Source organism: Jilunia laotingensis (genome assembly GCF_014385165.1).
In the GTDB taxonomy this organism is placed as follows: Bacteria; Bacteroidota; Bacteroidia; order Bacteroidales; family Bacteroidaceae; genus Bacteroides; species Bacteroides laotingensis.
In genome coordinates this window covers 2,595,215-2,652,885 of sequence record NZ_JACRTF010000001.1, presented here as the reverse complement: position 1 = coordinate 2,652,885, position 57,671 = coordinate 2,595,215, and the positions used below count along the sequence as shown (strand labels likewise).

Annotated in this window: 45 protein-coding genes and 1 pseudogene (2 of these 46 running past the window's edge); 22 read left to right on the top strand and 24 right to left on the bottom strand. The window is 42.4% G+C overall.

The annotated features are described in order from the left end of the window. Positions 1-305: the beginning of a MerR family transcriptional regulator gene (locus tag H8744_RS10070; RefSeq protein WP_262434711.1), read on the bottom strand. Its footprint begins 523 nt before the window's first position; the window shows 305 of its 828 coding nt (coding positions 1-305); its start codon is at positions 303-305; its stop codon lies beyond the left edge, outside the window. 204 nt (positions 306-509) lie between these two features. On the opposite strand from H8744_RS10070, the gene H8744_RS10065 reads away from it, so the two are divergent. Both H8744_RS10065 and H8744_RS10060 read left to right on the top strand, forming a co-directional pair. Next, the gene (locus H8744_RS10065) at positions 510-1,628 is read left to right on the top strand and encodes a type II restriction enzyme NmeDI-related protein (RefSeq protein WP_262434710.1); all 1,119 of its coding nucleotides are present in this window, start codon (positions 510-512) and stop codon (positions 1,626-1,628) included. Positions 1,629-1,684: 56 nt separating this feature from the next. Then, positions 1,685-1,966: a hypothetical protein gene (locus H8744_RS10060; protein WP_262434709.1), complete on the top strand. Its 282-nt coding sequence runs from the start codon at positions 1,685-1,687 to the stop codon at positions 1,964-1,966. 195 nt (positions 1,967-2,161) lie between these two features. On the opposite strand, the gene H8744_RS10055 is transcribed toward H8744_RS10060, so the two are convergent. Continuing rightward, on the bottom strand, positions 2,162-2,437 hold the full coding sequence (locus tag H8744_RS10055) for a putative quinol monooxygenase (protein ID WP_262434708.1): 276 nt from the start codon (positions 2,435-2,437) through the stop codon (positions 2,162-2,164). Between the two features lie 154 nt (positions 2,438-2,591). On the opposite strand from H8744_RS10055, the gene H8744_RS10050 reads away from it, so the two are divergent. Next, entirely contained in the window at positions 2,592-3,449 is an 858-nt protein-coding gene (locus H8744_RS10050; protein WP_262434707.1) for an AraC family transcriptional regulator, read from the top strand. Between the two features lie 12 nt (positions 3,450-3,461). On the opposite strand, the gene H8744_RS10045 is transcribed toward H8744_RS10050, so the two are convergent. Together H8744_RS10045 and H8744_RS10040 are read right to left on the bottom strand one after the other, a co-directional pair. After that, entirely contained in the window at positions 3,462-3,851 is a 390-nt protein-coding gene (locus H8744_RS10045) for a thiol-disulfide oxidoreductase DCC family protein (RefSeq protein WP_262434706.1), read from the bottom strand. Between the two features lie 11 nt (positions 3,852-3,862). Continuing rightward, positions 3,863-4,726, bottom strand: coding sequence for a DUF6845 domain-containing protein (locus H8744_RS10040; RefSeq protein WP_262434705.1), 864 nt, complete (start codon positions 4,724-4,726; stop codon positions 3,863-3,865). Positions 4,727-4,900: 174 nt separating this feature from the next. Between H8744_RS10040 and H8744_RS10035 the strand changes: the two genes are divergently transcribed. The 4 genes from H8744_RS10035 (at position 4,901) to H8744_RS10020 (ending at position 9,470) form a co-directional block, all read left to right on the top strand. Beyond that, positions 4,901-5,533, top strand: coding sequence for a hypothetical protein (locus tag H8744_RS10035; protein WP_262434704.1), 633 nt, complete (start codon positions 4,901-4,903; stop codon positions 5,531-5,533). A gap of 580 nt (positions 5,534-6,113) precedes the next feature. Next, positions 6,114-6,893 (top strand): 7alpha-hydroxysteroid dehydrogenase, encoded by a 780-nt coding sequence (hdhA, locus tag H8744_RS10030; RefSeq protein WP_262434703.1) that lies wholly within the window; start codon positions 6,114-6,116, stop codon positions 6,891-6,893. Positions 6,894-7,046: 153 nt separating this feature from the next. Next, complete coding sequence (gene pncB / locus H8744_RS10025) at positions 7,047-8,225, top strand: nicotinate phosphoribosyltransferase (RefSeq protein WP_262434702.1); 1,179 nt, start codon at positions 7,047-7,049, stop codon at positions 8,223-8,225. A gap of 84 nt (positions 8,226-8,309) precedes the next feature. Then, entirely contained in the window at positions 8,310-9,470 is a 1,161-nt protein-coding gene (locus tag H8744_RS10020) for a multidrug effflux MFS transporter (RefSeq protein WP_262434701.1), read from the top strand. 28 nt (positions 9,471-9,498) lie between these two features. Here the strand turns inward: H8744_RS10020 and H8744_RS10015 are convergent, their stop codons facing one another. From H8744_RS10015 to H8744_RS10005, 3 genes are all read right to left on the bottom strand, one after another. Beyond that, on the bottom strand, positions 9,499-10,572 hold the full coding sequence (locus H8744_RS10015; RefSeq protein WP_262434700.1) for a linear amide C-N hydrolase: 1,074 nt from the start codon (positions 10,570-10,572) through the stop codon (positions 9,499-9,501). Positions 10,573-10,585: 13 nt separating this feature from the next. After that, positions 10,586-10,843 (bottom strand): hypothetical protein, encoded by a 258-nt coding sequence (locus H8744_RS10010; protein WP_262434699.1) that lies wholly within the window; start codon positions 10,841-10,843, stop codon positions 10,586-10,588. 845 nt (positions 10,844-11,688) lie between these two features. Then, on the bottom strand, positions 11,689-12,723 hold the full coding sequence (locus H8744_RS10005) for an N-acetylmuramoyl-L-alanine amidase family protein (protein WP_262434698.1): 1,035 nt from the start codon (positions 12,721-12,723) through the stop codon (positions 11,689-11,691). Positions 12,724-12,894: 171 nt separating this feature from the next. Here H8744_RS10005 and H8744_RS10000 point away from each other — a divergent pair, with 171 nt between their 5' ends. Continuing rightward, positions 12,895-14,175 (top strand): O-acetylhomoserine aminocarboxypropyltransferase/cysteine synthase family protein, encoded by a 1,281-nt coding sequence (locus H8744_RS10000; RefSeq protein ID WP_262434697.1) that lies wholly within the window; start codon positions 12,895-12,897, stop codon positions 14,173-14,175. A gap of 135 nt (positions 14,176-14,310) precedes the next feature. On the opposite strand, the gene H8744_RS09995 is transcribed toward H8744_RS10000, so the two are convergent. The 4 genes from H8744_RS09995 to H8744_RS09980 all read right to left on the bottom strand — a co-directional run bounded on the left by H8744_RS09995 (position 14,311) and on the right by H8744_RS09980 (position 20,889). Continuing rightward, positions 14,311-14,919, bottom strand: coding sequence for a TetR/AcrR family transcriptional regulator (locus H8744_RS09995; protein ID WP_262434696.1), 609 nt, complete (start codon positions 14,917-14,919; stop codon positions 14,311-14,313). A 24-nt stretch (positions 14,920-14,943) separates the two neighbouring features. Then, complete coding sequence (locus H8744_RS09990; RefSeq protein ID WP_262434695.1) at positions 14,944-16,311, bottom strand: TolC family protein; 1,368 nt, start codon at positions 16,309-16,311, stop codon at positions 14,944-14,946. A gap of 225 nt (positions 16,312-16,536) precedes the next feature. Next, the gene (locus H8744_RS09985; protein ID WP_262434694.1) at positions 16,537-19,734 is read right to left on the bottom strand and encodes an efflux RND transporter permease subunit; all 3,198 of its coding nucleotides are present in this window, start codon (positions 19,732-19,734) and stop codon (positions 16,537-16,539) included. A 3-nt stretch (positions 19,735-19,737) separates the two neighbouring features. Then, on the bottom strand, positions 19,738-20,889 hold the full coding sequence (locus H8744_RS09980) for an efflux RND transporter periplasmic adaptor subunit (protein ID WP_262434693.1): 1,152 nt from the start codon (positions 20,887-20,889) through the stop codon (positions 19,738-19,740). A gap of 197 nt (positions 20,890-21,086) precedes the next feature. On the opposite strand from H8744_RS09980, the gene H8744_RS09975 reads away from it, so the two are divergent. From H8744_RS09975 to H8744_RS18880, 6 genes and pseudogenes are all read left to right on the top strand, one after another. Continuing rightward, complete coding sequence (locus tag H8744_RS09975) at positions 21,087-21,935, top strand: helix-turn-helix domain-containing protein (protein ID WP_262434692.1); 849 nt, start codon at positions 21,087-21,089, stop codon at positions 21,933-21,935. Positions 21,936-21,985: 50 nt separating this feature from the next. Then, entirely contained in the window at positions 21,986-22,477 is a 492-nt protein-coding gene (locus tag H8744_RS09970) for a PepSY-like domain-containing protein (protein ID WP_262434691.1), read from the top strand. 181 nt (positions 22,478-22,658) lie between these two features. After that, the gene (locus tag H8744_RS09965) at positions 22,659-24,947 is read left to right on the top strand and encodes an NADP-dependent malic enzyme (RefSeq protein WP_262434690.1); all 2,289 of its coding nucleotides are present in this window, start codon (positions 22,659-22,661) and stop codon (positions 24,945-24,947) included. Then, positions 24,944-25,120 (top strand): hypothetical protein, encoded by a 177-nt coding sequence (locus H8744_RS09960; protein ID WP_262434689.1) that lies wholly within the window; start codon positions 24,944-24,946, stop codon positions 25,118-25,120. The genes H8744_RS09965 and H8744_RS09960 overlap by 4 nt, the downstream gene beginning before the upstream one ends. Positions 25,121-25,343: 223 nt before the next feature. After that, on the top strand, positions 25,344-26,678 hold the full coding sequence (locus H8744_RS09955) for an NADP-specific glutamate dehydrogenase (protein WP_262434688.1): 1,335 nt from the start codon (positions 25,344-25,346) through the stop codon (positions 26,676-26,678). Positions 26,679-26,766: 88 nt separating this feature from the next. Further along, positions 26,767-26,965 (top strand): annotated as a pseudogene (locus H8744_RS18880) (AAA family ATPase); the annotation flags it as partial. Between the two features lie 17 nt (positions 26,966-26,982). On the opposite strand, the gene H8744_RS09950 reads toward H8744_RS18880, so the two are convergent. Together H8744_RS09950 and H8744_RS09945 are read right to left on the bottom strand one after the other, a co-directional pair. Further along, positions 26,983-29,955: a PEP/pyruvate-binding domain-containing protein gene (locus H8744_RS09950; RefSeq protein WP_262434687.1), complete on the bottom strand. Its 2,973-nt coding sequence runs from the start codon at positions 29,953-29,955 to the stop codon at positions 26,983-26,985. 80 nt (positions 29,956-30,035) lie between these two features. Beyond that, positions 30,036-32,369, bottom strand: a complete 2,334-nt coding sequence (locus H8744_RS09945) for a GH92 family glycosyl hydrolase (RefSeq protein ID WP_262434686.1) — start codon at positions 32,367-32,369, stop codon at positions 30,036-30,038. 365 nt (positions 32,370-32,734) lie between these two features. Between H8744_RS09945 and H8744_RS09940 the strand changes: the two genes are divergently transcribed. The 3 genes from H8744_RS09940 (at position 32,735) to H8744_RS09930 (ending at position 37,738) form a co-directional block, all read left to right on the top strand. Next, the gene (locus H8744_RS09940; RefSeq protein ID WP_262434685.1) at positions 32,735-34,849 is read left to right on the top strand and encodes a prolyl oligopeptidase family serine peptidase; all 2,115 of its coding nucleotides are present in this window, start codon (positions 32,735-32,737) and stop codon (positions 34,847-34,849) included. Between the two features lie 211 nt (positions 34,850-35,060). Beyond that, positions 35,061-36,398 (top strand): NADP-specific glutamate dehydrogenase, encoded by a 1,338-nt coding sequence (gdhA, locus tag H8744_RS09935; protein WP_262434684.1) that lies wholly within the window; start codon positions 35,061-35,063, stop codon positions 36,396-36,398. Between the two features lie 167 nt (positions 36,399-36,565). Next, complete coding sequence (locus H8744_RS09930; RefSeq protein ID WP_262434683.1) at positions 36,566-37,738, top strand: M24 family metallopeptidase; 1,173 nt, start codon at positions 36,566-36,568, stop codon at positions 37,736-37,738. 149 nt (positions 37,739-37,887) lie between these two features. Here H8744_RS09930 and fucP read toward each other — a convergent pair whose 3' ends face one another. The 8 genes from fucP to H8744_RS09890 form a co-directional block, all read right to left on the bottom strand. Next, positions 37,888-39,204, bottom strand: a complete 1,317-nt coding sequence (gene fucP / locus H8744_RS09925; RefSeq protein ID WP_262434682.1) for an L-fucose:H+ symporter permease — start codon at positions 39,202-39,204, stop codon at positions 37,888-37,890. 28 nt (positions 39,205-39,232) lie between these two features. Continuing rightward, on the bottom strand, positions 39,233-39,619 hold the full coding sequence (locus tag H8744_RS09920; protein ID WP_262434681.1) for an L-rhamnose mutarotase: 387 nt from the start codon (positions 39,617-39,619) through the stop codon (positions 39,233-39,235). A 15-nt stretch (positions 39,620-39,634) separates the two neighbouring features. Further along, positions 39,635-41,023, bottom strand: coding sequence for a rhamnulokinase (locus tag H8744_RS09915; RefSeq protein ID WP_305067477.1), 1,389 nt, complete (start codon positions 41,021-41,023; stop codon positions 39,635-39,637). 2 nt (positions 41,024-41,025) lie between these two features. Then, positions 41,026-41,664: a class II aldolase/adducin family protein gene (locus H8744_RS09910; protein WP_262434679.1), complete on the bottom strand. Its 639-nt coding sequence runs from the start codon at positions 41,662-41,664 to the stop codon at positions 41,026-41,028. Between the two features lie 31 nt (positions 41,665-41,695). After that, positions 41,696-43,468 carry an L-fucose isomerase gene (gene fucI, locus H8744_RS09905; RefSeq protein ID WP_262434678.1) on the bottom strand — a complete coding sequence of 591 codons (1,773 nt, stop codon included), beginning with the start codon at positions 43,466-43,468 and terminating at the stop codon, positions 41,696-41,698. 70 nt (positions 43,469-43,538) lie between these two features. Next, positions 43,539-44,519: a GntR family transcriptional regulator gene (locus H8744_RS09900; RefSeq protein ID WP_262434677.1), complete on the bottom strand. Its 981-nt coding sequence runs from the start codon at positions 44,517-44,519 to the stop codon at positions 43,539-43,541. A gap of 146 nt (positions 44,520-44,665) precedes the next feature. Beyond that, the gene (locus tag H8744_RS09895; protein WP_262434676.1) at positions 44,666-45,583 is read right to left on the bottom strand and encodes a YihY/virulence factor BrkB family protein; all 918 of its coding nucleotides are present in this window, start codon (positions 45,581-45,583) and stop codon (positions 44,666-44,668) included. Positions 45,584-45,586: 3 nt separating this feature from the next. Beyond that, complete coding sequence (locus tag H8744_RS09890; RefSeq protein WP_262434675.1) at positions 45,587-47,044, bottom strand: alpha-amylase; 1,458 nt, start codon at positions 47,042-47,044, stop codon at positions 45,587-45,589. Between the two features lie 88 nt (positions 47,045-47,132). On the opposite strand from H8744_RS09890, the gene H8744_RS09885 reads away from it, so the two are divergent. The 5 genes from H8744_RS09885 to H8744_RS09865 all read left to right on the top strand — a co-directional run bounded on the left by H8744_RS09885 (position 47,133) and on the right by H8744_RS09865 (position 52,135). Next, positions 47,133-48,809 carry a glycoside hydrolase family 13 protein gene (locus tag H8744_RS09885; protein WP_262434674.1) on the top strand — a complete coding sequence of 559 codons (1,677 nt, stop codon included), beginning with the start codon at positions 47,133-47,135 and terminating at the stop codon, positions 48,807-48,809. A gap of 957 nt (positions 48,810-49,766) precedes the next feature. Further along, a complete protein-coding gene (locus H8744_RS09880; RefSeq protein WP_262434673.1) occupies positions 49,767-50,015 on the top strand; it encodes a hypothetical protein in 249 nt (82 codons plus the stop codon). A 4-nt stretch (positions 50,016-50,019) separates the two neighbouring features. Then, positions 50,020-50,337 carry a hypothetical protein gene (locus tag H8744_RS09875; RefSeq protein ID WP_262434672.1) on the top strand — a complete coding sequence of 106 codons (318 nt, stop codon included), beginning with the start codon at positions 50,020-50,022 and terminating at the stop codon, positions 50,335-50,337. A gap of 196 nt (positions 50,338-50,533) precedes the next feature. After that, positions 50,534-51,253, top strand: coding sequence for a hypothetical protein (locus H8744_RS09870; RefSeq protein WP_262434671.1), 720 nt, complete (start codon positions 50,534-50,536; stop codon positions 51,251-51,253). A 12-nt stretch (positions 51,254-51,265) separates the two neighbouring features. Further along, a complete protein-coding gene (locus H8744_RS09865) occupies positions 51,266-52,135 on the top strand; it encodes a thiol-activated cytolysin family protein (RefSeq protein WP_262434670.1) in 870 nt (289 codons plus the stop codon). Positions 52,136-52,396: 261 nt separating this feature from the next. Here the strand turns inward: H8744_RS09865 and H8744_RS09860 are convergent, their stop codons facing one another. The 3 genes from H8744_RS09860 to H8744_RS09850 all read right to left on the bottom strand — a co-directional run. Beyond that, complete coding sequence (locus tag H8744_RS09860; RefSeq protein WP_262434669.1) at positions 52,397-53,275, bottom strand: pirin family protein; 879 nt, start codon at positions 53,273-53,275, stop codon at positions 52,397-52,399. Between the two features lie 205 nt (positions 53,276-53,480). Further along, positions 53,481-56,255: a caspase family protein gene (locus H8744_RS09855; RefSeq protein ID WP_262434668.1), complete on the bottom strand. Its 2,775-nt coding sequence runs from the start codon at positions 56,253-56,255 to the stop codon at positions 53,481-53,483. A 7-nt stretch (positions 56,256-56,262) separates the two neighbouring features. Then, positions 56,263-57,671, bottom strand: partial view of a WD40 repeat domain-containing protein gene (locus tag H8744_RS09850; protein WP_262434667.1) — the 3' portion only. 697 nt of this gene lie beyond the right edge of the window; only the last 1,409 of its 2,106 coding nucleotides appear in the window; its start codon lies beyond the right edge, outside the window; its stop codon occupies positions 56,263-56,265.

Sequence of the window (57,671 nt, the reverse complement as noted above, 5' to 3'; positions counted from 1 at the left end):
CCTGCCAAATATTCTATCTCATTCTTGCACTGCTCTATTTTCATTCTTAGCAGTTCGGCATCAGGATATTCTTTACCATTTTCAAATAGTTCCGCAATCTCTTCAAGACTAAAGCCCAACTTTTTCAGGTAAATAATCCGATTCATTCGCCGAAGCTGAACAAGATCATAATATCGGTAGCCAGTCCACTCATCCACTTCAAAAGGGATTAACAACCCTTTCTCTTCATAGTGACGAAGAGTTTTGACCGTCACTTGACAAAGCTTGGAAAATTCTCCGATTTTAAACTTCATTTTATTCTTCATAAACTTATGTGCAATTTGTTTATAGTACAAAGATATATTCTACCCTAGGGTACGAGTCAAGAGATTGCCGAAAAAATTAAAAAGAAAATAAAGAATAAAACAGCTATATCTGAAAAACAGATTGAAAATATTCATCATTCGAAATTAAGAAGACAAATTTATTCCTTATTTTTGTACACATATTAACTCTATGGCAATATAATAATGAAATACTTTATAAACCTTTTCTCACCAAGTACAGCATTGGCCTTTTCAGAATCCGATCAAACCGTTTCTGGATTTAGAATCTCAAGAAAAACATATATTCAAAATCAGAAAATTAGCATTGGGGATAAATTCATTTGTTATTGCACAAAAATACAACGTTTTATCGGAGTACTAGAAATCATCAGTGTTCCTTTTGAAGATAATACTCCAATATTTATGAAAGAAGAAGATCCTTTTATTTTAAGATTTAGAGTAAAACCAACAGTTTGGCTTCCTTTAGAAAAAGGGCTCCCCATTCATAATGATGAAATTTGGAATAATTTAACAATAACCAAAGGGCTCCCAAAAGATAGTACAAAGTGGACCTATATGGTCTTTTCAAGTCCAAGAGTATGGCCTTTTAAGGATTGTCAATATTTGGAAAAAGTCTTATTACAGCAAAAACAAAATATGAAAGATTTTCCTTTTTCAGAGAACGATAAGAAAAAGATTAAAGCTTCTCAAAGAATTAGGATATCAAATGAAAAGGAAACCATTATAGAAATACCGGAAGAAGATATTAATAACAATATATCTGTAAACCCTCCCATACAAGAACGTGAATCTATCAAAATCCAAGCACTTTTAGCTGAAATAGGTGAGAAATTGAATTATAAAATATGGATTCCAAGATCCGACAGATCCAGAGTACTAAACAAATGGAAACCGAAACACGCCAATAGTCTTCTAGAAGAGCTTCCAATAGTTTTTGATGGCAATACTTTAAAAGTTATAGAGAATATTGATATATTATGGATTAAAAGACATTCTATTGTCAGAGCATTTGAAGTAGAAGGAACAACTGCAATATATTCAGGTATTTTAAGAATGGCAGATTTGTTATCTTTACAGCCTATGCTTGATATTAAAATACATATTGTTGCCCCGATAGAACGTAGAGATGCTGTTTTTGAACAAATAAACAGACCTGTTTTTGCTTTCATGGAAAAAGGACCTTTATCTGAATTATGTACTTTTATCACATATGATTCAATCAAGGAACTTAAAAAGGAACCTCATTTAGAGCATATGAATGATGGTATCATAGATGAATATACGGAATTTGCAAATGATTAATCTATAAACCAGATCATTTTTCTTGATTCAAATTCATTAATAATACAAAACACCGGATGGATTTCCAAACATGCATAACTTCACATCCCTTTATTTTAATGGAAGGAGCCTTGGGCGAACGGATTAAAAGAGAATTCAACCTAAAAACAGATGGAACGGTCGCAATGGCTAATTTAATCGATAAAGAATCAGGAAGAACGACTTTGAAATCGTTATGGGAAGAATATGCCGGTCTCTCCCGAAAATACCATTTACCCTTTATGGCTACCACACTGACAAGGAGAGCCGATCAGGAACGAGTACATACCCCAGGAGAGGTTGTTGTGGAACCGACATAAGATGTTTTTCAACGAAAAGTCCCGTTTTATAACCGACACCAAGAAAGAATTAAAATCCCTCATTCAATAAAATCATCCGGCAATAGTTATAGGTATAAAACTAGCGTTTGTCTATCCATTTTGAAGACAACCGTAACCAGTAATTAAAAAGTCCTGCTTATATATCTCAAAGTATAAACAGGACTCCTCCTTATTTTAGAAGATAAATTTCTCTAACTTCATTTCACTCAGCTCATGTATCCGAGGGACTAATGTCACAAAATGTTCCGCTTTCTCATGAGCCGACAAGGATGCTTCATCCTTCCACGTTTCACAAATCATAAGAACATCTTTACGGGTAGAACTTTCAAAGACATCATAAGCAATGCAACCTCCATCTTTCAAAGAGTGTGCCACCAAGTCCTTAGCCAACTCGAGTACAGTAGCCCGGTGAGCATCGGACACCTTAATGAAAACATTTAATCTGATCATATTCGTATAAGTTTTTAATGAAGTGCAAACTTAAACAAAATTCGCGGATTATAAATTACAGACGAGTGACATTTCTCCACTTTCCGCAATATCGGACAAGTCACTTGATCATTTACCGATTATCTTTGCCCAGTGAAATACAAAAAACAATATCATGCCGGAAAAGAAAACGACTCGGGAAGAGTATCAGATGTGTGTAAATACCGTAGTGGATTATATCAACCTTCATTTGGGAGAGGAGATAGATTTGAAATCACTGGCCAGGATTTCTCATTTTTCACCTTTTTACTTCCACCGCATCATAAGTGCCTTTTTAGGCGAACCTATCGGAACTTTTATCATACGTACCCGAACAGAAGCGGCAGCACGCTTGCTACGCTATTCGGATATCCCTGTTGCCGATATTGCATACCGTATCGGTTATTCATCCCCTTCATCGCTCTCCAAGGTGTTCAAACAATTATATGGTATTTCACCTTTAGAGTATAGAAACAATAAAAATTTTGTAATTATGAAACCAGCTATTATCAGACCCGATTTGGAGTTAAAAAGTGAAATAAAAAGCATTCCTGCACGCAACGTGATTTATATCCGGCTATCCGGTGATTATAAATTTAATGATTACTGTGGTACTTGGGGACGCTTATGGCGATTTGTCAAGGAACAGAGCCTGCCAGGAGGCGAACCGTCACCGCTTTGCATTTATTACGATGATCCTAAAGTGACTCCGGCAGAAAAGCTGCGTACCGATGTATGCATGGTGATGCCTGTTACTGTCACCCCTAAAGGAGATATAGGATACAAACTACTTCCAGCAGGACGTTACGCCGTTTTCCTCTACAAAGGTCCCTACGACAATCTACAAGCAGTTTACGACACCATCTACGGAAAATATCTTCCCGAAATGGAATGTACCCTTCGCGATGAAGCCAGTGCCGAACGCTATCTGAACGATCCTGCCAATACCGAACCCAATGAATTGCTGACTGAGATCTATATCCCGGTAGAATAAGAAAAAACAGACTCAATAGAGGAAACGTTTACGTATTTCTTCCGTAGGAATCATACAGTTTTTTCTTTTACCGAACCAACGATACCTATTACGTGAAATAAACAGGTAAACGGTATCCCTCAAGCAGACAGGAAGAATAATTAACGGATAAAAACATTTCCATATCCCACCCAGGTCTTTGAATATATGTAATACGGCAGCGGATTTTCGGAAACAGACATTATCTTTGAAATAGAATAAAGTGATATTCTCATTTTCCACACCGTATCTTTTAAGCAAAAGTTGCCCTGTGCCGGATTGTAAAGCAGCAAACCGGAACAGGGCTTTTTTATCTCTCTTTATAATGAAGCTGACCACTCCGTTACAAAGATTACATACACCATCAAACAGAATGATGTTCATCCAACCATACATTAAATTATGGTAGTTTCGTAAGCACTGGACAACATATCGTAATCAGCTTCGGTAAATACTGCTTTCTCACGAATCTGATGTACCTGTTTGAGGAAAGTTTCCACTTTACCCAGAAAAGTCTGGAAAGACTTCGTCTCAGAATCATATCCAGCCACTACCGGAAGTTTTTTGGCGACTTCCAGTTCATGATTAAGTTCACTGACTTTCAAATCAATGCGTACGCCGTCCATATTATGTTTACGGGAATACAGATTAGTTATGCTTTGCATGTCCAGTGTCATCTTCTTCATAGCCATCAGTTGCTCTTTCAACGGATTGCCTGACAGAACCACCTGTTGGGCTTTCTCAGTAAAAGGACTTAGAATATCGAAAATATTCTGTTTGTATTCAGACATTTCCGTGCTGAATTGATAACCTCTGTTCACCAACTTCTTTGCCTTAACGTATTTCTTTGCCTTTATATCTGCCAAATACTGGTCAAAGTTGGTATAAAACAACGCTCTTGCGCTGAACAAACCGGAAAAACTCTGTTTCAAGTTCTGTTGAGTCTCTGCATTAAAGCAATTCCCGGGATTCATCAAATCCGACAATTCTTTTTCAGAAACAGCCGGAGGAGCAATGGCAGGAATAGAAGGAGCTTTACCCTCCTGCTCCATATATCCCAACACAGCATTTACTTCTTTCTCTTTCACTACATTTTTCAATAATGCCAAAGCTGTGTCATAATAACGAATCACACTATCCGCACTCTCAATCTCTGCCTTACTATAGGTCACATCTGCTGTTTTATTACTGCCACCTGAACAAGAGACAAGTAGCAATACACCGAGAATCATGCCCGACCCGACTAATTTCTTTCTCATAACATCTTCTTTTATAGTTTATACTTATATTACTGATACTCCTCTAATAACAATAAAGAAGTGTTTTTGCTCTCCAACCAATGAAATTTTTCATTTCCACCATAGGGAGTTTACCACTCTCTGCTGTCTTTATAGGAAAAGAATCAAATGTATAATCATAATCACTAAAATTGTATGGAACAAATAAACCAACTCCTTTGCTTCTTTCTGCCAACCCGAAAATCAGTAGGTATTCTGGCATGTCTATTCTTTATAATCCCTCTTAATGCGCAAAATCCAAATGTCGGAAAGAGTAACAAATCAATGCAGGATCGGACCGTATCAGGACACACCATCGGTGTGAACGGACTCGGCCTGGCTTATAGTTATGAACATGCTTTTGCGCCTCGCGGCACTATCATCTTCAGTGCCGGTGCATCTTATACTTATGGTCAATTATGGGGACTGGATATGAAATCTACCAATGAGATCTACATCACCACTAAAGATTATCACATGGTGACAGGGGATATCGCAGTAGAACCACGATTTTACTACAACTTGCAGAAAAGACATCGTCATGATAAACGTACTTATGGCAATTCAGGGGGATATATATCCGTCAACGGAGGATACTCTTTCCCTATCTTCCTTACAAACGGATGGGAAGGAACAAATGTATGGAACATCACTCCTTATTGGGGATTCCGCCGGGTATGGCGACATTTTTCATTCGATCTCTCGGGAGGTGTAGGATATTTGGCTTCATCCAATGGATTCTCAAGTGCCTATATCAGTCTCAGAATCGGATTAGGATATAGATTCTGACCCTTATAAAGCAAAAATGGCTACTCGTCACGAGCAGCCAATCTTTGTTAACCTTAAATCTAATACTTATGAAAAAAACACGATGCAAAGATACGGACTTCCGGGAAATTAGCAAATTTCGAAGCCTTTTCAGTTTATATTATAACACGGTTTAATGCAATGCGCAGTTCATTAACACTTAAAACTTATTACGTTAACATTTAACACACTCATTTACATCTTCCAGGAGAGCTACGGACATAAAAAAAGGCCATCTATCCCAGACAGCCAATCTTTTGTTAACCTTAAATCTAATACTATGAAAAACACATTGCAAAGATACGGACTTACGGGAAACCTCCAAATTTCAGAAGCATAATCACGCATCTTATAACATGGTTTAATAGAATCCGCGCTCCGTTAACAAATTCAGATTCTTATGTTAACATTTAACAGGTTTATAAATACAAGCCGGGAGCAGACAGATGCAGATGCAAAAGTTATTGAATGGATTGCCCAATCCTATTAAAGAGGGTTTAAAGAGGTAACATTTCAGAAATCAGATTGTTATGTGATACAAAAATCCTCAAAACAATCCGATATGAACAGATTTGAAAACAAAGTTATAGTAATCACCGGAGCCGCTGGTGGTATAGGCGAGGCAACCACACGCCGCATGGTATCCGAAGGAGCCAAAGTAATCATCGCTGATTATTCAAAAGAGAAAGCAGAACAATTGGCAGACGAGCTTGCCCGCTCGGGAGCTGACGTACGCCCCGTGTACTTCTCCGCCACTGAATTGCAAAGTTGCAAAGAACTGATAACATTCGCCACTAAAGAGTATGATCGCATCGATGTGTTAGTGAATAATGTAGGCGGCACAGATCCCAAACGTGACAGGAATATCGAAAATCTCGATATTGACTATTTCGATGAAGCTTTTCATCTTAATTTGTCATGTACGATGTATCTGTCTCAATTAGTCATCCCCATAATGATTGCACATGGCGGTGGGAATATAGTCAACGTAGCCTCTATCAGTGGAATCACAGCCGACTCAAACGGTACGCTTTATGGAGCCAGCAAAGCCGGAGTCATCAATCTGACTAAATACATCGCCACCCAAATGGGAAAAAAGAATATTCGCTGCAATGCGGTAGCCCCGGGACTGGTACTCACCCCTGCCGCACTCAACAACCTGAATGAGGATGTCCGCAACATCTTTCTCAGTCAATGTGCTACCCCCTATCTGGGTGTCCCCCAGGACATCGCTGCAACCATTGCCTTTCTTGCTTCGGAAGATGCCCGATACGTCACCGGACAGACAATTGTAGCCGACGGTGGATTGACTATCCATAATCCGACCGTGCATATGGATTGATCAAAAGTTATCAGGTAGTCGAGAAAATTCTTTCTTTTTTAAAGATAAAAGCTATCCATGATAGATTTATTTGAACATTAAAGACCATTTTCTCGATACACTTTACACAACAAATAGTATCTTTGTTGCGTTTTTAGATAAAACTATGGTGTAATGATAATCAATACAATACTTGATACCGATCTGTATAAGTTCACAACTTCGTATGCTTATATTAAATTATTTCCTTCCGCAATAGGAACTTTCAGCTTTAGAGACAGGGACGAAACTGTTTATACCAAAGACTTCGTATTGAAACTCTCGGAAGCAATCGGTGACCTGAAAAATGTAAAGCTGAGCGAAAGAGAACTGGAGTACATGACGAATAACTGTCGCTTTCTCCCCAGGGTTTACTGGGAATGGCTCTCCTCTTTTCGATTCGAACCGGATAAAATAAAAATCCATCTGGACAAAGGACGGCATCTGAATATTGAAATAACAGATTATCTTTATAAAGCTACCCTTTACGAAGTACCCTTGCTTGCCATCGTCTCGGAAATAAAGAATGAGATTTTGGGAAATGTAGCCGATACGAGCAATATTATTTGTAAGCTTTTAGAAAAGGTCATGCTTTCAAACCAACATCAGTTACCCTTCTCGGAGTTCGGCACGAGGAGAAGATTCTCGTATGAAGTACAGGATAAAGTAATCGCCCATCTGAAAAGGACCTCCCTTAATTTCACCGGGACATCCAATTGTCATTTCGCCATGAAATATGACATGAAGATGATGGGGACTCATCCGCATGAATGGTTTATGTTTCACGGGGCTCAGTTCGGTTATAAACACGCCAACTATATGGCACTTGAAAACTGGGTGAATGTTTACGATGGTGATTTAGGGATTGCCCTGTCCGATACCTACACCTCCGATGTGTTCCTCAATAACCTGAGCCGAAAACAAGCCAAGCTTTTCGATGGGGTACGCTGTGATTCGGGCGACGAGTTCGAATTCATAGACAAGCTGACCGCACGCTATAAAGAACTCGGGATCGACCCTACAACCAAAACCATTGTGTTCAGCAATGCTCTTGATTTTGAGAAAGCGATTGATATACAAAACTATTGCCGAGAGAAAATCCGGTGCGCTTTTGGTATCGGCACCAACCTGACGAACGATACGGGGTTCAAACCTTCGAACATCGTGATGAAACTGACCCAATGCAAAATGAACGCCAATCAGGAATGGCGCGAATGTGTGAAGCTATCGGACGATCCGGGAAAGCATATAGGAAGCAAAGAAGAAATAAAAGCCTGTCTGCATGACCTGCACCTGAACATCTCCAAACAGTAACAATAAGCCCAATACCGTTACCAAAAAGAACAGAGACATCCGGTTTTTTGTCCCGTACTTTGCACGGAACAAAAAACGATGATTATGAATGTCAGAACAGCTAATTCTTATTTATATATCTTGATATTGGTCGGAATGATTTCAGCATTCGGACCTTTCGTTACCGATTTCTATTTACCTGCGCTGCCGGAGTTGAGTGAGTATTTCGGCACTTCCACCTTTATGGTACAGTTGACACTGACCGTAAGCATGATAGGACTGGCGACAGGACAGTTATTGATCGGACCAATCAGCGATCGTTACGGACGTAAACCTCCCTTGATACTCTCTTTGGTTCTTTTTATTGTTTCCACCATTGCCTGCCTGATATCCACAAACATAGGAAGCTTTCTTCTTTTTCGCTTTATCCAAGGAATAGCTGGAGCAGGGGGAGTAGTCATTTCTAAATCCATCGCCACCGACTTGTACGAAGGAAAGCAACTCGCCCGGTTCTTCTCTATGTTGAGTAGCGTACAAGGTTTGGCTCCGATATTTGCCCCCGTCTTAGGAGGAGTATTACTCTTGGTGACAGACTGGCGTGGAATCTTTTTAACCTTGTTGATCATCGGGCTTATTTTATTACTGACAACCATCCATTTTCATGAATCGTTGCAAACGCCCGTTCAAAATTCTTCAAGCAGTACTGCAAAAGCCTATATACCGATATTGCGCAATCGTCATTTTATGCGTTACGTATTGGCGCAAACCTTAGTTATGGGAGTAATGTTCACTTACATTGCCGCCTCTCCCTTCATCTTCCAGAAACATTACGGACTGTCATCACTCACTTATAGCATTTGTTTTGGAATCAATGCACTGGGCATCATGGCAGGCTCTCTACTTACCACATACTTTCCGAAAGTAGAAAAAGCGCTGTCCACCGGTGTAAGCGGATTCCTTTTGATGAGTATTCTGGTAGCTGCTACGCTACTCTCCGGAAGTTCCGTCTATGCAGTAGAGACAGCACTCTTCCTCCTGTTGGTATGTATGGGAATGATATTGCCTACCACCACGGCACTGGCATTGGAACCGGTACGAGAGAATTCCGGTTACGCCTCTGCCGTTCTCGGATTCATGGCATTCCTAGCAGGAGGAATATGTTCTCCATTAGCAGGTTTGGGGAATATGCTTATCACAACCTCCGTCATTATCCTGATATGTGCCGTCAGTACATTACTTTTAACTATAAGGAAAAGAACCGCATAAGCCGTGAGCCTGTTTAAGAACTTCGATCTTATCTCACTTCGATTTTCTCTACCGGCTGTACCCTCTCTCTATCCAACGGATGGGATTGGTATTCCACCTTGCCAAAATCAATCCCTTTGAGATCGATGCACCGTATAGTGTTATTATAAGAGGTCTTATAGTACACTTTCCGGTTCGTCAGATCGATAGCGGAAGTCCACTGTGTAGCACTGGGAATATCCGGTGCTTTTCCAAGGGGATGCTCAATCCCGACGGGAATATCAAAATTATTCAGAATATGAAAACACTGCAACACTGTTTCCTGTCCGGTGGCGCATTCAGGCGCAGTCGCTTTATAAAATGCAGCACGGACAAAACGGGAAGGAGGCGTTACGTCCCCCGGTATTCCCAGGAAACCGGAACCTGCCCCGAAAGGTGCCAGTGTAACCCCGGAAAGATGTTGCGCAGGTGCGGCTCCGGGAAAGAGATTGACATAATTATTCAGATTAGTTACTTGCCAAGGGAAACCGGGCGAATTAGTCAGTACCCCTACTTTATTATCATAAAAATGGGGAACTCCGTCTTCTATCTCCAAAACGACCTGTTTTCCACTGGCATCACCGATACGCCAATGTACGGTAGAAGTGGCACCGGGTTCATCAATGGATACGATACGGACATCGGACAAGGCCTCCTTCACTTCATCTATGGTAGAAAATTGCGATAACAGCCACGCCACTACCTGCAAATCGGATAATGTACGGCTATTTTCACGGGCATCATAAGGCTGATAACCGCCATACCGTGGAAAATAAAACAAACCTGCCGACAAACCGGCTTCATTCAATCCTTCGGCAATAAATTCCTTCTGGATAATTGCAAGTCCCACCACACCGTATTTGGAGCGAAACTGCATACCGTTCACCCCCGTGGGAGTATACGACACGAGTGGTTCTCCCCGGGGAATGATGACATATTCGCTGGGAAGATAACTATCCCCCCACTCGATCGTCCGTGCCTGCACATACGCACCGTCTTTTGCTGTAAAAGAGATGCCCGTACAAGCATCGACAGGGCACAAGCCGCCCAATATAAGTAGTCCAAGAGCTAAAATCTGTTTCATAGAGCAAATCGTTTTATTTTTCCGCCCATTCCAGAATAGTCGGACTTTTCACATTCACTCCGAACAATTGTGCCTTAGCCAAAATGTTGCGGGCTAACTGGGCTTTATACTCTTCGGGAGCATACCTAAAATAAGCTTCTGCCGCTCTTACGTGGGCAGCATCGGGAATTGGAAACTCCCTGAGTTCGGGAATTCCAAACTCGGAAGTATCAAGGTTCTTGCGTTCACGGGTTGACAACCGGTCAGACGACATTCCAGAAAAATCTTCCATAATCTTTTCGTTTTAATATTATATATTCAGCTCTATAACAAAAAAGAGGCATTATGGTTAACCATTTGAAGAAGATTAATGATAATATATACCGTACAGGATAAAATATTAACTTTGCCTCCGGAAAAATGATTCCTTTAATCATTCACCGGAAAGGACTTATGTGGTTGCCATTACAAGCAACCATTGGGACAAATGCACAGGATAAAAGAAGTTGCAACAACTACATGTTTCATTTTGACAGTTTGCATTTCTTGCACACCGTAAGAAGCATAATCCCGGTCAAAGGTGAGTGCGATTGGAAAAAACGTAATGTAGAGCAATCAGCATTTTCCGCTTTGTCAGAAAAACAAAGGAATAAGCAACATAATACATGGCTTATGATATCATTATTTCCAAACGAGTGCTATTATAAACTTATAGTTTCATTTTATCAGTAAGAAGAGTTTCACCGAAAGAAGACAAATAGAAAAAAAGGAAAAGAAAAAAAGAGTATATTTCACAGAAATCAAAGCTTGATTTGATAGAAATAGCTACTCAATCCGTTGGAAATAGCTACTTCATCCAATAGATATGGTTACTTGATATGTTGGATATGGTTATTTCATCCGATAGATATGGTTATTTCATCCGCCAATTATAGTTATTTGAGATGCTAAACCATCTTATTTTCTCCTTTTTCCACTAGAAGCAACATTATCCAATGCTATTTCGAAGATTTCGTTCAAGTGATTGGTAAGCAATAAAAAGATAATAAGAGCATATAGTCAGACAAGCATAAATATTGGTATAAAATAGTCAAATCACCCACCTTTTATGAGCTTCCTATTCAATAACCGTCTCCCCTACTTATAATCCTTTATAAAGCCCTCCATCAACCACTTTGCCAATGCCTGGCGATTGGAAGGAATCACAAGGCGCCGCTGGTCGAACGTGTTCTGAATGTTCCCCAGTTCAACAAAAACAGAAACGGGAGTAGTATGACTCAAGACATACAGATTACGTCCGCTCACCGTACCGGAAAATCCGCGGTTAGGTTGGTGCTTGCCGTATTTAGACTCAAACAAATCCTTCATATTGTTTGCCAACCGTTTACTCTCCACTTTGCGGTTACGGTTGGAGTGGTAGAAAAAGACATCCGTCTGTTTGCCCTTGCTGCGGCTATCCACATGGATGAAGATGGCCCGGCAATATCTATAATTCTTGCGGTCTTTACGATAATGCGCATTGATCTTGTCACAGCGTTGTTGCAAGCGTTGCACCTGATTCAAAGGGATAGGATCGCCCATACATGTTTCGCGTTTGCTGTTCGACAGGTAAGCATCGTCACGGATACCATCTTTCGCATCTTGAATAATGATGCGCACTTCCGCACCTTCCTGCATCAGATTGCGCGCCAGACGCAAAGCAATGTCATAAGCATATTCGTCCTCATGCAATTCATGTTTTCCCACCCGTCCGATAGCTCCAGGATCAGGTCCTCCATGCCCACTGACCACATAGAAGCAAGTACCGGCCAAACGGTTGGAAGTCACCTTGACATTTGCCAGCCATTTGCCGAATAACGGCTCGTTGACTTCCGAACGGAGAGGACGCTTCGGAACAGCTGCTTCCGTTTTCGCCTCACCTTTTGAGGAAGTGGATTTTTTAACGGAAGGTATCAGGTACATAACTCCCAGTTTCAATTCCCGGTTCTTTCCTAATTTCGCCTTATTCAGTTCCACAAAATCATTGTAGTATTTCTTTGGATTACGATTATGGCGTAAAAGGAAGGATGAAATGCCCTCACCTGCCTTCGGTGTTGCTTTTTGCTGTGCCCACAAGCCGGGTGCAACGAACAAAAAGCCGAAAAACAAAAGAAGGCATAGCTTATGTTTCATATAGTTGTCTGTCTTTGAATCTGCCATTTTAAGAAAATATCAAGCTTTGTTACTTTGCAATGTTTTTTGCTCTTTTCCGTCACAAAGATAGTCTTTTATACCAATTATTTTCTCTACTTTTGCACCGATATCATTTTTTAAGTAACAAAATCATATAAACCCTATACAATTATGACCAAACAATTCAAGCCCGAAACCCTCTGCGTACAGGCAGGATGGACTCCCAAAAAGGGCGAGCCGCGTGTGCTGCCAATCTATCAAAGTACTACTTTCAAGTATGAAACGAGTGAACAGATGGCGCGTCTTTTCGATCTTGAAGACAGCGGTTATTTCTATACCCGCCTGCAAAACCCGACCAATGATGCCGTGGCTGCCAAAATAGCCGCACTCGAAGGGGGCGTAGGTGCCATGCTGACTTCCAGTGGTCAGGCAGCCAATTTCTATGCTATCTTCAACATTTGCCAGGCAGGTGATCATTTCGTTTGTTCCTCAGCGATCTACGGCGGAACGTTCAACCTTTTCGGTGTTACCATGAAGAAACTCGGAATCGATGTAACTTTCGTACATCCGGATGCCAGCGAAGAGGAAATTTCAGCCGCGTTCCGTCCTAACACGAAAGCCTTGTTCGGAGAAACAATCTCCAATCCTTCCCTGGAAGTGCTGGACATTGAAAAATTCGCCCGTATCGCGCACAGCCATGGTGTACCTTTGATCATAGACAACACCTTCCCCACTCCGATCAACTGCCGTCCGTTTGAATGGGGGGCGGACATCGTGGTTCATTCTACCACCAAATACATGGACGGACATGCCACCAGCGTGGGCGGTTGCATCGTAGACAGTGGGAATTTCGACTGGGATGCACATGCTGACAAGTTCCCCGGGCTATGCACACCGGATGAATCCTATCACGGACTGACATATACAAAAGCATTTGGAAAAATGGCTTATATGACAAAAGCTACCGCACAACTGATGCGCGACTTAGGCAGTATTCAAAGCCCCATGAATGCTTTCTTGCTGAACCTGGGACTGGAAACGCTCCATCTCCGCGTGCCGCAACATTGCCGCAATGCCCAGAAGGTAGCCGAATATCTTTCTAAAAATGAGAAGGTTGCGTGGGTGAATTATTGCGGTCTGCCGGGAAATAAATATTATGAACGGGCGCAAAAGTATCTACCGGACGGTTCATGCGGTGTCATTTCTTTCGGATTGAAAGGCGGACGCGAACTGTCTATCAAATTTATGGACTCATTGAAACTGGCTGCCATCGTTACACACGTGGCCGATGCCCGTACCTGCGTCCTGCATCCGGCCAGTCATACGCACCGTCAGTTGACGGACGAACAATTGATAGAAGCCGGTGTACGCCCCGACCTCATCCGTCTCTCCGTAGGCATAGAAAATGCCGATGACATCATTGCAGATATCGAACAAGCGTTGAATGCTTAAACGTATTTCGTGACGGAGAGAGTGATTTTTAGCCCCCCGTCTTATCAAAAGTAAAAGCCGGCACATCCAATGAAAAGGACATGCCGGCTGATTTTATACCTGAAACAATCGGACAGACCGATTATCATCCAACTATCAGCTACATGAAACAGGTATGTACTGCTCCAGGTTTTCATCAATTGCCGGAATGGCATCCGCACGGAAGATACCACGCAACAACGCCCGGCAGAAAAAACGTTGTGCGGTATAAGAGACACCGCGCAGACAGTTTTCATAAATATTGGTAGTCAGGTCATATGAAAAACGGTCGGGATCGGTGCCGGGCAACAGATACCCACATGCCTTGCAACGGTTCAGCGCATCGACAAACTGTTGCAACCAAAATGCCTCTTCCCGTTTCACGAACGGCTGGTAATCTATATCTACGGTCAGATCGGTCAAGAGTGTTCTCCCTAAATAATGAATCAATACGACGTATTCGCGGGCAACATCGAAGAGGGTCTCGATGCATGAACGGCTACTGTCCTCGTACTGTAACAAAAGACGTCTCTTTTCACCCGAAATGTCCCCTAGGCAAATCTGTACCAGACACACCTTCCCGGGAAAAAGTTGATAGAGCGTCCGCTTCGACATCCCCAATCCCTGGGCAATCGTGTCCATTGTCAGACGAGTGACTCCCTGCCGAATCATCTCCTGCTTTGTATAATCCACAACTGAACGGCGGACGGTTTCGGCTTTCATCATATTATATCCTCTTTCCTATCTGTTTTACATTCTACCGCCACCAAGCGCCTGATACAACGTGATGATTCCCTGAATTTCGGTAAATCGATTGGCAACCTGAGAGAGCTGGGCGTTCAGCAATGTCTGCTGGGCAGTCAATACTTCCAAATAGGTCGTATTGCCATGCTTCATCAGCAGGCTGGTGCTACGTGCGGCATTTTCCAAGGAACCTACTTGTTTCTCAAAAAGCAACGACTTGTTGCGGGCTGTCTGTACCTGCGTCAAGGCATCGTTCACTTCGCTTCCTGCTGCAAGCAAAGTCTGCTGAAAAGACAAACGCGCTTCTTCCTGTTGAGCTTTCGCTATCTTCAACTGGGCAATGTTAGCCCCTTTGTTGAATAGAGGTTGTGTCAAAGAACCGAATACCGAAGCCAAAAGTTTGCCCGGATTGACAATCATCGATCCGGCACTATTCGTCCACCCCGCACTTCCGCCCAAAGTAATGGAGGGATAAAAAGCCGAACGGGCTGCATTGGTCGTATAGTATGCCTGTGCCAGAGACAATTCGGCACTGCGCACGTCCGGGCGATTGGAAAGCATCTGCAAAGGGATACCCGTATGAAAGGATTCGGGAAGTACCTGTCCTGCAAGTTTGCCCCGCTGAATGTCATGGGGCACTTCAGCCAGAAGTAATGACAGGCTGTTTTGAGTCTGGTTGATCTGTTCTTTCAGGTCAAGAACGGTTGTGCATATGTTATAGTATGTACCTTCGGTTTGCGCCAATCCGGCTTCGGTCACCATCCCGGCCGCTTTCATGGCGCGGGTGGCATCCACACTCTGCTTCCAGACTTCTTCGGTAGCCGTAGCTATTTCATATTGGGCATCGAGCATCAACAAAGTGTAATACATATTAGACACGGCCGCAATCAATTGTGTCTGTACAGCCTGTTTGTATTCACGGGTCTGCAACAAGGCGGCTTTTGCACGGCGTTTTGCATTTGTCAACCGTCCGAAAAGATCGATCTCCCAAGAAGCGGTCGCAGGCAATGAATAAGTCTTAGAGGCTTTCGCCCCGTCGAAACTGCTTATAGCCCCTTCGGGAGCTAAAAACAAGGAAGGCAGATAGGACAGTTTGGAAGTCATCAGGGAGGCTTCCGCTTCCTTCACCTTTAGCTGGGCGGTCTGCAAATCGGTATTACGTGCAAGTGCCGAGTCTATCAGTGCTTGCAGATAAGGATCGGTAAAGACTTCCCTCCAGGAAAGGTTCCCGAAGTTCGACGTATCGGCAGCCAACTCTTCCGTATCCCCGTAGAGTCCGTCCGGTACTTCCGCAACTGGTTTATATTTTGAGTAAATGCCACAGCTGCTTAACGTAAAGACAGCAACCGTAAGCAATAGAAGTTGTTTTCTCATTTTTCTTTTATCTATTTGTTAAATAATATAACTATAAGGATTTCCGGCATTACGCAGGATTCAACTTTTTAAAAGACTGATATTCAATCCAATCAGGCAGTCATTTGTTCCTCACCGATGAACGCCCTCTTGATCACCGATGAAGAGGGTGTTCATCGGTGAGGAAGGAGGCCTTCATCGGTGCCCTCCAAGCCGTTCGTCACCGGGGTATGGAAGCGTAAACAATTATTCCTTTCCGGCTTCTTTCTTTTCCCGGTCACTTTCCACTTTTTCTTCCTCGATCTGCCAATCGTGGGAAGGTTCAGCCTGTACCGGGCGTACACGTTCCTGCAACCATTGGAAGGCGATGAAGAGCGACGGCACAATGAAGAGCAGTGCCAGCGTACCGATCACCATACCACCTACTGCACCGGTACCCAGAGAACGGTTACCATTCGCACCCACTCCGGTAGCCACGATCAACGGGAACAAACCGAAAATCATAGTCAATGCCGTCATCAGAATAGGACGCAGACGAGCCTTGGCAGCACTCAACGCTGATGCAATCAGTCCCATACCTGCTTTACGGCGTTCGGCTGCATACTCCGTCAACAGAATGGCTGTCTTGGCAAGCAGACCAATCAACATGATAAGTCCCGTTTGCAGATAGATATTGTTTTCCAGTCCGAACATGCGGGCAAAGAGAAAACTACCCATCAAACCGCACGGTACGCTCAACAATACGGCAAACGGAATCAGGAAACTTTCGTACAGGGCACTCAGAATGAGGTAGATCATCAGGAAGCAGATACCGAAAATGATAGCCGTGGTACCGCTTTGCTGATTTTCCTCACGGGTGATGCCTCCGTAATCATAACCGTATCCTTTGGGAAGAGCCGTTTCGGCCGTTTCCTGTACGGCACGGATGGCGTCACCCGTACTGTAACCATCGGCAGGCATCGCATTCACCGCTATGGAGTTGTACATATTGAAACGGCTCAACGACTCGGCTCCATACACGCGGGTCAGCGTTACGAACTGACTGAGCGGAGCCATCTCCCCGTTGGACATACGCACAAAAGTATTGTTCAACGATGATTCGTCCAAACGATATTTAGGATCGGACTGTATCATCACCTTATATACTTTTGAGAAACGGTTGAAGTTGGATACATACTGGCCGCCATAATATCCCGAAAGCGTACTGAGTACCTGGTCGGATGTGATGCCGGCACGTTTGCACTTGGCAGGATCGACCTCAACCATCCACTGCGGATAGCGTACATCGAACGTAGAGTAAGCCATGGCGATCTCCGGACGTTGATTCAACGCACCCAGATACTGTTGCGTGGTCTGGAAGAACGTATTCACATCACCACCTTGTTTATCCTGCATGTGAAGCTCAAGGGCGTTACCCATACCGTAGCCGGGAATCATACCCGGAGAGATGGCAAAGACGGTGGCATCTTTGATATCCGCTGTACAGCCGTACACTTGTCCGATGACTGCCTGTACATGGTCTTCCTTCTCAGGACGCTCATCCCAAGGTTTCAACTTCAGGATCAACATACCGAACGAACTTCCCTGACCGGAAAGCAATCCGTAACCAGCCACCTTTTGCACATGTTTTACTTGCGGGATGGCTTGCAGACGTTGTTCAATGCGTTCAATCACATCGTTGGTGGTTTTCAAGGAACTGCCGGCAGCCGTACTCACATTCACAAACACAACTCCCTGATCTTCATCGGGCACCAGACTGGTCTTCGTGGTATTCATGAAGAAGATGAGCAATGCAACAGAACATGCCAGCAATGACCACGTGAGCCATCTGCGCTTGATGAAAAAGAGAACGATATTCTTATACTTCTCCGATACCACGTCAAAAGCGGCATTGAAAGCTTTACGGAAACGGGCTGCAAAATTATCTTTCTGCGTTCCGTCTTCATTAATATAAGGTTTCAATAGTAATGCGCAAAGTGCCGGACTCAATGTAAGGGCGTTCACAGCGGAGATACCAACGGCAACAGCCATTGTCAGACCGAACTGAGTATAGAAAGTACCCGAAGTACCGCTCATAAAGGACACGGGAATAAATACCGCCATAAACACAAGCGAGGAGGTGATGACAGCATTACTGATTCCTTTCATGGCATCAATACTTGCCATATACGAAGATTTGTAACCTACATCAAAACGCGCCTGCACCGCCTCGACCACCACTATGGCATCATCGACCACGGTACCGATCACCAGCACAAGGGCAAACAACGTAATCAGGTTGATGCTAAATCCCGCCATCGACATAAAGGCAAACGTGCCCACCAGTGAAACCACGATACCTACCAATGGGATCAACGTTGAACGCAGGTCCTGCAAGAAAACATATACTACCAGAATAACGAGGATAATCGCTTCAATCAATGTCTTCACCACTTCATGAATAGAGGCATACAGGAAATCGTTTGACGACATCATCTGCTCCAGCTCCACCCCTTTCGGCAGATTTTTCCGGGCTTCTTCCAGAAACTTGTCAATGTTATTGTTCACTTCGGTTGCATTCGAACCGGCAGTCTGGAACACCATACAGGAAATACCGTTATGACCGTCCGTGGAACCTTTATAAGCATAACTCTCCTGCCCCAGTTCCAATTCGGCAATATCCTTCAATTTCAGAACTTCGCCATCGTCCGTAGAACGGATCACAATCTCACCAAACTCCTCAGGAGTGATCCGGCGACCTTTGTACTTCATCGTATACTGGTAGGTTTCATCCGAGTTTTCTCCAAAAGAGCCGGTAGCGGATTCGACGTTCTGTTCTGCCAACACCGCCGTCACATCGGACGGAATCAGTTTGTACTGAGCCATCACATCCGGTTTCATCCATATACGCATACTGTAATCGCCACCCATTATCATCATATCGCCCACACCGCTGATACGAAGAATCTCCGGTTTCAGGTTGATACTGATGTAGTTTGCCAGAAACGCTTCATCGTAAGTGTCATCAGGACTGTACAACGAGAACATCTGCAAGATGCTCGTCTGCCGTTTGGAAGTTGTTACCCCTACCTGGGTCACTTCCGCCGGAAGCTGTCCGGTAGCTTTGGAGACACGATTCTGCACGTTTACCGCTGCCATGTCCGGATCGGTACCCTGTTCGAAATATACCGTAATGGAAACCGTACCTGCATTGGTTGCCGATGAGGTCATGTAGGTCATATTCTCCACTCCGTTGATAGCCTCCTCCAAAGGAGCGATCACACTTTTTTGCAAAGTCTCCGCACTGGCTCCAAAATAACTGGTACTCACCATGATGGTAGGCGGAGCAATGTCCGGATACTGTTCGACCGGTAAAGTGAACAGACCGATTATCCCGACAACGACAATCGTTATAGAGATGACAGCCGACAGTACCGGCCGTTCAATGAAAGTTCTCAGGTTCATCTTTTATTCCTCCTTCGTTTGATTATCCGTGACAACAGGTTCCGAAGTTGTCTTTTCCCGGATCGGTGTACCTTCACGGAGCAGCCCGACACCTTCGGTCACGATTCTATCGCCTGCTTGCAGTCCATTGTCCACGATATATTCTTTCCCTCCGTTAACACGGGTCACTTGTACGTGAGCCGATTGAGCCTTGCCATCGACCACTTTGAACACATATACTTTGTCCTGTATCTCATAAGTTGCCACCTGAGGAATTACCAATGCATCCGTTTTCTGTACCGGCAATATCACATTACCCGCACCACCGCTATGCAGCAATCCGTTCTCATTCGGGAACACGGCACGCAGGCTTACCGTTCCCGTATTCCGGTCGATCACCCCGCTGATGGTCTCTATCCTCCCCTTTTGCGGATAGGCAGAACGATCATTCAACTGCAAGTCGATTTCAGGCATCTGTTTCAACGCTTCGTCCTTCGATCCGTACTGACGGATCAATCCTAACAATTGGTTTTCGGTCAGGGAGAAGTATACATACATATCGGAATTGTCCGAAACGGTGGTCAATGGTTCGGGAAGGCTCGCGCTCACCAAAGCACCTACCCGGTATGGCAATGTTCCCACCACTCCGTCAGCAGGGCTTTTCACTACCGTATAGGAGAGATTGTTCCGCGCACTCACTTCCTGAGCTTTCGCCTGTGCCAGTTGTGCTTTGGCAGCAAGCAAAGAATTCTTTGCCGTACTAAGGTCAAATTCGGAAACTACATTTTGCTTATATAATTCCTGTTTGCTGTCATACGTCAGTTGGGAAGTAGCCAGCGAAGCTTTTGCCGCTTCTACATTGGCCAATGCAGTCTGCAAGGCAGCCTCATAAGGCACCTGATCGATGATAAACAACGCTTGTCCGCTTTTCACCCGTTGACCCTCCGTCACACAAACCTTCGTCAATGTTCCACCTACTTGCGGATAAATTTCTATATCCTGCCGTCCGCGAATCGTTGCCGAATAGTTACTCAACAACACCCGGTCGGTCGGAGCCAATGTCATCACTTCATACGTGGTTTCCATTTGTGCCTGTGGTGCCTCTTTACACCCAGACAGGACTAAACAGGAAATAAACATTCCCACCAGCCACAATCTTTCTACTTGATTCTTCATTTTACCTATTTACATTCTTTAAAAGATGGATACATTCATCCGGCTCTATCTTCCGAATGATTTTCGTGGCGGCAAAGGTAGAGGCTTTCCGTAGATAAAAACTTTTCATAGCATCCTCAGTTTTGTTCATTTTCGGAACAAGCTGCTGATATATTCAGAGAAATCGGTTACATTTGCTGCGAAAATAAGAATACCAGATGAAAGAAAGAAACCCATTAAGCGCCACATTGGATGAACCCTTTGTCGCAGATACATGCAACCTGGGCAGATTAAAAAATCGTTTGTGCAAACTGGAAGGAGGAACCATTCTTTTTTGCCTGAACGGTTGGGCACAGTTGACAATCGATCTGAAAAAACACGAAGTTGTAAAGAACACCCAGATCGTATTGCTGCCCAACACTGTTGTCAGCCTCGATGGCATGAGTGATGATTTCAAAGTTTCCCTTTTCGCATTTCACGGTGAGATGTTTCGCGAAGCCTGCCTGCGTTTTAACACCAGCTTCTTCCGCTTCCTGAAAGAAAATCCCTGTTATACGATACCCGATGAATACACCAAATCCATCTATGGATTGATGGATGCCGTCAATTGCATTTACGCTGATATCGACAACCGTTTCCGATACCAGATAGCCCGTAACCATTTACAAAGTTTTCTGTTGGACGTATACGATAAATGTTACCGTTTCTTCCCACGGCAGGAGATAGAAGGAGGAGGCGACCGCCAACGGCAACTGTTTGAAAAGTTCATTGCCATGGTTCACGAAAACTGTCTGACGGAAAGGGAGGTGACATTTTATGCCGATAAACTGTGTATCTCTACCAAGTATCTCACCGGCATATGCAAAAATGTGACCGGAGACTCGGCAAAAAAGATCATCGATAACTTCTCCATGCTCGAGATCAAAGTGATGCTGCAAGGCACGGAACTCAACATACAGGAAATAGCCGACCGGATGCAATTCCCGGATCAGTCCTACCTCGGCAGATATTTCAAACGTTTGGAAGGGATATCACCGATAGAATACCGGAATCTGCATAAAAGTTGAAACAAAGCAATCGCCAAAGCTGTTTATTGACCTGAGTAAATGCTTTGACTATGATAAAAAATAAGTTTCACCTGTTGGTAGCATTGTTCATTATGTCAGCTACCACTGCCTTTGCCGGTTATGCCCTTGCCAATGTGCAGGCAGCCTTCAAAGAAATGTATCCTGCTGCCAACGATGTAGCCTGGTCGCAAGATGACGGTTATTATTGTGCCGATTTCATGCTGAGTGATCTCGAGAAAAACGTCTGGTTCAATGCGCAGGCCCAATGGGTGATGACGCAAACGGAACTGGAAAGTACCGACCGTGTACCGGATGCTGTTTACAACGCCTATGCCGCTGGTTCCTATTCCGACTGGCAAGTACTGGACGTCACCCTGACCGAGTTTCCGAAATGGGAACCGATTTACACCATCGAAGTGGGACAACAAAACGTGGATGTCAAGTACCAACTTTTCTATGCGCCAAACGGAGAATTGCTTCGCACAAGAAATGTAAGCGACAGGTATGACATCTTAGGGCCGTCAACTTTCCTTCCGGATTAAGAAACTGTTTCTAAAGCGATAGCATATATATACAATAAAGGTACAAAAAGTGGATTTCCCCTCTACCTTTTGCGCCTTTTTGTTATTAATTTAATAGATTTTACATCAAACAGACTTACAGTTTCTAACTTTTATTCCTACATTTGCACACAATTGACAACCTTTAATAAAACGCACTAACATGGCTAAAATAACCAAAGAAGCCGCTTTGCTCTATCACTCACAGGGCAAACCGGGCAAAATAGAGGTAGTTCCTACCAAACCTTATAGTACACAAACCGATTTATCACTCGCTTATTCGCCCGGTGTGGCAGAACCTTGTCTTGAAATAGAAAAGAATCCGCAGGATGCTTATAAATATACGGCAAAAGGCAATCTGGTCGCCGTAATCTCCAATGGTACTGCCGTACTTGGTCTGGGAGACATAGGCGCATTAAGCGGCAAACCGGTAATGGAGGGTAAAGGACTACTCTTCAAAATCTACGCTGGCATCGATGTGTTCGACATCGAAGTGAACGAAAAAGATCCGGAAAAATTCATCGAAGCAGTGAAAGCCATCGCTCCTACGTTCGGTGGTATCAATCTGGAAGATATCAAGGCACCGGAATGCTTCGAGATAGAACGTCGTTTGAAAGAAGAACTCGATATCCCTGTGATGCACGATGACCAGCACGGTACGGCCATCATCTCCAGCGCAGGACTTGTCAACGCCCTTGAAGTAGCAGGAAAGAAGATTGAAGACATTAAAATTGTCGTAAACGGTGCAGGTGCCTCTGCCGTATCGTGTACGAAACTGTATATATCGCTCGGTGCGCGACTCGAAAATATCGTTATGGTGGATAGCAAAGGTGTCATCAGCAAAGAGCGCACCGACCTGAACGAACAAAAACGTTATTTCGCAACCTCCCGGACGGATATCCATACCTTGGCTGAGGCAATCAAAGGTGCGGACGTATTTCTGGGGCTTTCCAAAGGGAACGTATTGTCACAGGACATGGTACGAAGCATGGCTCCGATGCCTATCGTATTCGCTCTCGCCAACCCGACACCGGAAATCTCTTACGAAGATGCCATGTCCGCCCGTCCGGACGTACTGATGGCAACCGGCCGTTCGGATTATCCGAACCAGATCAACAATGTAATCGGCTTCCCTTACATCTTCCGCGGGGCTCTCGACACTCAATCCAAAGCCATCAACGAGGAGATGAAAATAGCTGCGGTACATGCCATCGCCAATCTGGCAAAACAGCCTGTACCCGATATTGTGAATGAAGCATACCATGTCAACAATTTCACTTTCGGTCCTGAATATTTCATTCCGAAACCGGTAGACCCGCGTCTGATTACAGAAGTTTCGGTAGCAGTGGCACGGGCCGCCATGGAGAGTGGTGTAGCCCGGAAAAATATCGAGGACTGGGAGGATTACAAAACACACCTCCGCGAACTGATGGGACAAGAATCTCAGCTTACCCGCCAGCTATACGATACGGCACGCCGTAATCCGCAACGGGTAGTCTTCGCCGAAGGTGGACACCCGAACATGCTGAAAGCCGCTGTAGAAGCAAAATCCGAAGGCATCTGCCATCCTATCATATTAGGCAACGAGGAACGGATCGAAAAACTGGCAAAGGAACTCGACCTCAGCCTTGAAGGTATTGAAATCGTCAACCTTCGCCATGACCGCGAAGCAGAACGCCGCGAACGCTATGCACACATATTGGCTGAAAAGCGTGCCCGCGAAGGAGCTACTTATGACGAGGCAAACGACAAAATGTTCGAACGTAACTATTTCGGTATGATGATGGTAGAAACCGGAGATGCCGATGCATTCATCACAGGCTTGTATACAAAATACAGCAATACCATCAAAGTAGCCAAAGAAGTGATCGGCATCCGTCCCGGATTCAACCATTTCGGAACCATGCATATCCTGAATTCTAAAAAGGGTACTTACTTCCTCGCTGATACGCTTATCAACCGTCATCCGGATACTACCACTTTGACAGATATTGCAAAGTTAGCCGACCAGACTGTCCGGTTCTTCAACCACACTCCCGTCATTGCCATGCTGAGTTATTCCAACTTCGGTTCCGATCAGGCAGGCAGTCCATCGAAAGTCCATGAGGCGGTGGCACAAATGCAAAGGGAATGTCCGGACTTGGCTATCGATGGTGAAATGCAAGTCAACTTTGCCATGAACCGCAACCTGCGTGATGCAAAATATCCCTTTACCCGACTCAAGGGAAAAGATGTCAATACACTCATCTTCCCGAACCTCAGTTCGGCAAATGCAGGTTATCAGTTATTGCAAGCCATGGATCCGGATACCGAGTTCATCGGACCGATACAGATGGGACTTAATAAGCCAATCTACTTTACCGATATCGAAAGCTCGGTACGCGACATTGTGAATATCACATCCGTAGCCGTAATCGATGCCGTCGTGGACAAAAAGAAAGCAAACCGATGAGACGACCCTTATCAAAATCACAAATCGTTTGCATCGTCCTTCTTTGGGGCGCACTTTGCTATATAGTATTGGTATATGCCGAACGAATTGACGGTCCAACGATAGTGATGCTTGCCATTTCGGCAGCATTGGTATTCATACCTGTCTATAAGTCTTTAAAGAAGAAGAAATAGTATCGTTTTATTCCTTTTTAGCGGTATAAAATATCAAAATTCATATTTTATACCGCTTTTCTTTATAATATGTTTGTAAGTTCGAATTTTATATTTACTTTTGCAATCGCTATAAAGCTATAGATTACAAGCTACAAACTACAGATACAATTGGAATTTACCACACGGTGCAACATGCTCACCGTTCGTAATTCCCTCATTAAATTAATAAAAGAATACAATTATGAATGCAGCTAAGGTATTAGAAGATTTGAAGAGAAGGTTTCCCAATGAACCGGAGTATCATCAGGCGGTAGAAGAAGTACTTGCTACCATCGAAGAAGAATACAACAAACATCCTGAATTCGACAAAGCCAATCTGATTGAACGCCTATGTATTCCGGACAGAGTTTACCAGTTTCGTGTAACTTGGGTAGACGATAAAGGGAATGTGCAAACAAATATGGGCTACCGCGTACAGCATAACAACGCGATCGGTCCGTACAAAGGCGGTATCCGTTTCCATGCATCCGTAAACCTGAGTATCCTTAAATTCCTTGCCTTCGAGCAGACATTCAAAAATTCCCTGACCACCCTGCCTATGGGCGGTGGCAAAGGTGGTTCCGATTTTTCCCCACGCGGAAAATCAAATGCTGAAGTCATGCGCTTCACGCAAGCTTTCATGCTTGAGCTGTGGCGTCATATCGGTCCTGAAACCGATGTACCGGCTGGAGACATCGGTGTAGGTGGACGAGAAGTAGGTTTCATGTTCGGCATGTATAAAAAACTGTCCCATGAATTCACCGGAACCTTTACAGGTAAGGGCCGTGAATTCGGTGGTTCACTGATCCGCCCGGAAGCAACGGGTTATGGTAACATCTATTTCCTGTTGGAAATGTTGAAAACCCAAGGAACAGACCTGAAAGATAAAGTTTGCCTGATCTCAGGTGCCGGCAATGTAGCCCAGTATACGGCAGAGAAAGTGATCGAACTAGGAGGAAAGGTAGTCACCATGTCCGATTCCGATGGTTACATTTATGATCCGGAAGGTATTGACCGCGAAAAATTGGATTACATCATGGAGCTGAAAAACCTGTACCGGGGTCGTATCCGCGAATATGCCGAGAAGTACGGCTGCAAATACGTGGAAGGAGCCAAACCTTGGGGTGAAAAGTGCGACATCGCCCTGCCTTCTGCCACTCAGAACGAACTGAACGGTGATCATGCCCGTCAACTGGTAGCAAATGGCTGTATAGCAGTAAGCGAAGGTGCCAACATGCCTTCTACCCCGGAAGCCATCAAAGTATTCCAGGATGCAAAAATCCTGTATGCTCCGGGAAAAGCAGCCAATGCCGGTGGAGTATCCGTATCCGGACTGGAAATGACGCAGAACTCTATCAAATTAAGTTGGAGTTCCGAAGAAGTAGACGAAAAGCTGAAGAGCATCATGAAAAACATCCACGCAGCTTGCGTTCAATACGGTACGGAAACTGATGGATACGTAAATTATGTAAAGGGTGCAAACGTAGCCGGATTTATGAAGGTTGCCAAAGCGATGATGGCTCAAGGCATTTTATAAGATATCCCAACTAAACAAAGTAAGTCATAGTATTAATTGTAGAAGGCAGGAACGTCGTATCAGATGTTTCTGCCTTTTTCAATCTCTAGCTACATTCGAAATACAGAAATTTATTCATGAAATACGAACGAGGCCACCGGACGCTTTCTTCCGGTGGCTACAAAGTTTTTTTTGCCGACACTCCTTATGAATTGGTAAGCGACTTAGAACTTCACTACCAAAATGTTCTTTTCATCGTATTTAGACTTGTAGGCTTTTATGTAAAAGCCGAATATCATACTTCTGAAACATGTTTATATAACTTTCATTCCCCCTCAGGCATCATCACTACACCTAATTTCTTCTTACCATCCATTTTCACGACTATCGGTGATTTAAACCGTACATGTCTCAAATATTTCGTCTCTTCCACAGCCGGTTGTGCATTGAGGAAATCCTGATTATAAACGCCATCACCCATAAAAGCATTAATCGTAAAATAGCCGACTCCGAAAGAGGTCAGATTCTGGAAGAAATGTGTTCCTTGGCTGGGATCGACCCGGTAATTGGTTAATCCCGCCTCCACAATGACACGGGCTGCCGAGATATGCGGCCATTTCACGGGAATGCCCAGCCAACTGTCACTACTACCCCAACGTCCGGGTCCGACAAGAACATAATTCTTTCCTTCATTTAAGAAACGCTGGTTCAACTTTTCAATTTCCCACGCAATATCCTGATTCTTAGAAGCACTGTAACCTTCTGTTTTTACATAAACAATGTCATGAATATCATTCATCACGCCATGTCCCAATGAATTATCGGATCGCAAAATGACTTCTTCATCCGGAATAGCCGACAGATTTTCATCAAGCATCTCCTTCGTATCGACAATGGGACGGATTTGCAACAGATAGAAAGTTCCGGTCTTGTCCTGATCACGATTTAATGTGGCAGCAAATTCTATCTCCACCGGACGACGCATCTCCTGTTGTCCGTACTTCAGTACCAGCTGCAATATGCGTGCCAGCGGAAAAACGTCATGCTGCAAAATATTAGCGAACGTGATCACCTTACGTCCACCGGGATATAAACCATCGCGAATGATTTGATCATAAGGATCATAAGTGGATGCAATATACCTAAGCGAGCCGTCAGCATCGGCTTCCTTCACATTTAGTTTAAGCAAATTGAAACCATCATCGATGGAAAAGTTATCTCCCGCATTCCTAAGATCAAGCGCATAGAACTGGGTCTGTGTTTCTTTGAGAGCCATCTCCATCTCACTAGTCTGAAGTATCTGATTGGGATGATAGGGTGAAAAGCGAAGTGTCTTACCGCCATCCACAATATATTTGCCTAATCCCAAAGCCAGATTCACCGTTCCTTCTTCAGCTTTCTCATCGCCCAAAGGATAGTAGTTCAGCGAACGTGCCACACCGGACATCGAAGGGTAATACCTGTCTCCATATTGATTCCCCACAACTTCCTGCAGGATCACCGCCATCTTTTCCTGATCAATCACGTTGCTCGTTGCTTGCATATATGCTTTTGAATCCCGGAAATAAACGGATGCATAAACACCTTTTATAGCATCGGACAACATACGGAGCATCTCATACTTGTCGTCCAGATAAGGAATCATATAAGTATTATAAATCCCCGCAAACGGTTGGTAATGCGAGTCCTCAAGCAAAGAAGACGAACGTATGGCGATGGGGGACTTCACCACATCGAAGAAGGTGAAGAAGTCCTCAACAAGCCGGTCGGGCAATTTGGCTTTCAGGAAATAACGCAGAATAACATCATCATCGGCATCAGAGAGCGCAATCTGATAGAGGTTATTGGTATCCATGAATTCATCGAAAACATCCGTACATAGAACGACGGTTTTCGGAATAGCTACCCTAGCGTTTTCAAATTCGTCAAACTCCGGATGACGCTTTACCATATTATCAATAAAGGCCAATCCACGTCCTTTCCCACCAAGAGAGCCGTCTCCGATCCGCGCAAAATTTGAATAGCGGTCGAAACGATCGCGCTTGAATACCGCCACTACTCCCTGGTTCTTCATCTTACGGTATTTTACAATAGCTTCAAAGATAATCCGGCGATGTGCATCCACGTCCTGTAAACTGTTCCATGTAATCGGTTTCAAGAATTCGGCCACAGGAAACATCGCACGTGAATAAAGCCACCGCGAAACATGATTACGGGAGATGTGGTACAGGAAAGATTCGGCCGGAACAGCAAACAGGATGTTCTGAAGTTCCTTAAGATTGCGTACCCGGGCTATTTCTTCACCGGTCTCCGGATTGCGGAATACAAAATCACCGAATCCGAAATCATCAGAGACAATCCGGCGCAGGTCGACATCCATTTTCTTGGAGTTTTTATCGATAAAGCTAGCCCCATACTTGGCTGCATAAGCGGCATTCTCCGATTCGGAAGATTGGATGATGAGAGGAACGAAAGGATCTTCTTTCCGTATGGCAGCGCATAGCTTGATACCTGCCAACCCATCCTTTTCACCCCTTTCCACATGTGGAAAACGGACATCGGTTATCACTCCCAGAATATTGTTCTTATATTTTTCATAAAGCCCGATCGCTTCTTCATAGGTTCGTGCTAAAACAATCTTAGGACGGCCACGCATACGAAGCGTCCGTTGATGGGCATTCAATGCTTCCGTACTGAACTCCTGACTCTGTTTAAGTACGAATTTATATAGATTTGGCAATGCAGATGAATAAAAGCGTATCCCGTCCTCTACCAAAAGAATAAGCTGCACACCGACTTCTGCCACATCATGTTCCAGATTCATTTTATCTTCTATAAGCTTGATAATAGATACCAGCAAATCGGTATTGCCCAGCCAACAGAACACATAATCGAAAGCAGTCAGATCTTCATCGGCAATACGTGCCGTTATGCCATGACTAAAAGGAGTAAGAATGACAATGGGGATATGTTCGTAAAGACTCTTGATATGCCTGCCGATGTCAAAACTGTCATTATCACCCGTTCCGGGCATACAAATAACAAGATCGAACGTCATTTTTTCAAGCAATGCCAATGCTTCTTCTTCTGTTGATACTTGCGAGAAGCGCGGAGGATAACGCAGCGAAAGAGAGGTATATTCATTAAATATCTTTTCATCAATGCGTCCGTCATCTTCCAACATAAATGCATCATACGGATTGGCAATCAATAAGATATTAAAGATACGGCGTGTCATCAGATTGGCAAACTGTGTATCTTTAAAATAGAGCTGATTTAATTTGTATTTACTAAGCATGAATTCCCGGCCATTATTTATTGAATGACAAAAATCGCTGTTTTAATCGGGAAATGCAAACAAAGAAGAATCATTTTCATTTATCGAATGCCCCATTCCCTGTTTGGCTCACTTCCCATATACAATTCAAGAATTGAACCGGCAGTAATATCAGTAAAGTCAATATAACATCTATCATACTCTTTTCCATTCAGAATGGCCCGTTGAATGTAAATATTCTCCGGTGAATTGTCATGTGCGATGATGGTAAACTTTCCTCCCTTATAATAAGTAGGATCCAAAGCGAATTCGATCTTTGAAAATACAGGACTGGTTATTTCGTACCGGGTACTTCCAGGGCAAGAAGGATGAATACCTGTTGCGGCCAATACGTACCAAGCAGACATTTGCCCCACATCTTCATTTCCAACAAGACCTTCCACCGAGTTAGTGTAAGCTTTATCGCAAATAAATCGTGTCCATTTCTGTGTAAGCCAAGGCGCTTGTAAATGATTGAAAAGGAAAGGAACCAAATGTACAGGTTCATTAGCATGGTTATAATAGAGATTCCACAACATATTTTGAGGGGTCATTTCAAAGAAATCCGTCAGGTCCGTAAGCACTTTGTCCCGGCCACCCATCAACTCTATCATACCGGGAATATCCTGAGGGACAAACCATCCCTGTTGATATAAATTAGCTTCGGAACATCCGTACCATTCTTTTAATCGTCCTTCTTCAGGCCATTCCACCCACGATCCGTCTACATTACGGGGACGGAACCAATTTTTCTCTTTATCGAAGATATTCCGGTAGGCTTGCCCCTTTTCCATAAATACGGCATAATCCTCTTCTTTTCCCAATAATTTAGCAAGTTGAGCTATGCACCAATCAGAATATGCATACTCCAACGTATATGCAACACTGTATGGTTCAGGACTGTATCCAAGTTCTCCTGTTCCAAATTTATGGGAAGTATTCACAGCATATCGATATGCCTTTTCCACATCATATCCCCGAATTCCTTTTAAATAGGCATCTGCCAAAACAGAGATTGCCGGATTACCAAACATACAACCGGAGTATGCATTTAGTATTTCCCACCGCTCAAAATATTCATTTCCACTCTCTTCCGCCAAAGTTATCAGAGAATTGAGTTCATCATTTACTAGAGTTGGATTAATAATTGTCTGCAATGGAAACTGGCTACGGAAAACATCCCATCCACTAAAAATAGTCCGTTTTGTAAAATCGGAACCTACATGAATTTTCCCGTCTCCACCTACATAACGCCCGTCTACATCCATATATGTTCTTGGATCGATCATCGTATGATAGAGTGCCGTGTAGAAAATAGTTTTCTGATCTTCGGACCCACCGGAAACTTTCAAGCACCCCAGTGCCTGATCCCACGAAGCCTGTGCCTCTTCTCTGATCCGATCAAAATCCTTCTCTGCTACTTCAGCCTCAAAATTTTTTTTAGCTCCTTCCACATCCACAAAAGAAATACCTACTTTCAACGTAACTTCTTCCGAATCATCGGTAGGGAATTCGGTAAAGAAACCAAGATGCTTTCCTTCAAGTTCTTTTTTATCAGATAGTATTTGAGATTGCGCTATCTTAGACAAATAAGGAAGGCTTACCACTTCGTCATTTTTACGACTCCAATCATCTGGAATATCAGCACTCCATATACCGTAATTTTCAATCGGTTTACTGAAACGGGCATAGTAATACACGGTATAATCCGTTTTACCTGCTCCATTACCCCAACCGCCACCATCAGGATTACATTTCATCCAACCTTGAATAGTAAATTCATCCAATATTTTAACATACTGCTTAGTAGACGTACCGCCTACTCTGCGAGCAAGATCTATTTGAATACGTGATTGTTCGTTTTCCGGAAAAGTAAACCTCAAGACTCCGCTATGCGGGGCAACCGTCGACTCTACCTTTATATTATAATCAATCAGCTCAGTTGAATAATATCCTGCTTTGGCTATTTCGGTTTTCTTATCATAACGCGAACGGTACCCTTTTATGCTATTATCTTCTTTTCCTGCAATCAGTTGCAACTTTCCGGTGGACGGCATTACCAAAAAATTGCCAAGATCACCATACCAACCGATTCCACTCATTTGTGTAAACGCAAATCCTTCTAACGTTTGATGTTCATAACTATATCCAGAACCATTGTCCCCGCCTGTTATGGTATTCGGACTTACCTGTACCATACCATATGGAGTCGTTGCTCCCGGAAAAGTTTTACCTAGTCCATGGTATGTACCCGCATCCCCGACATTCGTACTGGCACCAATAAACGGATTAACATAATCAGAAAGTACATTGTCCGTAACTATCGCACTTCTTGTACAACTAATCAACGTGGCAATCAAACAACTAAAGGCTATTCTTTTTATTAAGAGATACATATCATTCGTGTATAAAAGTTATTTAGATATTCAGTAGAATTACTCCAAAACCGGATATCTGCAAATCAAAGTTAGTTTGTCGTTAGCAGATACAAAAATAGACAAATTAAAAGTATACACTATACATTATAATATATATTTTATTGTAATTCATTGTTTATGCATTTTATATTCACTTCTATGTACGAATTATTTGTTTAACTTAATTTTTCTTCGTACTTTTAAAGCCAAAATTAATCCATCCTACTATCATGTTGTGAAACGCAATTGTATAGAAGGACTAAAAATACTAAAAAACAACTGTCATTGCCCCCCCTCTCGACAGTAAAACAAATAAAGAAAATCGAATTACTAAAAGAAAGACGATGAAGAAAACAACTTTATTATTACTAAGTGGAATTATGATTACATCATGTACAACTTCCCAAAAGAAATTAATCTACCCTAATACAGCAAAGGTAGATTCTGTAGATGTTTACTTTGGTACCAAAGTACCTGATCCGTATCGTTGGCTGGAAAATGACACCAGCGCTGCAACAGCCGCATGGATAGAAGCTGAAAATAAAGTCACGAACGAATATCTTGCCCAAATACCTTTTCGCAATCAATTATTGAAACGTTTGACAGACCTTGCAGATTACGAGAAAATAGGCACCCCATTCAAAAAGCATGGAAAATATTACTTTTATAAAAATGACGGACTCCAAAATCAAAATGTACTTTATGTACAAGATACTTTAGATGGAGAACCTCGCGTATTCCTCGATCCTAATCAATTATCGGAAGATGGTACAGTGGCTTTAACCGGGATATCTTTTTCCAATGATGGCAAATATGTGGCTTATACCATTTCACGCAGCGGATCGGATTGGACAGAAATATACGTAATGGATGCAGCCACAGGGAAACAATTGGAAGACCACATAGAATGGGCTAAATTTACAGGTGCATCATGGAAAGGAGACGGCTTTTACTATAGTGCCTATGACGCCCCGGCAAAAGGTAAAGAGTTCTCCAACGTAAACGAATTACATAAAATCTATTATCATAAGATCGGTACTCCTCAATCAAAAGACGAACTGATTTATCAGAATCCCGACTATCCGAAACGTTTTTATTCCGCTGAAACCAGTGAAGATGAACGCATACTTTTTGTATATGAATCAGGAGCCGGAAGAGGCAACAATCTTTTTATGAAAGATCTGACCAAGCCCAATGCACCGCTGGTACAATTAACAACCGACTTTGATTACCAATACGCTCCTATCGAAGTAATCGGAGATAAGATGTATATCTTTACCAACTATGGCGCTCCTAAAAACAGAATAATGGTGGCTGATATCCATCGCCCGAAATCTGAAGAATGGGTAGAACTGATTCCCGAATCTGAATCCGTACTTTCGGGAGTAAATGTTATTGGTGATAAACTATTCCTGACATATGATAAAGATGCTTCCAACCATGCTTTCATTTACGACCTCGATGGCAAGCAAATTCAGGAGATCAAATTGCCCTCATTGGGATCTGTAGGATTCAGCGGTAACAAGGAGGACAAAGAGTGCTTCTTCGGTTTTACTTCATTTACCATTCCGGGTACTACTTATAAATATGACATGGATAAGAATACTTATGAAGTATATCGCGCCCCGAAAGTACAGTTCAATCCGGACGAATTTATAACGGAGCAAACCTTTTTCCCAAGTAAGGACGGTGTTATGATTCCAATGTTCCTTACGTATAAGAAAGATATGAAAATGGATGGAAAGAATCCGGTATTCCTATACGGATATGGCGGTTTCGCGATCAGCCTGAATCCTACCTTCACAACAACCCGAATCCCTTTCCTTGAAAATGGAGGAATTTATGCACAAGTCAATCTACGTGGTGGAAATGAATATGGTGAAGAATGGCATGTAGCAGGAACTAAAATGCAGAAACAGAATGTATTCAACGATTTTATAGCATCAGCGGAATACCTTATTAATAATAACTACACTAATCCCGATAAAATCGCCATTGTCGGAGGTTCTAACGGTGGGCTATTGGTAGGCGCTTGTATGACTCAGCGCCCTGAGCTATTCAAAGTAGCCATACCTCAAGTCGGGGTAATGGATATGCTACGTTATCATAAGTTTACTATTGGCTGGAATTGGGCAAGTGATTATGGAACAAGCGAAGATAGTAAAGCAATGTTTGACTATCTGAAAGGTTATTCTCCCTTACATAATCTGAAACCGGATACTACGTATCCTGCTACCATGATTACTACTGCAGATCATGACGATCGTGTAGTTCCTGCCCACTCATTCAAATTTGCCGCCACTCTGCAAGAATGCAATGACGGGACTAATCCGACCATTATTCGTATTGACAGTAAAGCCGGTCACGGTGCCGGAAAACCGATGAGTAAAGTTCTAGAAGAACAAGCCGATATTTACGGATTTGTGATGTACAATTTGGGTATGCAACCAACCTTCTAAATACACCTTATTATATTATATAGTCCCGCTGAATTATCATTTGAATAGTTCAGCGGGACTTTTTAGTATTCCACAAGCCCCCAAACTATCATTTTATCATTAATTAAACAAAAAAATAGATGAAAAATGATTGATATAGAAAAAAATCCCTATATTTGCAGTGTCACCAGTTGACATTTTATCAGAATCAACCTTTTTAAAACATAGTATTATGAACATTCAGAAAATTATGACCTCTCTTGAGGCAAAGCATCCCGGTGAATCTGAGTATCTTCAGGCAGTCAAAGAAGTACTTATCTCAATTGAAAACATATACAATGAACATCCTGAGTTTGAAAAAGCCAAGATTGTTGAAAGAATTGTAGAGCCGGATCGCATCTTCACTTTCCGTGTTACATGGGTAGACGACAATGGTGAAGTACAGACTAACCTCGGTTATCGCGTACAATTCAACAATGCAATCGGCCCGTACAAAGGCGGTGTTCGTTTCCATGCTTCCGTTAACCTTTCTATTTTGAAATTCTTAGGATTTGAGCAGACGTTCAAAAATGCACTGACAACATTACCTATGGGTGGTGGTAAAGGCGGTTCAGACTTCTCTCCGAGAGGTAAGAGCGAAGCTGAAATCATGCGTTTCTGCCAAGCTTTCATGCTTGAATTATGGCGTCACATAGGTCCTGACATGGATGTTCCTGCCGGTGATATCGGTGTAGGTGGTCGCGAAGTAGGATTCTTGTTCGGTATGTATAAGAAATTGACTCGTGAACATACCGGTACATTTACAGGCAAAGGATTGGAATTCGGTGGTTCACTGATTCGTCCTGAAGCTACTGGTTTCGGTGCTTGCTATTTTGTTCAGCAAATGTTGCAAGATAAAGGGACAAGTTTCGAAGGCAAGACTGTGGCTATCTCCGGTTTCGGAAATGTAGCATGGGGTGCTGCCACAAAAGCTACTGAATTAGGTGCTAAAGTCGTTACGATCTCCGGACCTGACGGTTACATTTACGATCCGGACGGTATTTCTGGCGATAAGATCGATTATATGCTTGAACTTCGTGCAAGTGGTAATGACATCGTAGCTCCTTATGCAGAAAAATATCCAAATGCTAAATTCTTCCCGGGCAAGAAACCATGGGAACAGAAAGTGGATATCGCTATGCCTTGTGCTACTCAGAATGAAGTCAATGAAGAAGATGCCAAGCAATTGGTTGCAAACGGTGTATTCTGTGTTGGTGAAGTTTCAAATATGGGTTGCCGTCCTGAAGCTATCGATACATTCCTCGCTGCAAAAATCATGTATGGTCCTGGTAAGGCTGTCAATGCAGGTGGTGTAGCAACTTCCGGTCTTGAAATGACCCAGAATGCTATGCATATTTCTTGGACTGCTGAAGAAGTTGATAGATATCTCCACCAGATCATGAGTGATATCCATACTCAATGTGTTAAATATGGAACAGAAAAAGATGGTTATATCAACTATATGAAAGGTGCTAACATTGCAGGCTTCATGAAAGTGGCTCACGCAATGATGGGACAAGGAATCATCTAACAAGATAAAATGGGTAAAAAAAACTTTGTTTAGTTGTATTTGTATTTGTGGTTTGCGCTACTCGCCTCCTGTGACAGGACGCGGGTAGCGCACTTTTTTTACAGAAGGTTTCATATTCAACTAAATTCGAGTAACTTTGTAGCACAAAATAAAAATATAATATTGAGATGTTACAACCGGAATTAAAACTTCGCCGCGATAAGATTCGTTGGTTCATGGCTCAACAAGGAATTGACGCCGCATTGATCACTTGTAATGTAAACTTGCTTTATACGTTTGGTCGTATTGTCAGCGGATACCTTTATCTTCCGCTCAACTCTCCTGCTCTCCTTTTTATAAAACGCCCCAATAATATATCTGGAGAACATATTTTCTCCATCCGCAAACCGGAACAAATCATTGAATTAATAACAGAAAATAATCTTCCTATGCCTACCAAATTGATGTTGGAAGGTGATGAACTATCTTATACGGAATATAACCGATTGGCTGCCTTGTTCCCGGAATCGGAAATTGTAAATGGCACACCTCTGATTCGTCAAGCACGCAGCACAAAGACTCCTATCGAAATCGAGATGTTCCACCGTTCGGGTATCGCACATGCCAAGGCTTACGATAAAATCCCTTCTGTTTACCATCCTGGAATGACAGATCGTGAACTTGCCATTGAAGTGGAACGCTTGATGCGTCTGGAAGGCTCTTTAGGTATCTTCCGCGTATTCGGGCAAAGCATGGAGATTTTCATGGGTAGTCTATTGGCAGGAGATAATGCTGCTAATCCTTCTCCTTTCGATTTCGCTTTGGGTGGCGAAGGGCTCGACCCGGCACTTCCGGTTGGAGTAAATGATACCCCTATTAAAGAAGGCCAATGCTTCATGGTAGATATGGGAGGAAACTTTTACGGCTATATGGGAGATATGAGCCGTGTATATTCAATCGGCAAACTGAGTGATGAAGCTTACACCGCTCATCAAGTATGTTTGGATATTCAAAATGAAATAGCTTCCATTGCTAAACCGGGCACTGTTTGTGAAGACATGTACAATACAGCTATCGAGATGGTTACTAAAGCCGGATTTGCCAAGAACTTCATGGGAATAGGCCAACAAGCACGTTTTATCGGTCATGGCATCGGTTTGGAAATTAATGAAATGCCGGTTATTGCTCCACGTATGAAACAAAAATTGGAACCAGGAATGGTCTTCGCTCTGGAACCTAAGATCGTACTGCCGGGCGTTGGACCTGTAGGTGTGGAAAACTCATGGGTAGTTACCAATGAAGGAGTAGAAAAACTTACGATTTGTAACGAAGAAATCGTTGAGATCGAGGTTAGTAATTAAAATGACCATTCAATCAAGCTTAAAAACTACAATTCTCTAAGAATAGAAAACAATATTTACCGGAAATAGGAATGGAGATGAGTTCATCACGACTTCACTTTCATTCCTATTTCCGAATATAGAGTATAATTATACCCAGCTTATACCTTTTATCTTTTCGCTCTCACATATGACCGATGGCCATAGATCACAATGACAATAAAACAAATAAAAGGAAGGATAAACGACAGATTGACTGCAGGCATACCGAATAATGTATTCTGATCGATAATGCAAGCTTGCAACGGAGGCAAAACAGAGCCTCCCAATATGGCCATGATCAATCCGGCAGCTCCAAACTTAGCATCATCCCCCAGTCCTTTTAGAGCTATACCATAAATTGTGGGGAACATCAATGACATACAAGCCGAAATGCCCACTAAACAATACATCCCCCAAATGTTTTGTAAAAAGATAACACCGATAGTAAACAAGCAAGCAACAATAGCTAAAATCTTCAACAACTGTCCCGGATTGAGATAACGCAAAATGAATGTACAGATGAAACGACTGAAACAGAAGATAACCATTGCAATGATATTATACTTCTGTGACAACACTTCTGCAGCCTGTTCTTCCATACCTTGCGACATGAATAAACGAGTTCCGTATTGAATAACAAATGTCCAACACATAATCTGCGCACCGACATAAAAGAACTGTGCCACTACCCCTTCACGATAATGGTGAATGGAGAAAATACGTTTTAACGTAGGAATAAAATTGATGTCATGTGATTGATCACTATTTTTTGGCATCTTTACAAGTCGAATAAGAAGCAACATTGCCAAAATAACAATACCAATAATCAAATAAGGGGCAATAAGCACCGACAAGTCCGAATCACGTATCGTTTCAAACTCTGCAGTAGACAATTGGCTACGCCCGACTGTATCCAACGGATTCAAACGGTTCTGTATAAAGTTCATGGCTACATACATTCCCAACAGAGATCCTATCGGATTAAAAGATTGGGCAAGATTAAGGCGACGAGTAGCAGTTTCTTCCGTTCCCATTGATAAAATATACGGATTACAACTGGTCTCAAGAAAAGACAGTCCGCAAGTCAGAATGAAGTAAGCCAACAAAAAAGGATAATAACTGCCGGTCATACTTGCCGGGAAAAAGAGTAATGCTCCCACAGCATAGAGCCCTAACCCCAAAAGAACGCCTGCTTTATAAGAATACTTGCGGATAAACATGGCTGCGGGAAAAGCCATAGCAAAATATCCGCCATAGAATGTAACCTGCACCAGCGCACCATCCGTCACACTCATCCGGAATATTTTCGAGAAAGCCTTTACCATGGGATTTGTGATATCATTAGCAAATCCCCACAAGGCAAAACAACTGGTAATAAGAATAAAAGGAATAAGGTAGCTTACGCCGTTTTTGCTCAATATTGAAGCATGTTTGGTGTTATTCATACGGGTAAAAAGGTTTGTTTTTCAATGATTAATATAAGTGGAACATTCGTTCCATCGGTTGCCACTTCTCATCGGAAGTACTCCCCGGCTTTGCCATCTGAAAAATGGACATATAATCTTCCCATTCCTGTTGTCGGGGAAGAGTGGACAGACGTTCCATTGCCGAATCCCAATCGAAATCTAGCGGTGTTTCCACAATCATAAAGAGACGAGTACCAAGAATATAAATTTCCATTTCAAGAATACCCACCTCACGAATACCCGCAATCACTTCCGGCCATATATTTTCCTTGCTATGCCGACGACGGTATTCATTTATCAATTCGGGATCATCACGCAGATCGAGTGTCCGACAATAACGTTTCACTGGTTGGTCGTATTCTTTGATCCGGTAACTTTTCATAAGTGTTTCCATAAGCCTGCTTATTCTTTAAATAATAGTTGTTATTTCGTCACGGTTCTTTATTTCTCCTTTAGCCAAAGCTTGTACCAAGATATTGCCAATAGCAGTAGCTTCGACAGGACCTGCATAAACCGGTATGCCCAACGCATCCTCAGTCAACCGGTTCAGCAACCCGTTCCGGCAACCTCCACCAATGATATGCAACGCCTCAACAGGAGAAGGTAACAGACGATTCAGTTGTTCAATACCCAGTTTATACCGATGTGCCAATGATTGCAAAACGCACCGTACATATTCACCTTGTGTTTGGGGGATCTGTAAATTGTGTACACGACAGTAATCCGCTATTGCATGTTCCATATCTGCCGGACAGCTAAAGGCCGGATCATCCACATCGATCACGGAAGTTATATCCGAATCTTCGGCAGCAGAGATCAGAGCATCATAACCGGTTTCCTTGTGAGTTTCTTCCCATTGAGCAATCAACCGTTGCAATATCCACAATCCTGTGATATTTTGCAGGAAACGGATTTTCCCTCCGACTCCTCCTTCATTGGTAAAACCTGCAAGGCGCGCCTCTTCACTCAAAATAGGTTCATCAAGTTCAATGCCCAGTAACGACCAGGTCCCGGAACTCAAAAAGGCGGATACAGAATGACGAGTATCACCCAAACCAGCCGTAAATACAGCACTTGCCGTATCGTGCGAGCCAACGGCTATGACATCTATCTCATAATCCACACCCATCTCTTCGGCAATATCTTTCTTCAATCTGCCACGAACCGTACCGGGCATGACGATCTCACCAAACAGCGATTCAGGCAATCCAAATTGACGAATCAACTCCCAATTCCATGTCCTGCTACGTGCATCCAGCAATTCGGAAGTAGAAGCAATCGTATATTCGTTATTGGCTGTTCCCGTCAGGAAGTAACTGAAAAGGTCGGGCATAAACAATAATTTATCTGCCATTTTCAGAAGGATATCGTCACTTTTCTTCATACTACAAAGCTGGAATAGCGTATTGATTGCCATCACTTGAATACCCACTTCCGCATAGTGACGGGAAATATCGGTATTTGCAAAGACCTCTTCGGGAAGTCCGTCGGTCCGGGAATCGCGATAGCAGACCGGATTACCCAATAAGTTACCATTCTTATCGATCAGCCCGAAATCTACCCCCCAAGTATCTATTCCGATACTCTTTATATGAAATCCCTTTTGGACCGCTTTCCGTATACCTTGTTTCATATCCGCAAACAAAGCGGGAAAATCCCAATAAAGATGATCACCCAAACGTACCTGACGGTTCGGGAAGCGGTAAATCTCTTCCAGATTTACCATTCCCTCACTGACAAAACCAGCCATTACCCGGCCACTTCCTGCTCCGAAATCTATGGCTAAATAAACATCCAACATCATTTTGTCTTTTTACCTAAAACATACGTCTCCAGGTCATCAATCTCTTCCGGAGTCAAAACCGTATAATCGCCACCGGACAAAATAATGATGCGACACGCCATCTCAAAAAACACTGCCCGTTCGAAAACTTCGTCAAAATCCTTACCACATACCACCTGACCGTGTTTCAACAGTAGGATGGAATTATGATCTTTCAAACCGTTAATGACTTCCTGTGCCAACTCTTTCGATCCCGGACGAAAATAAGGAATAACCGGAATTTCACTGCCGACGTGGCAAGGAATCTCAGCCGTTACATTAAAATTAGTCGGAACATTCTTCATACAAGCCACAGCCGTAGCATATTTTGATTGGAAATGGAGTACCACATTTACATCGGGACGTTCGCGAAGTACACCCAAGTGAAAACCACTTTCCATAGAAGGTTTCACGCCATTCAGCACTTCTCCCGTAGAGAGGCGGCAAACAGCCACTTTCTCTTTAGGAAGTGTCGGAACCCATGATCCCGTTCCGGAGACCAGTACTTCCTCACCGATTCTCCAGGAGATATTTCCACTGCTACAAAGCGTAAGACCTGCATCTCCCACCCGGTGTGCCTGAGCAATAAACTGCTCTATCTGTTCATTTGTTATCATAATGCTTTTTTATAAAGTTCGACAACTATTTCTATTTATAAATCGGTCCGTAAGTAGCACAAGCTCTATAATCGGCACCTTCCTTGTCCATACCGAAAGCATTCCATGCAGCCGGACGGAATATTTTATCATCTTCCACATTGTGCATACATACCGGAATACGAAGCATGGAAGCCATCGTGATCAGATCTTGCCCGATATGGCCATAGCTGATTGCGCCATGATTGGCTCCCCAATTATTCATTACCGAATAGACGTCCCGGAAGGCAGGTTTATCGCAAAGACGCGGAACAAACCAGGTAGTAGGCCAAGTGCGGTCTGTACGTTCATTCAGCAATTTGTGGATTTCAGGATCAATCTCTACTGTCCAACCTTCTGCGATCTGCAATACCGGACCAAGACCTTTGATCAGGTTCAGGCGCATCATAGTGACAGGCATACCTCCTTTTGAAAGGAAATTAGAAGAAAAACCACCTCCACGGAAATAATCACGGTTAGCGGGATACCAAGTGGTAGCCTCCAAGCATTTCTCCACTTCCTCTTCCCCGATCTCCCAATAGGGTTTCATGACAGGATTGCCTTCTGCATCCGTTTGTTGTCCTGTACCATCCAAAGTAGTAGCACCGGAGTTAATCAAATGGATAATACCATTGGCAGCCAATCCGGTCAGTTCTTTACCCGTGACACGTTTTACGGCTTCCGGACTCCAATAAGTACGTACATCGGAGAAGATCTGTGCCCGGTTGGTGAGCAAGTGACCGAAAAGCATAGCCACCCCATTGCAAGCATCATTTTCCGTAGCCACGACATATGCTTCCCGAATGCCGTTCCAGTCGAAGGATGTATTCAACAAGGCTTCCGAATAGTCTCCGTTCGGGTAAAAGTCAGTCCACTGGCGTTGTCCCTGGAAACCGGCAGCTATCGCATTATGCCCTAATGCTTCTTCTTTAAATCCCATCTCTTTCAGTTTCGGATTGCCCTGCATCAGATCGCGCATAATGATCGTCATTTTAACAATGAACTCCCAATCATCCTCTTTCTGTTCACGAGTTTTGGTCTTTTCGGGAATGTTGAAGTCCTTACCTTCATTCTTTTTGCAATGCTTTTCCGTCCAGGCCATTGCTTTGGCAAATTCCTCTTTATCATAGATACCTTCCGTCATCCGGCGGATGATCTCAGTAAGGTCAACCGATTCATTACGCATCCCCAGATATTCCTGGAAGAAATCAGGATTGACAATCGAGCCAGCGATGCCCATAGAAACACTACCCATGGAAAGATAGGATTTGCCTCTCATGGTAGCCACAGCCTGTGCAGCACGTGCAAAGCGAAGTATTTTCTCTGCAACATCTGCCGGAATGGAATTATCGTCCAAATCTTGTACATCATGTCCATAGATGCCGAATGCCGGCAAACCTTTTTGTGCATGTCCTGCCAATACTGCTGCCAGATAAACAGCTCCCGGACGTTCCGTCCCATTGAACCCCCATACGGCTTTCGGATAATACGGGTTCATATCCATTGTTTCCGCACCATAGCACCAGCAAGAAGTCACCGTAATGGTAGCACCTACGCCTTCGCGCTCGAACTTTTCGGCACAAGCCGCACTTTCGGCAACACGACCGATCGTGCTATCGGCAATCACACATTCCACCGGACTGCCGTCACCGTTCTTCAAATTGTCAGAAATTAACTCTGCCACAGCTTTAGCCAGATTCATTGTCTTTTCTTCAAGACTCTCGCGGACACCACCTTGGCGACCATCAATTGTGGGACGAATCCCAATTTTCGGATACTTTTTCATACTACTATATAATGATTAATAACATTTCCCATCTATGCTGAACTATGCTGACATCCATTTAAAAAAAATCTTATAAAGATCCCCTTAAACGCACTTCCGTAGGCAGATAGGTCTGAATCTTCCGCCCCGAAACAATAAAGTCGGCAACGAATGCTCCCATCTTCTCCCAGTCGATACTCAGCGTAGTGATTCCCTTGTCAATCACTTCGTAGGCAGGTGTTTCATTATAGGCTATCAGACCGAAATCCATCCCACACTCCAAACCTGCCGCACGTCCTTTCTTGACAACATTTACCACATCGACCTGCCGGATGGCTATATAAACACTTCCTTTTTGTATTTCTACCTCCTCCATCTCTTCCTTCACTTCGGCTGCCAGTCGATGGTCGGCACAAAATTTCAGAAAATACTCACAAGTACTCTTCGGATGCTTCGTTCCTTTAGGAAAAAGCAGCACCATCGCTTCGTAATGGCTTAACCGACCGGAAAGTTGTGCCAATGCATTATAAAATGCTTCATCAAAATCCTGACAGATGTAAGGATAATCTTTTTTATCAAACTTTCCGAAGTCGAGCAGTAAAAGCCGGGAAGAGTCTATTTTATACAAATCGGGAGAGAATTTTTCATTATCGAAGTTCATCACCACATATTTGTTATAACGTCCCAAAGATTCGCGAAGGATGGCATTAAACAAGTGTTCATTGTACTGATGAAACCAAAGGTCGACTTTGTAGCGGGAAGATAGTCCGTGAACCAGACTATTGTAGAACGTGTCTTTAAAAGGGGAATATTCGTCAAGCATCAACAGTATGCTTTTCTGACGATTCACCACATAATACCCTTTACCCGGTGTGGAATCAATGATTCCTCTTTCTTTCAAGTCGATAAAAGCCTTAAAAACGGTATCCCGTGACACCTTATAATCTTGGCTCAACTGATTGATGGAAGGCAAAGCATTGCCGGCTTTGTACTTGCCAGCCGATATGTCCTGACTGATGATATCAGCCAGTTGCTTCACTTTCGTAGTTTGTTGTCCAAAAATTGCTTTCATATAGTATGAATTAAAAAGGCTTTAAGGACAGATCGACAACTGTGCTGAACTATCCTGCTGCAAAGGAAGGTAATTTATTTAAATTCAGCAAGAATAAATAGTGTGTTATACAACATAAATATGAACCTATACTTGAAAAGAGATGGTTAATCCTCATGTATCTCAATTATGCGGGTCGCCACGGCATACTCATCGGGAAATATTTTGCCGCCCATTTCATTTGCCCAAGCCTTTGTAAACTCAGCACCTGTATAAATAATGATAGCCGAAAAATAAATCCATGTGACGAATACCACCATGAATGCGGCAGCTCCATATACCGTTCCTACATTTGCAATCCCAATATAAAGTGAAATCCCCCATTGACCAGCCAATAGCAACACAGTAGTTACAATCGCCCCAACTATCACATCTTTACTTTTTATTTTTGCATCGGGCAGTATTTTAAAGATCAGTGTAAAGATGAGTACCGTAACTCCGATATTTATAATCATCCCTATTACCTTTACAAATGATTCCGCCACATCCGGATTATTGACCATAAACCTGTTACTCAATTCCACTATGATATTGGTTATGCTGAAAGTTATCAAAAGAATGAAAGCAAAAACAAGAATAATAGAAAAAGACAACAAGCGGTTCTTAATATATTTGAGCCAACTCCTTTTAGGAATGGCTTTTATTCCCCAAATAGTATTCAAGGCACTTTGTATTTCGGCAAAAACAGTAGTTGCACCGAATATGGAAACACCCAAACTCACCACAGCGGCAAATGAAGAAATATTTGTTTTTTCAGCATTTTCGGTAATTGATTGAAGGGCTTCAATCACTTTTGCTCCTACAATGGGGTCCAACTGAGCATAAAATTGATTGGCCAAATCAAATTCAAGGTACACACCGAAAGTTATCAAAAGAGAAAGAAAAGGAATGATCGAAAATAAAGTCGCATAAGCCAGCGAAGCACTCAGCCTTGTCACGTTATCATCAATAAATCCCTGAATCGTTTCTTTCCCTATCTTAATTAGCGACGAAACTAAATTCTTTCTCTTCGATAACATTTTCATTCTTCAGATTTTTATATCACTCTTTTTTACCCATACAGCCACTTTCCCCCCTGATACGGGGAACTGTCCGTTACCTTCAGTATCAATAGTGATCTGTTCTTTCCGGTTTCTGGTAACTTCATACCACACTTCACCCGCATGTTCCCGACCGACATTCATTATTTTGTCTCCATCATCACCATTTGAGATGAGAAGAGCCAAGCCCGAATCCGCATGTTCCGCATCACCTTTACGTATAAATCCAACCGTATTGGGATGGTCGAAATAATCGATTTGCTCACCATGCGCATATTTACGACGCACGTCCAATAAAATATCTATCACTTTACGATGAGGGGACTTTTTTCCTTTCACTCCGTAATAATCACCATAAAAGATACAAGGATACCCTTTGTCCATCAATAAAATAAGTGCATAAGCCGACGGTTTGAACCAGTCCTTTATTTGAGATTCCAATGAGCTGTTCTTTTGAGAATCATGATTGTCTACAAATGTAACGGCCAACTCAGGATGCCTCTCCACCAGTGTGTTCGTCAACAAGTTTTGCAAATCATACTCCCTTCCCACCTGCGAAGCCTGATACAAATTATAATGCAGGCAGACATCAAACAGATCCACTTCATATTGCACGTTGGCCAAGTATTCATCCAATGAACCGATATCGTTTTTCCAATATTCTCCCACCGCATAAAACTCATCTCCGCGGTCGGCACGTACAGCTTCAAGGAAATGCTTAATAAACTGGTCATTCATATGCTTGATAGCATCTAAACGCATACCATCAAGATTTAATTCGTTAGAAACCCATATACCCCATTTCTTCATTTCCTCGATGACTTCGGGATGATCAAAATCTATATCGGCAAACATCAGATAGTCGTAATTGCCATTCTCATCATCAACTCCTTGACTCCAAGCCTTTCCCTCACCGACAATCTGGTAAATACCTTTTTTCTTATCGGCTTCATTAAGATCCGTACCGGAGAAGTGATACCAATGCCACTTGAAAGGAGAATACTTGTCGCCCCTTCCCGGAAAATCAAAGCCCGTCCAACACTCAATCTCATAAGGCTCACTCACTGCCTCGTCCCGATTATCCGGATTTACCAACCGAGCCATACATTTCTCCGTATGATCGGCAGCAGCTTTGTGATTCATCACAGCGTCCAGATAGACACTAATCCCGTTCGCATGCAATTCGTCCACCATTTCTTTCAATTCCTCCTTAGTACCGTACTTTGTCCGCACCGTGCCTTTCTGGTCGAACTCACCCAGATCGTATAAATCATAGGTTCCATAACCTTCGTCTGCTTGTTTCGTAGCTTTATATGCGGGGGGTATCCACACGGCTGTCACGCCTATTTCATGTAAATGGTGTGCATCTTCTTTAAGTTGGTTCCACAATTGTCCGTCATTAGGCAGATTCCATTCAAAATACTGCATCATTACTCCATTTTCCATAAATTTTATCATTTTGTTACATGTTATTCTAAACATCTCGTATCCATAAGATGTTTGTATAAAGATTTTAATCAATCTTAATAACCATATGGAACAGAAAAGAGAATGGTGGAAAGGGGCGGTCATTTATCAAATTTACCCCAGAAGTTTTAAAGACAGTAACGGTGACGGTATCGGTGACCTACCGGGATTGACCTCTAAACTAGACTATGTACAAAGCCTAGGGGTGGATGCCATCTGGTTGAATCCCATTTTTGCATCTCCGAACGATGATAACGGGTATGATATCAGTGACTACCGGGACATTATGAATGAATTCGGCACTATGGAAGATTTCGACCGGCTACTACGAAATATCCATAAGCGCGGAATGAAGTTGATATTGGATCTGGTAGTCAACCACACCAGCGATGAACATCCTTGGTTCATTGCAGCACGTTCCTCACGCGAAAACCCTTATTATGAGTTCTATCATTGGTGGCCGGCAGAAAAAGGCACTCCACCGGTACGGAAAAGTTATTTCGATGAAGACGGAACCGCATGGAAGTACAATGAAGCGACAGATTCATATTACCTCCACTATTTCTCACGTAAGCAACCGGACATCAACTGGGAAAACCCACAAGTACGCACAGAAGTATTTGACATGATGAAGTTTTGGTTTGAAAAAGGAATCGATGGCTTCCGGATGGATTCCATACCTTTGATTTCAAAAGACATATCTTTCCCGGAGATAAATCTGGCAAAATACCCGGACGTTTTCTCTTACTATGCACATGGTCCCCATCTACACGATTATCTTCATGAAATGAACCGGGAAGTATTGTCCAAATACGATGCCATGTCCGTTGGTGAAGGTTCTGAAATAAAGCCGGAAGAGGCATCCCTGTTTGTTTCACCCAATAGGCAGGAATTGGATATGCTCTACGGATTCGGCCCCTCTGCCATTCGTAACGAGACAAAACCTGACGGAAAAGACACAGGAATCGAATATAGTTTGATTGCTTTGAAGAGAATGTTTTCCGATTGGAATAAAGGAGCCGGTGACGGGTGGCCCGCCATCTATTTGGGCAACCATGACCAGGCACGCTTGTTAAGTCGTTTCGGAAAAGACACCGGGGAATACCGGGAAGTGTCTTCAAAAATGTTAGCCACTTTCTTATTGACTATGCGCGGTACTGCTTACTGGTTCGCGGGAGATGAAATCGGAATGGATAATATCAAATTCGAGAATATTTCTGATTATAAAGACGTAGATACAATCACGAATTACAAACGTATCCTGAACGAGGGTGGAGATACGGATGCTTACCTTGAGAAGCAAAAACTAATAGCCCGTGACAATGCTAGGACTCCCTTCCAATGGGACGATTCCCCGAATGCAGGATTCACAACCGGCACTCCATGGATAAAGGTCAATCCTAATTACAAGACCGTGAACGTAACCGCGGAAGAACAAAATCCGGATTCCATATTGAACTACTTCAAAAAAGTTATCAAGTTCAGGAAAGAAAACGAAGCATTTGTTTACGGTGATTATCTACTGTTAGATGCACAAAATCCTCGTATCTATGCCTATCAACGCACATGGAAAGGAGAGCGGTTTATCGTCACACTCAACTTTTCTCCCCATATGGCAAAAATGGACTTCATTGCGGACATGAAAAATTGCAAGGCTATCTTTTGCAATTATAACGATGAATCGAAGCGTGTGAAAAACGGCACACTCCTATTGCGCCCATTTGAAGCCGTGATATGGAAATGATTTAGAAAAAAAGTAAACCGTTTAGAAGCAAATATTCAATTGAAATGTAATTAAGATAGCAATATGTTTCATTTCCAATCTCTTTCCTTACATTCATTCTTTTCAAAAAGGACAAGATAGCGTTGCTTCAAGCGGTTTAAAGAGTAAAAACATATAAAACAAGGCTGTTTTTCGGATGAAATACCCTTAGCCAATGGCTGATATATTAATACTTATCGGCTAAAGTATTAATATCTATCGGCTAAAGTATCTATATCCTGCATCTCAAGTATTAATAATCATCGTCTCAAATATTCAAAAGAACCAAAAAAGAGCTGAAATATCCGAGAAAAGTCCTCTCACTGGGTTATTGCTTTTCTATTTCGCTTATCCAGTCGATTCTTTTTGTTCTGACAGAATAAATAGAATAATACCACTACGCCTATCGGTTGGAAAGAATAATCAGGTTTAGCCATTTGTTCTGCAAATTATCCGGGCATTATCCTGTCAAAACAAAAAAGGCAGATGGCTGTACAATCCATTTTTTCGGGCAACCATGTATCTTTGATCGGAATATTGCTTAGAACAGTGCTTACGAGAAGCAAAATGTCAGATTAACATTTTGATAAATCATCCGGTTATTATCTGCTACTTTAATAAAAAGGTAAACAGACATCGCCAGGCTCAATGCTAAATTCATACCCCAAATTCTGGATAATATCTTTTATTTTTCTATATTTGCAGCAGATACCTGATAAAAAGGTATCTATATTTAACATAAGTTCAGTTTAACATCCTTGGAAGCGGCTAAAGTCTAAGATGTACTATTAAACTGAGCGTGGTCTTGTGTATTGTTTCACGACAATATGCGTGCCCGTTCAGCGCTGTAGTACATGGGTTGTTAGCCGCACCTCAAGGATGCATCTGGATTGGGCACGTTTTTTTGTGTCCTGTATTAATCTCAAAAGTACCAAGAGCATGTGGAACAACATTTATTTAACAAGAAAACTCCATATAGTTGGCATCACCGTCATACTATTGAATACCATGTTACTTTCCATTATCGCATTCATGTGGACGCATATTGAATCGCAGGATGAAATGATTTCCACCCTCAACTTGAAAATTTCAGCAATGGAACAATCAAGAATGAATGAAAAAGATGCAGTTCGTGCTATGTGCTGGAAAGAACTCTTCGAAAGAATCGATAACGCCCAAAAAGAATAAAATCATGAAAAAGCGAATCTTTAACGATCAGTATCCATGCCCTTGCAGAGCAAAAATAGATATAGAAAAATCTAAAAATATATATGCCTTTTTAGAAGATCTATATGGAGATATAGAAACATATGATTGGAGTAAATATGATCTTACAGACTTGGAATGTGCGTATTGCTTAGTGCAAGCTGCTTTCAAAAGAGTCAAATCTAACAATCAAAAATATGATACGGATAAAATAACCAAATTAACGAACACCCGACATGTTCTCACAGAAGTATACCTAAATAGGATTCTCGACCATATTCATCGATTTCTAGAAAATCCGTAATAGTAACAATACAGTCCTCAAAAGAACTAAAGTTATTAATCTAAAAAGAAAGATTTATTAATGAAATCTATAAATCTTCCATGAACAATCTGTCGGATTGAAACGTTCATGTTCAGACTATCGCTTATCCTATTGAAAAACATAAGAATTTAGGATCACAATAGTCCAATAAAACTTCATTTAAAACTTTACCATCATGGAGAAAAGAAAACTTCTATCCTTCTTTTTATCTGCACTGAAAAAGATCCGCGATTACGAACCGTTCACGTTTTCCAACAACCGTCACAGAAAGAACAAACAAATCCAAACTCAGAGCCTAAATCCAAGCCAATCTCTATTTGCAGTCTTATTCGTAATTTCTGTAACCTTCGTTACAACGTCCTGTTCCGACAATGACCATCCGGGAACTGATCGTCCTATGGAAGATTCCACATACTATTTTTCAAAATCAATGAATATCATCGAATTACAAAGCAAACTACCCAATGAGGAGATAAAGAATCTACCTCCGGAGGATGCCGAAAAATATTTTGGTGAACGCTTTCAACTTTCACAAGCTGAGAAATTGATATTTTGGAATGATTCGCTGCTGATTGTCAAACCCGGCAACTTATCCAGCAAATACAAACTTTCGTGGAAGAAAGATGATTTATATCTTTATAATGATATCACCAACACCTGGGAATATTGCGGTAAAAGGAACGGAGAATCCGCATTCATACTTAATACAGGATTATATTGGATCAAAGGCAATAATATGAATGGCACTTTGTCCATCTTAGGACAAAGTTATTCCTTATTATCTTATGAGGAATTACTTGAATATTTAGGCGGAAACAGCCTGAATGCCAACAAACAAATTGTATGGCTAAAAATGCAATATGTATTTGACCAAAAACCGGAAGTTAAACTGTAAAACATACAGATCATGAAAAGAACAATTATATATATCACTTTACAACTCGTACTCTATTTTTGTTTAAATGCCCAAAACGAACAACAAAGTTCTACCCGTTTCGCAGTCAAAGCTCCTCAGGAAATTTTTATCGGGGGACTGATCAAGGCAAATGGAATAAACAAAGCCGAACATCAATTTTTAAAGGTTCAAATGAATCCCATAGCCCTCAGTTACACGATTCCTTTGAAATCGGAAACAATCATTCCATCGTACGAGAACATGATCAACGCAATCCAAAAAAGGTTAGAAGAAAACAATGTATTAAAGCCTAACTATCAGTTTTCATTTACGATAAAGCAACTGGATTCATACAGCCAATTGGCGTTGTCATTTGGAGAGAAGATAGATTTATCCACCCTTTTGGGAATATCGTCTCCTAATTTAACAAAGAAAACAGCTGCCATGCTGGACATCAGTCAAAGCTATTTTTCCATACATATGGATAATCCGGAAAACTTGAGTGACGATCCATCCGTTCAGGAGCAAAAGAACGAACTCGTTTATGTCAATTCTATTGAGTTCGGAAAAAGAGCGATTCTGATCCTAGAATCAGACTATGATTATCAAGACATCAAAGCAGCCTTGAATGAAGTAATAACCAATACTTCCACGCAAAAGGGAAATGAGATCTCCCAAAAGAGCAAGTCCATTATGGCTAATTCAATTGTCAGAACACTGATTTTAGACCCTCTTGCTAAGGAAAACATAACACCGGATAACCCATTAGCATATCTAATAGATTATATAAATTCAGAAGTAAGTCCAAAGAATTTTGGAGTTCCCATCTTTTTCACTGCTGCATGGCTAAAAGACAATTCCGTATTTGAAAATAAGTTTTGAATCTGCAATTCTCAAAGTCCGCTACATCCGGTTGGAAATAACCTATTATTAACTACAGAGCCATTTTGTCATATGTATTTTATTGAGGAATTGCATTCAAATAAAGGCACGAAAACAGAAAGGACAATTCCTCTTTTATCGGAATTGTCCTTTCTCAGAAATTGCATTCTATTAAAATCGGCTAAACACGTTCTGTTTCATAATGGGAGTATGTCAGAATATAACCATTATCCCGGCATTTAGGGTAAAAGTACAAAAACATTAATCTTTCAAATATCCGAACTTTCCTTGATTGAAATCATCGAATGCCTGTATAATCTCACGCTTGGTATTCATCACAAAAGGGCCGTGCGCAACAATCGGTTCATTCAGCGGCTCACCGCTCATCACGAGTACAACAGATTCTTCGGTCGCCTCAATTTCAAACGTATCACCCTGATTCTTGAAAAGCACAAAATGATCGACAGGTGCTTTTTCTGTCTTATTAATAACGATGGCACCTTTCACTACCAATAATGCGGTATTATAATTCGCTGGGAAAGAAAATTCCGCTTTTCCGCCTTGACTCAAACGAGCATTCATCAGATTCACCGGACTAAATGTTTTGGCAGGTCCCCGTTTCCCTTCATAATCTCCTGCAATCACTTCCACGAACCCGTAATCCTTAGGTAGTTTCACCCTTACCATTTCCGAATTAGGAATAGCCTGATAACGCGGATGGCTCATCTTGAACTTTGCAGGCAAGTTAATCCAAAGTTGTACCATCTGGAATAAGCCACCTTGTTCGCTCCACTCCCTTTCATGGAATTCTTTATGAAGCACCCCACGAGCAGCAGTCATCCATTGTACATCTCCTTCCCCTATGATACCGCCTCCGCCATTGCTATCATGATGCTCCACTTTGCCTTTATAAGCAATAGTTACCGTTTCAAATCCACGGTGCGGATGTACTCCCACTCCCAAAGGTTTACGAACAGGCGCAAACTCATACTCCGAATTATAATCCAGCAAAATAAATGGATCCATACGCTCCCTTTCCAAATGGGAACGGCTGGGTATGAAATTGTGTACCCTGAAACCATCTCCTACCCAGTGTACTTCACCGGGTGTCATCACCAGTTCAACATCTTTTTGTGCCATAACAATAGTCCTTTCTTATTAAGAATACTCCCAAGGGGATAGATGTTTAACACTTAGATGAACCCTTTTGTTCCCACAATATAATTCCAAGGCCCAACAATCTATCAAAAGTATTCCTTATAAACACAAAAAATAAACTTGCCAGACGGAAATTATTATTTGTTTTCCGTCCGGCAAGTTTACCTCAATCAAGAATAATAACACCTTAAGGAACAGGAGTGGCGGCAGGGGTTTCTAATCTTAAACTTTCCCAACCCACCCATGTCGGAGAAACCATACACTGCGGTTCCTGCATCTTACCGATCATGGCAGTTGCCTTTTTCACAGCGGCACTGGTTCTTTCAAACAAATCTTTCATGGAAAGATCACCTTTCGCATCCTTAATTGTCTTGATCAGATAATAAGTGTAATATCCCTGCTTCTTATCGTGATAGACACTGGAAGTCTGATCACCACTACTTGAGGAAAAACTAAGCGTATTTCCCTGAGGCAATCCGACTTTCGGAACCACACGTACACCTTTTTGCGCAAGTAAGGGAGCAGCACTTTTGTATCCCCCGCTAAAGCAAGCATCCAGAAAAACATAAGCTCCTTTTACGGGATAAGTAGCCAACTCTTTATATAACTCTGACAATGAGATTCCCAAACGAATATTTTTCCCGGTAATATCAACAGGTAACAGATAGGGTTCTTTCGTGGCCTCGTCATTGTTGCCATGACCGGAATAATAGAATATCAGTTCCGCTTCCGGATCGGTACTTGCCATATTTACCAACCAGTCAAGTTGCTCGTGCATCATGCCGGCGGTTGCATTCGGGACGACCTTTATCTGATTGTCCGGCACACCGAAAGTACGTACGCAATATTCACGGAATACCATGGCATCATTCACTGCATACGGCACATTAATTTCAGCATTCGCTCCCGTCATACTATAATCTTCATTACCTATTATCAGGGCATACCGATGACGATTCACCGCTCCTACCGGAATGTCTTCCATCAATTCACTCTTAAATGTCAAAGAAAAGTCTTTAGTCACCGCTTTCCGTTGTGCAACGATATTTCCACTCAGATTCATGGTACTGGCAGCAGTCAGGTATTCACCGACTTTCACTTTATAAGCTTCATTCAAATATGCGGTGCGGGTAGATTCGGATATGCCTAACATCACAGCCACGGAGTCTTCATCAAAGCGTTTGTTTACAAGAAAACCATAATCGAGCGTAGCTACATCTCCCGGAGCAATGCTATCTATAGTCATTTCAGGGCTATCCGTAGTATACACATTCTTAGGCAAAGTAAAATTCACTTTTACATTTCGTGCTGTTTTTGTTCCGAAATTCTGTATAGCAATAGTCAGTTTTCCATTTTTTCCCAATGTTATCGATGAGCCTTCGGAGGCAAAGAACTGATGATCGGCTATACGTAGACGTGGCATTGCATATTCCTGCGCATTCACAATCAGTTCCGACGGATCGGCATCAAAACCATTGGCTTCAAAAGCATAAATGTTGATCTTTGTGAGAGTGGTAGGCATCTCTTTCTTAACGATGTATCGGAAAGTGTATTCCTTGGATGTCCCGGCAGGAATGTTACCGCCATCCAATTCACGTGGACCTTCAAAGTATTGGTCGTATCCTTGTTGCTCGGACAAACGAAGACGAATGTTGTACGCATCTCCTTTTCCTTTATTCTCTACCGTAAACTGCACAGCAAAACTTTCACCGGCATCAATCACCTTATTATTATTGCCATCAATGAAACTATCAACGCGTATCACCAACATAGCCGGTTCTACTGGCACAGGGACAGTTGATTGTTCCTGTACAACGTTTTCCGTTTTTTTCAATTCTTCGTTATAAGCCATCAAACGGCTGGGGAACGAAGTATAGGAAGCACCATCGTCAATAATCTTATTCAAAACCTCCGCTTCGGCCTTCATATCCATATACTGATATACTCCCGCCAACCCCTGCATATAGGGTTTGGAGGCAGGTTCTTTCTCCAGAATTTTCAAGAATAAATCTTTCGCATCCAACAAGTAACCCGATGCACGTTGGCGGATTAATGCATATTCGGTATCGTTAGCCACTGTAATGCCATTATTCACAATTTCAGTAGCACAATTAAAATTGGCACGAGCCAATCCCGTCATCACGCCAAAGTCATTAGGGTGTAAAGTATAGAGTCTTTTAAAGATCTCCAATGATTCTACATTTTTACCTTGAAGTTGGAGAATCTGTGCCTTGATAGGCAATACTTTATCATTGTTTGGATCGACTTCGAGAATCTTGTCCACAGCCCCCAACAGTTTCTCCGTATCTTTGGTTGAAATATAAACATTGACCAAATTATACAGAAAATCAAGGGATACCGGGTATTTCTCATGTGCCTTTAACAAGATACGTTCCTGATCGGCATACTTCTTTTGCGACTGATATATCATGTTCATATACACATAGCAGTCTTTTTCCTGCGCAGCAGAACCTGTAGCGAGGTATTCCTGAAAATAGCTCAGTGCTTGCTCATTCTTTTGCAAGTTGAAAGCAGAAACGGCAGCGTAATAAACTACAGAAGGATAGCGGCTATCTCGTGGCAGTAATTCGCTACGGAACACTTGCAAATTCGGTAAATCTATGTATGCAGCCGAAAAATCCAATCCTTTAGCAGGTTGTTTTTGTTCCGAATAGTAAACTGCTCCATTCAAAAGGTAGGGATATATTGAACGAAGCCGGTTCTTTGCTCCTTCCAGATACTGACCGTTATCCGGTGCTTCGACTACCTTCACAAAATTGTTATAACTATCCAACAGATAATCATACATGGCAGTAATATTCGTGCCTTTATCACGTTCACTTTCAAAAAGTACATATTGCTGGTTTGCATGCTTGGAGGCAGAAGCGGCATCTTGAGCCGATATCTCGCCTGCCAAGACTCCTACAGTAAAAATGAATGTCAGTAAAAAAAATCGTTTCATTGTCTGTTTATTGTTTGAATGCATCTAAAATTATAAACTCTACGTTTATCTTACGGTATTCTCCTCCTCGTTCTTTGGCTACCTCCACATGATACTCGTATTGATTTTTGGTATTACTCAATGTCGTAACATTTCTATCGATATAATTCTGAACACCTGCCGCACGTAATAAAGCAAGCTGTTCGTTCTGAGTAACACCGGACGATTTGGTTACTGTAATATTATCCAAGTTACCGTCTTTATAATAAGGTTCGTCCGTAAATTCACCGTAACGGCCGTCATAAGCTATCTTTCCACGAATCGGACTGGCATCTGCCGACCCGGTAATGATAACTTTTACTTGTTTACCTTCGTTCAGATACTTAGCAAAATCACCTTCAAAAGCATTTTTGATAATCTTCATCAACGACATGGCAGCATTCGATTTCTCGATGTTATAGCCTCCTGAAGGAAAATCCTCCTTTGCTGAGAATTCTTTGTTTATCACTTCATATTGATAACCGACTTTATAATTCAATATTTTCTTTCCATCAGCATCTACTCCCGGAACTACCTCTGTCTTCACATTGATCTGGGTATTATCAGTAATCAGTTTATCTTGCTTTTTCTCTTCTACCACCTGTTCTTTAATCTCCTTCAACTGAACCTCCTCACGTGTGGCTTGCTGCATGATTTCAAGCGGAACAAAATTATCATCCACTTCCATTGCTGTCAATCTGGTACGCCCGATATTATCATAGATATATACCTTGTTCGTAGTCTCATTCTTTACTTCCACATAGGCAAGCTCGAACTCATCTTTATCATTTAGCACATAGACTGCATTTTCAAACTTCAAATTCTTGGCATCCCCGAAATCATCAACTTCACCTGCAGGTACTTCCAAAGAAATAGAAGGCAATTGTTTGAAATCGATATTCAACATATTGCTGGAAGCGTCATAATTCCCGACGAATGGATTATCAATAGATATACGGTCACCGGCTAATTCCGTTGCTACCTCTTGAGCAAAAATCTGTTGCTGCTTCATACGGGTTTCATCGTTCACACGGATAGCATACTCCTCCATCGACTCCCCTTGCATCATCTTCACCCAATCATTCATCTTGGCATCTACTTCCTTACTCATTATCTTACCAAAGAAAGGATTCAAACCATTGGCATCCCAGAAAATGATCTTATTAGGACGGTTAGATAATAAATAGACCTCACTATTCTGATTATTCTTAAAAAAACGGGTTCCCACCACACCTACTTGAGGCTCGGATAGTTCCTGTTCAACAACACTATTCTTGAGATTTACAATCAGAATATCCTTATTGTCACGGATTACACTCAAATATTTCCCTTCCGGATGGAATGACGGTGAAGAAAGCATCCCCCCCAACTTATCAAATATATCTACCTTATCCCAAG

What these genes read in the sequence shown, in the direction of transcription:
- H8744_RS10015 (WP_262434700.1), bottom strand. Translation starts at nt 10,572, where the DNA reads ATGAAACAGATTTTAGCTCTTGGACTACTTATATTGGGCGGCTTGTGC.
- H8744_RS09945 (WP_262434686.1), bottom strand. Translation starts at nt 32,369, where the DNA reads ATGTATCTCTTAATAAAAAGAATAGCCTTTAGTTGTTTGATTGCCACG.
- H8744_RS09930 (WP_262434683.1), top strand. Translation starts at nt 36,566, where the DNA reads ATGTTACAACCGGAATTAAAACTTCGCCGCGATAAGATTCGTTGGTTC.
- H8744_RS09960 (WP_262434689.1), top strand. Translation starts at nt 24,944, where the DNA reads ATGAGACGACCCTTATCAAAATCACAAATCGTTTGCATCGTCCTTCTT.
- H8744_RS10065 (WP_262434710.1), top strand. Translation starts at nt 510, where the DNA reads ATGAAATACTTTATAAACCTTTTCTCACCAAGTACAGCATTGGCCTTT.
- H8744_RS09855 (WP_262434668.1), bottom strand. Translation starts at nt 56,255, where the DNA reads ATGAAACGATTTTTTTTACTGACATTCATTTTTACTGTAGGAGTCTTG.
- H8744_RS09880 (WP_262434673.1), top strand. Translation starts at nt 49,767, where the DNA reads ATGTGGAACAACATTTATTTAACAAGAAAACTCCATATAGTTGGCATC.
- H8744_RS09875 (WP_262434672.1), top strand. Translation starts at nt 50,020, where the DNA reads ATGAAAAAGCGAATCTTTAACGATCAGTATCCATGCCCTTGCAGAGCA.
- H8744_RS10045 (WP_262434706.1), bottom strand. Translation starts at nt 3,851, where the DNA reads ATGAACATCATTCTGTTTGATGGTGTATGTAATCTTTGTAACGGAGTG.
- H8744_RS09885 (WP_262434674.1), top strand. Translation starts at nt 47,133, where the DNA reads ATGGAACAGAAAAGAGAATGGTGGAAAGGGGCGGTCATTTATCAAATT.
- fucI (WP_262434678.1), bottom strand. Translation starts at nt 43,468, where the DNA reads ATGAAAAAGTATCCGAAAATTGGGATTCGTCCCACAATTGATGGTCGC.
- H8744_RS09890 (WP_262434675.1), bottom strand. Translation starts at nt 47,044, where the DNA reads ATGGAAAATGGAGTAATGATGCAGTATTTTGAATGGAATCTGCCTAAT.
- H8744_RS10010 (WP_262434699.1), bottom strand. Translation starts at nt 10,843, where the DNA reads ATGGAAGATTTTTCTGGAATGTCGTCTGACCGGTTGTCAACCCGTGAA.
- H8744_RS10035 (WP_262434704.1), top strand. Translation starts at nt 4,901, where the DNA reads ATGGAACAAATAAACCAACTCCTTTGCTTCTTTCTGCCAACCCGAAAA.
- H8744_RS09900 (WP_262434677.1), bottom strand. Translation starts at nt 44,519, where the DNA reads ATGAAAGCAATTTTTGGACAACAAACTACGAAAGTGAAGCAACTGGCT.
- H8744_RS09865 (WP_262434670.1), top strand. Translation starts at nt 51,266, where the DNA reads ATGAAAAGAACAATTATATATATCACTTTACAACTCGTACTCTATTTT.
- H8744_RS09970 (WP_262434691.1), top strand. Translation starts at nt 21,986, where the DNA reads ATGATAAAAAATAAGTTTCACCTGTTGGTAGCATTGTTCATTATGTCA.
- H8744_RS09955 (WP_262434688.1), top strand. Translation starts at nt 25,344, where the DNA reads ATGAATGCAGCTAAGGTATTAGAAGATTTGAAGAGAAGGTTTCCCAAT.
- hdhA (WP_262434703.1), top strand. Translation starts at nt 6,114, where the DNA reads ATGAACAGATTTGAAAACAAAGTTATAGTAATCACCGGAGCCGCTGGT.
- H8744_RS09990 (WP_262434695.1), bottom strand. Translation starts at nt 16,311, where the DNA reads ATGAGAAAACAACTTCTATTGCTTACGGTTGCTGTCTTTACGTTAAGC.
- H8744_RS10000 (WP_262434697.1), top strand. Translation starts at nt 12,895, where the DNA reads ATGACCAAACAATTCAAGCCCGAAACCCTCTGCGTACAGGCAGGATGG.
- H8744_RS09995 (WP_262434696.1), bottom strand. Translation starts at nt 14,919, where the DNA reads ATGATGAAAGCCGAAACCGTCCGCCGTTCAGTTGTGGATTATACAAAG.
- H8744_RS10005 (WP_262434698.1), bottom strand. Translation starts at nt 12,723, where the DNA reads ATGAAACATAAGCTATGCCTTCTTTTGTTTTTCGGCTTTTTGTTCGTT.
- H8744_RS10050 (WP_262434707.1), top strand. Translation starts at nt 2,592, where the DNA reads ATGCCGGAAAAGAAAACGACTCGGGAAGAGTATCAGATGTGTGTAAAT.
- H8744_RS09910 (WP_262434679.1), bottom strand. Translation starts at nt 41,664, where the DNA reads ATGATAACAAATGAACAGATAGAGCAGTTTATTGCTCAGGCACACCGG.
- fucP (WP_262434682.1), bottom strand. Translation starts at nt 39,204, where the DNA reads ATGAATAACACCAAACATGCTTCAATATTGAGCAAAAACGGCGTAAGC.
- H8744_RS09870 (WP_262434671.1), top strand. Translation starts at nt 50,534, where the DNA reads ATGGAGAAAAGAAAACTTCTATCCTTCTTTTTATCTGCACTGAAAAAG.
- H8744_RS09950 (WP_262434687.1), bottom strand. Translation starts at nt 29,955, where the DNA reads ATGCTTAGTAAATACAAATTAAATCAGCTCTATTTTAAAGATACACAG.
- H8744_RS10020 (WP_262434701.1), top strand. Translation starts at nt 8,310, where the DNA reads ATGAATGTCAGAACAGCTAATTCTTATTTATATATCTTGATATTGGTC.
- pncB (WP_262434702.1), top strand. Translation starts at nt 7,047, where the DNA reads ATGATAATCAATACAATACTTGATACCGATCTGTATAAGTTCACAACT.
- H8744_RS09860 (WP_262434669.1), bottom strand. Translation starts at nt 53,275, where the DNA reads ATGGCACAAAAAGATGTTGAACTGGTGATGACACCCGGTGAAGTACAC.
- H8744_RS09975 (WP_262434692.1), top strand. Translation starts at nt 21,087, where the DNA reads ATGAAAGAAAGAAACCCATTAAGCGCCACATTGGATGAACCCTTTGTC.
- H8744_RS09965 (WP_262434690.1), top strand. Translation starts at nt 22,659, where the DNA reads ATGGCTAAAATAACCAAAGAAGCCGCTTTGCTCTATCACTCACAGGGC.
- H8744_RS09895 (WP_262434676.1), bottom strand. Translation starts at nt 45,583, where the DNA reads ATGAAAATGTTATCGAAGAGAAAGAATTTAGTTTCGTCGCTAATTAAG.
- H8744_RS09940 (WP_262434685.1), top strand. Translation starts at nt 32,735, where the DNA reads ATGAAGAAAACAACTTTATTATTACTAAGTGGAATTATGATTACATCA.
- H8744_RS10060 (WP_262434709.1), top strand. Translation starts at nt 1,685, where the DNA reads ATGGATTTCCAAACATGCATAACTTCACATCCCTTTATTTTAATGGAA.
- H8744_RS10055 (WP_262434708.1), bottom strand. Translation starts at nt 2,437, where the DNA reads ATGATCAGATTAAATGTTTTCATTAAGGTGTCCGATGCTCACCGGGCT.
- gdhA (WP_262434684.1), top strand. Translation starts at nt 35,061, where the DNA reads ATGAACATTCAGAAAATTATGACCTCTCTTGAGGCAAAGCATCCCGGT.
- H8744_RS09985 (WP_262434694.1), bottom strand. Translation starts at nt 19,734, where the DNA reads ATGAACCTGAGAACTTTCATTGAACGGCCGGTACTGTCGGCTGTCATC.
- H8744_RS10040 (WP_262434705.1), bottom strand. Translation starts at nt 4,726, where the DNA reads ATGAGAAAGAAATTAGTCGGGTCGGGCATGATTCTCGGTGTATTGCTA.
- H8744_RS09980 (WP_262434693.1), bottom strand. Translation starts at nt 20,889, where the DNA reads ATGAAGAATCAAGTAGAAAGATTGTGGCTGGTGGGAATGTTTATTTCC.
- H8744_RS09920 (WP_262434681.1), bottom strand. Translation starts at nt 39,619, where the DNA reads ATGGAAACACTTATGAAAAGTTACCGGATCAAAGAATACGACCAACCA.